General features: G+C 47.0%; 37 protein-coding genes (1 of these 37 running past the window's edge). 27 read left to right on the forward strand and 10 right to left on the reverse strand.

What is annotated here, in order from left to right:
* The 10 genes from B1748_RS37190 to B1748_RS00050 form a co-directional block, all read left to right on the forward strand.
* A partial coding sequence (locus B1748_RS37190) for a hypothetical protein (protein ID WP_218781606.1) occupies positions 1-304 on the forward strand: 304 nt, incomplete at its 5' end.
* 40 nt (positions 305-344) lie between these two features.
* Positions 345-1,133, forward strand: coding sequence for an alpha/beta hydrolase (locus B1748_RS00010; protein ID WP_087565812.1), 789 nt, complete (start codon positions 345-347; stop codon positions 1,131-1,133).
* A gap of 203 nt (positions 1,134-1,336) precedes the next feature.
* Entirely contained in the window at positions 1,337-3,679 is a 2,343-nt protein-coding gene (locus B1748_RS00015) for a helix-turn-helix domain-containing protein (RefSeq protein WP_087565813.1), read from the forward strand.
* Positions 3,679-5,307: an extracellular solute-binding protein gene (locus B1748_RS00020; protein WP_087565814.1), complete on the forward strand. Its 1,629-nt coding sequence runs from the start codon at positions 3,679-3,681 to the stop codon at positions 5,305-5,307. The genes B1748_RS00015 and B1748_RS00020 overlap by 1 nt, the downstream gene beginning before the upstream one ends.
* A gap of 230 nt (positions 5,308-5,537) precedes the next feature.
* Positions 5,538-7,148, forward strand: a complete 1,611-nt coding sequence (locus tag B1748_RS00025) for an extracellular solute-binding protein (protein WP_256975470.1) — start codon at positions 5,538-5,540, stop codon at positions 7,146-7,148.
* Positions 7,149-7,228: 80 nt separating this feature from the next.
* Positions 7,229-8,161: an ABC transporter permease gene (locus B1748_RS00030; RefSeq protein WP_087565816.1), complete on the forward strand. Its 933-nt coding sequence runs from the start codon at positions 7,229-7,231 to the stop codon at positions 8,159-8,161.
* A gap of 14 nt (positions 8,162-8,175) precedes the next feature.
* Positions 8,176-9,039 carry a carbohydrate ABC transporter permease gene (locus B1748_RS00035; protein ID WP_256975453.1) on the forward strand — a complete coding sequence of 288 codons (864 nt, stop codon included), beginning with the start codon at positions 8,176-8,178 and terminating at the stop codon, positions 9,037-9,039.
* The gene (locus B1748_RS00040; RefSeq protein ID WP_087565817.1) at positions 9,023-10,336 is read left to right on the forward strand and encodes a DegT/DnrJ/EryC1/StrS family aminotransferase; all 1,314 of its coding nucleotides are present in this window, start codon (positions 9,023-9,025) and stop codon (positions 10,334-10,336) included. The genes B1748_RS00035 and B1748_RS00040 overlap by 17 nt, the downstream gene beginning before the upstream one ends.
* A gap of 39 nt (positions 10,337-10,375) precedes the next feature.
* Positions 10,376-15,820 carry a LamG-like jellyroll fold domain-containing protein gene (locus B1748_RS00045; RefSeq protein ID WP_087565818.1) on the forward strand — a complete coding sequence of 1,815 codons (5,445 nt, stop codon included), beginning with the start codon at positions 10,376-10,378 and terminating at the stop codon, positions 15,818-15,820.
* Positions 15,821-15,904: 84 nt separating this feature from the next.
* On the forward strand, positions 15,905-17,671 hold the full coding sequence (locus B1748_RS00050; protein WP_087565819.1) for a polysaccharide deacetylase family protein: 1,767 nt from the start codon (positions 15,905-15,907) through the stop codon (positions 17,669-17,671).
* Positions 17,672-17,774: 103 nt separating this feature from the next.
* Here B1748_RS00050 and B1748_RS00055 read toward each other — a convergent pair whose 3' ends face one another.
* Positions 17,775-18,617 carry a YitT family protein gene (locus B1748_RS00055; RefSeq protein WP_373271234.1) on the reverse strand — a complete coding sequence of 281 codons (843 nt, stop codon included), beginning with the start codon at positions 18,615-18,617 and terminating at the stop codon, positions 17,775-17,777.
* A gap of 182 nt (positions 18,618-18,799) precedes the next feature.
* On the opposite strand from B1748_RS00055, the gene B1748_RS00060 reads away from it, so the two are divergent.
* Genes B1748_RS00060 through B1748_RS00070 form a run of 3 tightly spaced genes read left to right on the forward strand, consistent with a single transcriptional unit; the run spans position 18,800 to position 21,710 of the window.
* Positions 18,800-19,948 (forward strand): DUF418 domain-containing protein, encoded by a 1,149-nt coding sequence (locus B1748_RS00060; RefSeq protein WP_373271238.1) that lies wholly within the window; start codon positions 18,800-18,802, stop codon positions 19,946-19,948.
* A 32-nt stretch (positions 19,949-19,980) separates the two neighbouring features.
* A complete protein-coding gene (locus B1748_RS00065) occupies positions 19,981-21,105 on the forward strand; it encodes a sensor histidine kinase (RefSeq protein WP_179215286.1) in 1,125 nt (374 codons plus the stop codon).
* Positions 21,102-21,710 (forward strand): response regulator transcription factor, encoded by a 609-nt coding sequence (locus B1748_RS00070; RefSeq protein ID WP_087565822.1) that lies wholly within the window; start codon positions 21,102-21,104, stop codon positions 21,708-21,710. The genes B1748_RS00065 and B1748_RS00070 overlap by 4 nt, the downstream gene beginning before the upstream one ends.
* A gap of 56 nt (positions 21,711-21,766) precedes the next feature.
* Here the strand turns inward: B1748_RS00070 and B1748_RS00075 are convergent, their stop codons facing one another.
* On the reverse strand, positions 21,767-23,794 hold the full coding sequence (locus B1748_RS00075; protein WP_087565823.1) for a 5'-nucleotidase C-terminal domain-containing protein: 2,028 nt from the start codon (positions 23,792-23,794) through the stop codon (positions 21,767-21,769).
* A gap of 274 nt (positions 23,795-24,068) precedes the next feature.
* On the opposite strand from B1748_RS00075, the gene B1748_RS00080 reads away from it, so the two are divergent.
* From B1748_RS00080 to B1748_RS00110, 7 genes are all read left to right on the forward strand, one after another.
* Positions 24,069-24,668 (forward strand): Uma2 family endonuclease, encoded by a 600-nt coding sequence (locus tag B1748_RS00080; protein WP_087565824.1) that lies wholly within the window; start codon positions 24,069-24,071, stop codon positions 24,666-24,668.
* Positions 24,669-24,923: 255 nt separating this feature from the next.
* Positions 24,924-25,979: a LacI family DNA-binding transcriptional regulator gene (locus tag B1748_RS00085; protein WP_179215287.1), complete on the forward strand. Its 1,056-nt coding sequence runs from the start codon at positions 24,924-24,926 to the stop codon at positions 25,977-25,979.
* Entirely contained in the window at positions 25,976-28,369 is a 2,394-nt protein-coding gene (locus tag B1748_RS00090; RefSeq protein WP_087565826.1) for a family 78 glycoside hydrolase catalytic domain, read from the forward strand. The genes B1748_RS00085 and B1748_RS00090 overlap by 4 nt, the downstream gene beginning before the upstream one ends.
* A 77-nt stretch (positions 28,370-28,446) precedes the next feature.
* The gene (locus B1748_RS00095; protein WP_179215288.1) at positions 28,447-29,811 is read left to right on the forward strand and encodes an ABC transporter substrate-binding protein; all 1,365 of its coding nucleotides are present in this window, start codon (positions 28,447-28,449) and stop codon (positions 29,809-29,811) included.
* A 124-nt stretch (positions 29,812-29,935) separates the two neighbouring features.
* Positions 29,936-30,820, forward strand: coding sequence for a carbohydrate ABC transporter permease (locus B1748_RS00100; protein ID WP_179215289.1), 885 nt, complete (start codon positions 29,936-29,938; stop codon positions 30,818-30,820).
* Positions 30,817-31,650 carry a carbohydrate ABC transporter permease gene (locus tag B1748_RS00105; RefSeq protein ID WP_087565829.1) on the forward strand — a complete coding sequence of 278 codons (834 nt, stop codon included), beginning with the start codon at positions 30,817-30,819 and terminating at the stop codon, positions 31,648-31,650. The genes B1748_RS00100 and B1748_RS00105 overlap by 4 nt, the downstream gene beginning before the upstream one ends.
* A gap of 33 nt (positions 31,651-31,683) precedes the next feature.
* Entirely contained in the window at positions 31,684-37,530 is a 5,847-nt protein-coding gene (locus tag B1748_RS00110) for an S-layer homology domain-containing protein (RefSeq protein ID WP_087565830.1), read from the forward strand.
* Positions 37,531-37,671: 141 nt separating this feature from the next.
* On the opposite strand, the gene B1748_RS00115 is transcribed toward B1748_RS00110, so the two are convergent.
* The 8 genes from B1748_RS00115 to B1748_RS00150 are packed head-to-tail and all read right to left on the reverse strand — an operon-like array spanning position 37,672 to position 48,080.
* Positions 37,672-38,556: a hypothetical protein gene (locus B1748_RS00115; protein ID WP_087565831.1), complete on the reverse strand. Its 885-nt coding sequence runs from the start codon at positions 38,554-38,556 to the stop codon at positions 37,672-37,674.
* Entirely contained in the window at positions 38,553-40,463 is a 1,911-nt protein-coding gene (locus tag B1748_RS00120; protein WP_087565832.1) for an EAL domain-containing protein, read from the reverse strand. The genes B1748_RS00115 and B1748_RS00120 overlap by 4 nt, the downstream gene beginning before the upstream one ends.
* A 28-nt stretch (positions 40,464-40,491) precedes the next feature.
* Positions 40,492-41,898, reverse strand: a complete 1,407-nt coding sequence (locus tag B1748_RS00125; RefSeq protein ID WP_087565833.1) for a glycosyltransferase family 2 protein — start codon at positions 41,896-41,898, stop codon at positions 40,492-40,494.
* Positions 41,895-43,019, reverse strand: coding sequence for a HEAT repeat domain-containing protein (locus B1748_RS00130; protein ID WP_087565834.1), 1,125 nt, complete (start codon positions 43,017-43,019; stop codon positions 41,895-41,897). Before B1748_RS00130 ends, B1748_RS00125 begins: the two co-directional genes overlap by 4 nt.
* Positions 43,020-43,034: 15 nt before the next feature.
* A complete protein-coding gene (locus B1748_RS00135; RefSeq protein WP_087565835.1) occupies positions 43,035-45,200 on the reverse strand; it encodes a hypothetical protein in 2,166 nt (721 codons plus the stop codon).
* 28 nt (positions 45,201-45,228) lie between these two features.
* The gene (locus B1748_RS00140) at positions 45,229-46,677 is read right to left on the reverse strand and encodes a CotH kinase family protein (RefSeq protein ID WP_087565836.1); all 1,449 of its coding nucleotides are present in this window, start codon (positions 46,675-46,677) and stop codon (positions 45,229-45,231) included.
* Between the two features lie 11 nt (positions 46,678-46,688).
* A complete protein-coding gene (locus tag B1748_RS00145) occupies positions 46,689-47,366 on the reverse strand; it encodes a DUF4956 domain-containing protein (protein WP_087565837.1) in 678 nt (225 codons plus the stop codon).
* Between the two features lie 18 nt (positions 47,367-47,384).
* Positions 47,385-48,080 (reverse strand): polyphosphate polymerase domain-containing protein, encoded by a 696-nt coding sequence (locus B1748_RS00150; protein WP_087565838.1) that lies wholly within the window; start codon positions 48,078-48,080, stop codon positions 47,385-47,387.
* Positions 48,081-48,334: 254 nt separating this feature from the next.
* Between B1748_RS00150 and B1748_RS00155 the strand changes: the two genes are divergently transcribed.
* The 7 genes from B1748_RS00155 to B1748_RS00185 all read left to right on the forward strand — a co-directional run.
* Entirely contained in the window at positions 48,335-49,120 is a 786-nt protein-coding gene (locus B1748_RS00155; RefSeq protein WP_087565839.1) for an aspartate dehydrogenase domain-containing protein, read from the forward strand.
* 234 nt (positions 49,121-49,354) lie between these two features.
* Entirely contained in the window at positions 49,355-51,502 is a 2,148-nt protein-coding gene (locus tag B1748_RS00160) for an ATP-binding protein (protein ID WP_087565840.1), read from the forward strand.
* Positions 51,503-51,508: 6 nt separating this feature from the next.
* Positions 51,509-52,213, forward strand: a complete 705-nt coding sequence (locus tag B1748_RS00165; protein WP_087565841.1) for a response regulator transcription factor — start codon at positions 51,509-51,511, stop codon at positions 52,211-52,213.
* Positions 52,214-52,576: 363 nt separating this feature from the next.
* Complete coding sequence (locus B1748_RS00170; RefSeq protein ID WP_087565842.1) at positions 52,577-54,877, forward strand: helix-turn-helix domain-containing protein; 2,301 nt, start codon at positions 52,577-52,579, stop codon at positions 54,875-54,877.
* Positions 54,878-55,034: 157 nt separating this feature from the next.
* On the forward strand, positions 55,035-55,991 hold the full coding sequence (locus B1748_RS00175; RefSeq protein ID WP_256975454.1) for an ABC transporter permease: 957 nt from the start codon (positions 55,035-55,037) through the stop codon (positions 55,989-55,991).
* Between the two features lie 2 nt (positions 55,992-55,993).
* Positions 55,994-56,890: a carbohydrate ABC transporter permease gene (locus B1748_RS00180; RefSeq protein WP_087565843.1), complete on the forward strand. Its 897-nt coding sequence runs from the start codon at positions 55,994-55,996 to the stop codon at positions 56,888-56,890.
* 24 nt (positions 56,891-56,914) lie between these two features.
* On the forward strand, positions 56,915-57,671 hold the start of the coding sequence (locus B1748_RS00185; protein WP_087565844.1) for an extracellular solute-binding protein. The gene runs 836 nt beyond the window's last position; only the first 757 of its 1,593 coding nucleotides appear in the window; the start codon lies at positions 56,915-56,917; the stop codon falls past the right edge of the window.

The raw sequence follows: 57,671 nt of genomic DNA on the forward strand, positions 1-57,671 counted from the left end.
AGGATTGTCATGGACGAATGGAAGTGCTACCGTCCTCGGCGGAGCCGCGATTAATGCCAGCGGGAATCCGGTGGCCTGGATCGTTAATACTTCAGGAAATGGAGACAACGCGAACGTCACCTTCAGCGGATTAACTCCGGGAGTGCAATATCAAGCGGATTTGTATGAAGCAAGCCGTTGGCAATTTGCCTCCGCTATTCGACAGTCCTTTACATTCACGGCGACAAGCGGGAGCGGCAGCATCAACTTTTGGTTACCTTATAAGTGCGCAGTGGGGATTAAGCTTACCCCTATAGTTCCCTAAACGCTACAGATAGAAGGCAATTTGTGAAGAGGTGAAGTAATTGGTTGTAGAGATTTGGCAGGGAGGCGCTCCTTACGCACAGGGAGATCAAACAGAAAATTGCCCATGGCTGGTTCCATACTTATTAAAAGGGAAGGTACCTGTTGGAGCCCTTATCATTTGTCCGGGCGGCGGCTACGAAACGAGGGCGGATTATGAGGGAGGCCCGATTGCGGAATGGCTCAACAGCATCGGGATCGCGGCGTTCGTGCTGCATTATCGCGTCTCGCCTTATCGCCATCCGGTACCGCTTCTTGATGCGCAGCGTGCGATTCGGCTAGTACGCCACCGTGCTAGCGAATGGGGAGTCGATCCGACCCGTGTCGGCATTCTCGGTTTTTCCGCCGGCGGCCATCTTGCCTCAACGGCGGGGACTCATTACGACAACGGAGACAAGCAATCCAGCGATCCGATCGAACGAATGAGCTGCAGGCCGGATCTTATGGTTCTGTGCTACCCGGTCATCACGTTCGGCGAGTTTGCTAACAGGGGATCGCGTGCAAATCTGCTAGGGAGTAACGATACTCCCGAATGGAGAGAGTACTTGTCAAACGAAAAACACATCGACACCAAAACCCCGCCAGCTTTTCTGTGGCATACGGCAGACGATGAGGTTGTCCGCGTGGAAAATGTCCTGTTGTTTGCAACGGCATTAAGCCGGCATAACGTGCCTTACGACCTGCATATATACGAATCTGGCCGTCACGGCCTCGGCTTGGCATTGCATGAGCAAGAAACTAAAACCTGGACGAGGCTGTGCGAGAAATGGCTGCGCAAGCGCGGATTCTAGACGCCCGGCAGTGATACGACAATTCCAATCAAGCAAGGAAATAAGTAGAGAAATGGCATGAAAGACCACCTTATCGAGCAAAACGGAGGTGGTCTTTTCATTGCGTTATTTGCGTTGGACACCAGCTTACCCGGCATTGACGCAATCCCTTGTATCTCCTTGTTTGCCATGTTATTTTAGTTATACATGGAAGGGGACGTTTTATGAAATGGATGGATAAGGGTCGCCGAAGGAGCGTCTTCAAAACATTTCTTATTTCCTATATCGTTATTTTGCTTTTTCCGCTTTGTATCGGGGCATACATTTTCCAGCGGGTAGAGAATACAATGATCATCAATGAAAATAAGGCCAACTTGGGGCTATTGGAGCAGGTCAAGCTCGTTACCGAGAATCGCTTCAACGAAGTGGATAAGATCGCCTTGCAGTTCGCAAGCGACCCCAAGCTGCAATGGTCATTAAATCATATAGACGAAGAGTACGCCCAAAATCAAATCAATCTTCTGGAAATTATGAACAGTATTCGTAGTGTTACAAATACGAACAGCTTTATCAGCCACTTTTTTGTTTATTTCAAAAACACGGACTCTATCTTGACGGCGACAGGAAAAGCAGATTTGAACATGTATTTCGACGATATATTCCGGTTTTCAGGGAAAAGCACGGAGGAAGTCAAGAGGGAACTGTTTACCGGCGATCATCTTAGAACGTATTTGCCTTCTGCCGAGGTCAGGGAGAAAGAGAAAACCAGCAGGGTCATTACATATGTTCAATCGCTTCCGATCGGGGAAACATCCAATATATCGGGTTATTTGGTCATGCTGATCAACGAGCAGGAGATTGACCAACTGATCGAGCAGATAGAGAAACTGTACCACAGTGATATATACATCGTGGATGAACATCAACAAATTATTATGTCAACGTCCAAAGAGAACGAGTTGAATAAGGCAATCATTCCATTGATTAACATGGAAAGCGGTTACAGCTCATTCCGTCAAAATAATGAATCGATGATCCTGAGTCATACGACGGATAACAACGGGTGGAAGTATATCTCGGTCTTGCCGAAGAAAGTCGTATTGAAGCAAATTATCATGTTGAAGAACTGGGCGTTATCACTCATTCTTCTGCTGCTGTTTGTGGGCATCATTATTTCCATCGTGTTGGCAAGGCGCAATTATAATCCCATTCGCGATGTGGTCAAAACGATTATGGAGGAAAACAATTACACAAAAAATCTCGCCATTAACGAGTTTGATTTTATTAAGCAAGCGATCTCCAATACTTTTGAAGAGAAAAATCTGTTAAAGGAAACCGTAACGCAGCAAACGCCCGTGATTCAAGCCAATTTTCTTGCGCGGTTGATTAAAGGCTACGTGGATGTGTCGGATGTCAACGAGGATGCGCTGCAGTTCATGGGCGTACATTTTAAGAAGAATTATTTTAGCGTTCATATTATTGAAATCGATGATTGCAGCCAGTTCGTTGCGGACGATACAGAGCGGGAGTGGGCGCTAGTCAGATTCATTCTCTCCAATTTAAGTCGAGAATTGATTGGTGAAGACGGCTACGTGGTAGAGATGGATCGCAATCGACTGGGCATACTGTTCAATGTTTCCGCTCCCGACGATCAAACCTTGGCCGACCGCCATACATTCGTCAGAAATTTGAAGAATTATGCGCAGCAACGCTTCAAGCTGAAAATTACGATCGCGGTCAGTCAATTTCATCCCGGCATGACGGAAATCGGACGATGTTATCGCGAAGCCCTTGTTGCGTTCGATTCCCGGCTGGTGTTCGATTCCGATGAAGGGATCTATTACGAGCAGCTTGGCGGTCTGGAGCAGCGTGATTATCAGTTTGCTATAGAAACGGAAGTTCAATTGATGAACTATGCCAAAAGCGGAGATTATCATCAAGTGGAGAAAATGCTTGATCAAATCTATGAAACCAATTTTCTGTTGGGCGATATATCGCCGGAACTTGGGAAATGTTTGTTCTACGATTTGTTGAGCTCGGTGTTAAAGCTGAGGAATGGTTTGAAGACGAACGAACATAATGCGTATGAGGATATGTCGGAACTCGTAAAGAGGTTGTCCGCCTGCGCGACCGCAATGGACATGCTGCAATTCATCAAAGCGTTGTATGAAGACATTTGCAGACACATGCAGGAGGAAAAAAATAAATATAAGGATCAAATGTATGAGCGAATTGTCGTATATATCAAACATCATTACGGAGATGCGAACTTAAGCGTAGCCTCCATTGCCGATCATTTTCAAATCACCCCATCCTACCTTTCCACATACTTCAAAAAACATAGCGGGGAAAAAATATCGGATTTTATTGCTGAAGTTCGTATAAAAGAATCTAAAAAAATGTTGATCGAACAATCATTTACGCTGGCGGAAATCGCCGGGAAGATCGGTTATGCCAACGATATCGGGTTTGTCCGGTTATTCAAGAAACATGAAGGCGTGACGCCTGGGAAGTACAGAGAAATAGCGAGCCGGTTGACGAATATGATGGAGGAGGTTGACGGTTGATGGCTCTGCACTGGAAGAAAGGCGCTGCGGTAGTGTTGTTGTGTGTTGCGATGCTTGTCTTATATGTCCTGTTCAATAGAAGCGCTGGCACCACGGAAGAAGATGGCGCGGATGTCCCTTATTCGGACCGGCTTCAATCCGCTCATCCTTCGAAATATCCGTCTTCGCTTACGTATTGGGTTGCCATGAATCCGGAAGAACATGCGGTGTTGAAAAGTTATAATGAAATGGGTATGTACAAGGAATTGGAGCGGATTACGGGCACTAAGGTGCAGTTTCAACACCATACCGTGGAGCAGCAGACGGATCAATTTAATTTAACGATGCTTATGGCATCAAGGACGCTGCCGGATGTTATTGATTCGAACTGGTCCATGGCGCAACCGGACAAGCTGATCAGGGATGGAAAGATTATTCGCTTAAACGAATTGATTGACCAATATGCTCCCAACTTGTCCGAGTTGTTGAAGAAAAAACCGGACATCCGAAAATTAATTACATCGGACGAAGGGAATATTTACGCATTTCCGACGATTGCCGACGATCCGAGTCTTTCTGTATTTAATGGATTGATCATTCGCAAGGATTGGTTGGATAAGCTCGGTTTGCAGCCGCCCACGACCATAGAAGAATGGGAGCGCATGCTCGTTGCGTTCCGGGATGAAGACCCTAACGGCAATGGTATCCAAGATGAAATTCCGTTGATATACAACAAGGATACATTTTTTATCAGCTATGCGTTCGCTGGCGCATTCGGCATTACGACGGAATTTTATCAGGATAATGGAATAGTCAAGTATGGCCCGTATGAACCGCAATTTAAGGAGTATTTGGCCTTATTGAACAAGTGGTACGCAGAAGGTTTGATTGACAAGGATTATTTGACGACGGATATCAACGTGATGGACGCCAAAGTCAAAAACAATCAGGTTGGTGCTTTTAATGGATGGGTTGCGAGCAGCATCGGGAAATATTCGGCCATGATGAAAGATAAACATCCGGAATTTGAACTCATGGGCGTGGTATTCCCAAAGCTTCATTCTGAAGATAAAGTGATTGCCAAAAAGCAAGATAAATACCAAGGTTTCGGTGCCGCCATCTCCGCTAACGCTCCAAATCCCGAAAAAATTGCGGCTTGGCTGGATTACGGCTACAGTCAGGAAGGACATCTTCTGTTCAATTTCGGTATTGAAGGGGAAAGTTATACAATCGTGAACGACAAGCCGGTGTTTACGGATCTGATTTTGCGCAACCCTGATCATCTGCCTGTAAGTCAAGCATTGGCCAAGTATACGAGAATGGGTTCGGCAGCGCCTTTCGAATACAGCGCGGAAGGTTATTCGCAATATAATGCGCTTCCGGAGCAAATCGAGGCCAAGGAGAATTGGTTGAAAGCCGATCATAACCGCTTGTTGCCTATGCTGTCCTTGACGCTGGAAGAACAAATGCAGGAAGCTGCGATTATGACGGATCTGCTTCGTTATCAAGATGAGATGCTGAACAAATTCATTATGGGAATTGAGTCGTTGGATAAATTTGAGGAGTACATTCATACGTTGCACAAGCTGGGGATCGAAGAGGAGATTCGTATCAAGCAAGCCGCATTTGACCGTTTTAAACAAAAGTAACGGAAGATGAATGGAATAAATCCTTGAAGGGGCGTGAAAACGCCTCTTTTGTTTTATTTAATAGGGAAATACAGGCCCTAAATTCGAATGATTATATGAAAAACGAGAATAAGATAACCCATCTAATAATTGAGATATGTTTCGTTTACCCCATGTTTATGTATAGTTTGATGTGAGTTGTTAACCAACATAACTCGATCAAACATTGAGAGGGGTCTACCATTTTGAAGATGAGGAAACGAAGCTTTACGGTGTTGCTGGTTATGGTTTTTATGCTGGTGAGTATATTGGCGGCATGCAGTAACAATTCGGCGGAGCAACAAGAGACGTCACCGCCGACTTCGGGGGGAACAGACGGAGGAGCATCGCAGCCTTCGGATCAGCCAGTTGTTGATTATGGCGATACCGGAGGGTTGGCGCTGCCGATTGCGCAAGCAAGCAAAAATTTGAAGGCGATTACGACAACGAATCCGGATTCCCCGCTGCCGGAAAATTTCTTTACCCAAGAATTGGCCAAGCGAACAAACTTGAATATGCAAATTGAAAGGTACAAGTCAACCGATCCAACGGAAGAGCTTGGATTGTTGGTTGCATCGAACAGCTTGCCGGACATTGTGGGGGCGACATCAGGGACATTGATCAGCAGACTTGGAGAGGACATGTTTGTGCCAATAAATCAATACCTGGATATTTTGCCGAACTACAGCAAGGTGCTCGAAGAAAATCCGCAGATAATGAAGTCATTCAGGAATGCGGACGGCAATCTGTATACGTTTAACTATTTGGCTCATGAGATTTCTCCGAAAGTCAATTACGGCATGATATTCCGCCAAGATATTTTCGATAAACACAATATTGCTTTGCCTAACGGCCCCGATGAATATTACGAAGCGCTGAAAAAACTGAAGGAGATTTATCCCGACAGCTATCCGTTGATTAACTATTATGGCGAGGAGATCGTTCAACTGTTCAGCCAAAGCTGGGGTACATTCCACAAGATGTTTGTGCCGGACGGGGGTAACCAATGGGAATATGGGCCGATAAGCGATGAATATAAAGATATGCTCGTCTATTTGGCCAAGCTTTATAAAGAAGGGTTGATGGATCCCGAATTTATGACCAGCAGGGCAGACAGATTTGATTCGCTTATCTTGCAACCGGACGCCGGCTTTGTATTCCAAGGCTGTTTCTGCCGAATCGATTCGCTTGTCAACAGCGCGACCGAGAAGATACCAGGATTTGAGCTTTCTCCCGGTTACTTTATGGGACCTAAAGGAAAGGTCATGGCTGAAGCCAGAGTGCTTGACTTCGGCATCAGTGTGTCCGCCAAATCAGCGCATATAGAAGATGCATTAAAGCTGATTGATTACTTATATAGCCCGTCTGGCAGCACTTTGGTTTCCATGGGTGTTGAAGACGTTACATTCAAGGTGGAGCCGGATGGCACGATCAGTTATCCTGAGCTGCAGGGCAAGGCGTTGAATAGAACGGAGCTCGAGATAGCGTATGGATTGAATATGACAGGTTTCCTCAATAGGTCGGACCCGCGAGGCGTTACCAAAAACGTATCTCCGAAATATATGGAAGCCGTCGAATTGCTGCAAGATCCGTTCTGGCAGGAAGAACAACCGGTCATGAGTTTTACGGAAGATGAAATTTCGACAAAAACGCCTATCGAAGATGCGCTGCTGAAAGCGGTTTTTGAATATTCCACCAAGGTCATTATGGGTACCGAATCGATTGATGGTTGGGATTCATGGGTGAAGAAAAATGAAAGCCTGGGTTATAAGAAACTGGTCGATATTTACAATACGGCATATGAAAGATACAACAACCAGTAATCACTTTAGAAAGGCTTGAATAATCGAGCGGGAGTTTGCGATTGTCGTACTTCCGCTCGATCCGCCTTGGAGGAAGAGAGATGGATACCGTTAAGACTAAATCGAATGATAGGATGCATCGCTGGCGGCATTTGTACAGGGACAGGCATTTAATGATTTTATTTTTACCTTGCCTGATTTATTTGGCTGTTTTTAAGATCACGCCCGTATTGTGGAACGTCACTGCTTTTCAGAATTACAAAATTTCAAAGGGAATTGCCGGAAGCGAATTTATTTACTTCAAACACTTCATCAATTTCTTTAACAATCCCGACTTTTTAGTCATTCTGAAAAATACCTTGGCACTCGGTCTGCTGTCGGTCCTCACTTATCCGATCGCGATTGTGTTCGCGCTGTTGCTCAACGAATTGCGAAGCCAATGGTTTAAGAAGTCGGTTCAGACCATCAGCTACCTGCCCTTTTTTATTTCTATCGTTGTGGTCAGCGGCATGGCCTGGAGCTTTCTGTCGCCGGACGGCGGTCTAATCAATCGTATGATCGGATGGATCGGGATTTCGCCTCAATATTTTATGGCGCAATCGGAATGGTTTAGTTCGATTTATATCTTTACGTTGAACTGGCAGCATTTAGGGTATAACTCCATTATTTTTGTCGCGGCAATTACGGGAATATCGCAGGATCTGTTTGATGCGGCGGAAATCGACGGATGCAACAGATTTAAAAAAATCATTCATGTCACGCTGCCGGGCATTTCCGCAACGATTGCGGTGATGATGATCATTACAGTCGGAAACCTTATCATGATCGGGTTTGAACGCGCGTTGCTGCTGCAAACGCCGGCCACTTACGAAGTATCGGATGTAATCGGAACTTATGTGTACAGGGTAGGCATCCAGCAGTTGAATTACGGTTTTGCTTCCGCAGTCGGATTATTTGAGTCGGTCATTTCTTTATTGCTGCTGTTCGCCGCGAATTACTTCAGCAAACGAGTATCCAAAGTAAGCATTTGGTGAAGGGAGGGAACATCTTGAAAAAAAAATTAACATGGTTCGATTGTATAAATGTCGCTCTCTTGAGCCTGCTGTGCATTTCTATTTTATTCCCGTTTTTTTATATGCTGGCCATTTCTTTAAGCGCCAGGATAGAGGTTATGCAAGGCAACGTATTCCTGTTCCCTCGCGGATTTAATCTGAAATCTTATTCGTATATGCTGTCCAGCAGCACGATTGGGCTTGCTTTTCTAAATACTCTAAAATATACGGTGATCGGCACTGCGGTAGGCGTCTTGTTGACGATGATATCGGCCTATCCCCTTTCCAAAAAAGAGTTTTTTGGCCGCAAACTGTTTATGAAAGTCATTGTTTTTACAATGATTTTCAACGGCGGCATTATTCCGAATTACTTGTTGATTCTCAAGCTCGGCTTGTACAACTCGATGTGGGCGCTTATTCTGCCAGTAGCCATCAACAGCGTGTTTATTATTATGACGATTACTTTCTACCAGGCGATTCCGAAAGAAATCGAAGAAAGCGCGATGATTGACGGGGCATCTGTTTACGGTATTTTGTTTAAAATCATCATGCCGGTATCCAAACCGCTCGCGGCAGCATTGTCGTTATTTTTTGCCATGTATCATTACAATAGTTACTTTCTTCCGCTTATCTACTTAAATAAGAAAGTGCTATACCCTCTACAGGTAGTACTTAAAGATATGGTAATTAGTACGAGTTCGCTGATGGAAAACCAAAGGATGGAGGCCGTTAACGAATACGCACAAGTCAGTTTGCAATACGCGACCATTATCATTTCCGTTATTCCTCTCTTGATCCTGTTTCCCATTATTCAGAAATATTTCATAAAAGGGGTAATGATCGGTGCAGTCAAAGGATAAATTCCCCTCGAATCATGATGAAGCCGGAGTAAAAAAACTGGCCATAAACGGGGGAAAGCCGGCGCGAATGGAGCCGCTTCCTCCTCACTTTCCCGGGGCGATGGCAATGGATCAAGATGAGATAGAACGTGTCGCGCAAGTGATACAAGGGCATTCTCCGTTTCGTTATTATGGTCCCAATGTCCAAGGGTTTGTATCGATGTTTGAGGATGCAATGTCAGCCCGTCTGCAAACGCCGTATGCACTGGGGGTGACGTCGTGTACAGCGGCTCTGATTACCGCGTTGAAAGCGCTAGGCGTCGGTTATGGCGATAAAGTGATCGTTCCGGCGATTACGTTTATCGCTACAGCCGGCGCGGTGATCGCTTGTCAGGCGGTTCCAGTGTTTGTTGATGTCGACGACAGCTTGAACATAAACGTCGATGATCTGGAACGCGTATACGACGAAGAGGTTAAAGCGATCATCGCCGTGCATCTGATGGGACATCCTTGCGAGATGGATCGTTTGATGCAGTTTTCCCGTCAATACGGTATTCCCGTTATCGAGGATGTCGCCCAGTCATGCGGCGTGCAGTATCGCGGAAAGCCAGGAGGAACAATCGGGGATATTGGTGTATTCAGCTTTCAAATGAACAAGCTGCTGACCGCTGGAGAAGGCGGCGCGATCGTAACCCGTTCACCGGCATTGTTCGAGCGGGCCGTGCGTTATCACGACCAAGGGCAGTTTAGAGAACAGAGTCGATATGGCTTCGGCGACAGGGACGAGGAGATCAACGCTTTCTGCGGGCAAAATTACCGAATGAGCGAACTGACAGGAGCCGTTCTGCTTGAACAGTGGCGCAAGTTGGACGGCATTCTGGCGTCCATGAAGTCGAATTACCGAACGATTCGCCATGCGCTGGAAGCCGCGCTTCCTGATGTGCAGTTTCGTTCCGACGTCGATAAGGATGGCGATATCGGATACAGCCTCGGAATCATTGTTCCTTCGGCTGTCCAGGCGCAGCGGGTCAATCATGCGTTGGAAGCGGAGAATATTCGGACATTCCTGTTATACGGCGGTAAAGCGGTATATCGTTTTCCGCAAATTTTTTGGCAGCGTACTGCGGAAGCCCGTCATAATCCATTTCATTATCCGTTCAAGCAGCCGGTCCGTTATTCGGAGAATATGTGCCCGCGTGCCGAGGATCTTGTAAATCGCACGCTGTTCCTGCCTGTCAGCGCGATGTTGCAAGCACGGGATCTGGAGGAAATCATCACCGGCATCGTCAAAGTATTTCAAGGAATCGGACGGACATGACATAATGTTCCATTAAAATCATTGTGTGAGGTGTTGAAAGTGAAAAGAGATATGACAAAAACGGCAACAGCCCTAATCGTATCTGCTTTGTTAAGCATCTTATTCGCATACTCTGCATTTGCCTGGGTGCCCAGTCCGGAAACGTGGACGAATATTCCCGACAAGTGGTCGATAAATGTGAACGGAGGGACCAATGAACTGGTCGATTCGACTTCAAAATCGGGAACCCGTTCCAATCTGATGACCGGAAATGCATCGACAGGAACCTATGTTGTGCTGGACAAGCCGTGGGTTCCGCTGACAACCTCCAAATCGTATGTTTTCCAGGTATGGCATAAAACTTCGGGCGGGTATACAGGAACGCCGAAGATAAACGTTATGTATTTGAGCAGATGGGGCGCCCCTGTTCCGAATTATGCCGATTCGCAGCAAACGATCGTCGGGCAATCCGGCGACCATGACTGGCAGTTGATCAGCGCTACGCTCACGATTCCGGTTAGTACAGCCAAAGTACGAATCGAGCTGGTCTCGGAAACCGGTCAAGGCAGCGTCTGGTTCGATGATGTTTCGGTCGCAAGCGCGGAAGCGCCAACCACGAATCTGGTTCAGAATCCCGGATTTGAAACTATTCATGCCTATATGTCCGACAGCGAATTTTTTAGCAAATTAAACCTGGATGCTCCGGGCTTGGCGAGTGTAAAGTCGGCTGTCCAAGCCAACGATCCGGAGCTCGCCAAAGCGAATTTGCTAGCCTACTATAAGGCCAGAACAGCGCCGTTGCAATTGGGAGATCGCAACGGAGCGAGACCGCCGGCAGATGTTCATTATGATACCTACATGGCGGACCTTATGCGGGAGCATTATTTGACGCAGAGAGACGGCCAGCGATTCGACATGGGCAGCGATGTAAACTGGGCGGCGTTTGCGCCGGACGGTTCCACTTCCACGCTTGCCGTAAAAAATTATTTCGCAGTTTCCGCCCCGGCGGAGACGACCATGCTTGCGTTCCACTTGGACCAAAATGCAGGAGCGATTGCGAGCGATGCATCGGGCAAAGCGAATCATGGCGCGATCCAGGGTACGCCGGCATGGACGAATGGCAAGTTTGACTACGGCTTGAACGTAAATAGCGGCACCTATGTGACGGTATCGGATCGCAACAGTCTGGATTTATCCGATCAATTAAGCATGGAAGGTTGGTTTAAGTGGGACGGAACCTCTTATGACGGGTACGGCATTCATAAGGGCAACGCCTACTCCCTGCAAGTGGTCAACGGATCGGGCCATCCGGCGGCGCGAGTCTATGTAGACGGTCAATGGCGGGAAGCGGTGGCCGATCAGGCGCTTACCAGCGGCGTATGGCATCATGTGGCAATGACCTATTCTGCGGTTGCGCAAGAAATCAAGCTCTATGTAAATGGCGTACTCAATCAAACGACGGTTTTGCCAGCCGGGCTGAATACGTACGAAATTAACAACAGCGCAAATGCGCTGGCAATCGGAAGAGACGCCTCGTCATCCAGCCACATATTTACCGGCGCAGTTGACGGCATTGTGATTGCCGACATCGTCAAGGACAGCTTTGCCCTGACGGGACCTTCGCCTTATCCTGGCGCGCTTGCCGACGCTTATTGGTATACGGGAGAAGAAGTCTACGCAAAAGAGACGATTGATCTCATGCTGGATTGGTATAAGGATAACCATTTCAGAGAAAACGAATTTGCCTCCGATCCCGCATATGCGAAAGAATCGCCGATCAGCGCCGTTGTCCACCCAGGTTGGCAATCGCTAACGGAAGGAATTCGATTGCAGAACTGGATTAACCTGCTCAACAGCGTGCGAGATTCGAGCTCGCTCACCTCCGAAGCGCTCGTAGCCTTGCTTAAATCCATGTACGAACAGGCGGAGGACCTGCGTCATCGTCATCAAACCGGGGATAATGGAGCAATCGCCCAAATGATCGACTTGTATCAATTTGCGGTGCTGTTTCCCGAGTTTCAATCCTCCGCGCAATGGAAGAGCTATAGTGTCGCGATGTTGAACAGCTTGATCCAAAATCTGGTTTATCCCGATGGCGCGGAAATCGAATTAACCACTTTGTATCAGGTAGCCACGATCGCGAATGGATTTCTGACGCCATACAGGCTGGAGCAACTGAATCAGTGGAATAACTTCCCGCCTTCATACAAGGACCGTTTGGAAAAAATGTATCAGTATCTGATGTACATCGCGAAGCCGGATGGAACAGCGCCATTGATCAATGACAGCAATCGGACATTGTTGCGTGGCAGACTGCTGGAGGGGGCGGCTTTATTCAATCGCCAGGATATGAAATATGTCGCAACCAAAGGAACGGAAGGTTTGTCACCCGCCTACACTTCATACGGCTTCCCTTATGCAGGCCAATACGTCATGAGGAGCGGATGGGATGCGAACGCGCTATATCTGGCGCTCGATGCCGGCCCGATGGGCGTTTCCCACTATCATGAGGACAAGCTGTCGTTCGATCTGTCCGCCTACGGCAAAAACTTTATTTCCGATCCAGGGCTGTTCACCTATGACGGGGACAAGTGGACCCGATACTTTGCTTCTACGGTTGCGCACAATACGATGATGGTAGATGGATTGGGACAGAACCGCAGCCGCTCGGGTCCGTTCGCGGTAACGGCTCCTGTCACCGATACAAGCTGGCTGAGCGGTACCGGATTCGATTATGCCAGCGGGCAATATGCCGAAGGATACGGGCCGGCTTTGGATAAAAGCGCCATTCAGAAGCGAGCGATCTTCTTCGCCAAGCCGGATTATTGGATCATACGGGATCGCGTTGCGGGGACAGGCACTCATACACTTCAGAACCGGTTTCAATTCGAGCCGATGGGCATATCGATCGATCCGATTACGAAAGTGACAACGACTACTAACGTTTCGGATGCCAATCTTCAAATTATACCTGTCGATCCTTCCGGGCTTGCAGTCAGTTATGCGGAAGGACAAGATTCGGCACCTCCTGCCTCTGCTTATGCCAATGATGCGAATACCCGTCTGCTCATGAGTTTCGACGAGGGTACGGGAACAGTGGCCGGCGATTCTTCATCCTATGGCAACAATGGCACATTCGTTGGAACACCGAACTGGGAAAGCGGAAAGTTCGGCGACAGCGTCGCGGTAAATGGAACAAATTATATTCGTGTCCCCGACAGCAGCAGTCTGGACATTACGAATGAAATAACGGTTGAAGGATGGTTTAAGTGGGATGGTACAAAAGGACTGAATTATGGCGTCAATAAACGGAATGCATACGGTCTGGCAATCGTAGATACAGGCGGTTTGCCAACTGCCTGGGTTTATGTGGATGGAGCTGTCAGAACGATTCAGTCCTATAGGGCGACTGTGCCTAATCAATGGTATCACCTTGCGCTGACCTATTCGGCATCGACGAGGCAGTTAAACTTGTATGTCAACGGAGAGAAAGAACGAACGATTGTATTGCCGCAAGGGTTAGGCAGTTATGCGATTAACGCAAGCGACTTTGAACTGCGAATCGGCACGGATTATTACGGGAACAGTCTATCCGGCAATGTGGATGACGTGCGGATTTCCGATACCATTCGCGATTTCCCGCAAATCGGCGGGTGGTATAGTCCTCTCTATGTGGACAAGCATGCTGCTCCGCAAGTGCAATATGTAAAACAAGCCGCAAACCTCCCGGATCATATGGACTTTGTCATGTATCCGAGTCCGGCCGGAGCCGTTCCCTCCGTCACCGTCACTCGATTGCCCGTCGCGATAAACGGCAGTCCGGCTTCCGCTTCGCAAAGTTCTGCGATGACGGTGAGCAGAAGCGAAGGAACCGATTATATCGCGCTTAGTGAGCCGGACAGCGAAAATAAGACGTTTGGCGAATATGCAACAGATGCCGAGGTCGCTTTTATTCGCAAAGACGCGACCGGGAACCTGTTCAGCATGTCGCTCGCAAATGGCTCTGTATTAAAAGATACATCGACCGGGGATGAACTCGTTACCGTTCTTTCGCCTCATATGGCGGCAAACTTGACGGTGGTCTATGACGGAACGGCACTGGAGATCGATACTTCGTTGAACTTGCCCGTTTCCGAAAGTTTAAAAGTTTATGCGCCTTCCGCCGCAATCGTGCAAGTGAACGGCCAAGGGATCAGCTTCCAGACAATCGGCAACTATGTTATTGTCGGCGAGGCAGCTTATGCGACCGACGCTAATACCGTATTGTTATTGCATGCGGATGAAGGTCAAGGAGGCGTGCTCAATGATTCTTCCGGCAATGCAAACCATGGTGCGGTTACGGGAACTGCTAATTGGACCTCAAGCAAGTTCGGCGATGCGCTGACGACGAACGGAGGAACCGGTTATATTCGAGTGGAAGATAGCAGCAGCCTGGATATAACGGATGAATTGACGATCGAAGGCTGGGTGAAATGCAATAGCGCTCCATGCACAGGATATTTAATGCAAAAAGGTTATGCATACGGAGTGAAGGTCGGGGATGGCAACGGCTCCTTGGTCGCAACGGTCTATGTCGATGGCGGTTTGAGAACGGCGGTGTCGACAAGCCCGTTGTCGATCGGGATGTGGCACCATGTTGCGATGACTTATTCCGCTACGAGCCGAACAATCAATCTGTATGTGGACGGGGAGCTGAAAGCCTCGACTACGCTGTCGGGATTGAATACTTATCATATTCAAACCGATAACCAGTGGCTGGCGATCGGCAGAGATTCGAACGGTTGGGGAGGCGGCAATATTTTCAGCGGATTTATAGATGAAGTCCGCATTTCGAACGTGCTAAGATCGGATTTCTCATTGAACAAGCCATACGCGACTGACGCCAACACCGTATTGCTGATTCATGCGGATGAAGGTCAGGGGGGAGTGCTGAATGATTCCTCCAGCAGCGCGAACCACGGCGCCGTTACGGGAACTGCTCAGTGGACCTCCAGCAAGTTCGGCGATGCGCTGACGACGAACGGAGGTACCGGCTATATCCGGGTAGAGGACAGCGACAGTCTGGATATAACGGATGAATTGACGATCGAAGGCTGGGTGAAATGCAATAGCGCTCCATGCACAGGATATTTATTGCAGAAGGGCTACACATACGGGCTGAAGGTCGGGGATGGCAACGGCTCCTTGGTCGCAACGGTCTATGTCGATGGCGGTTTGCGAACGGCGGTGTCGACAAGCCCGTTGTCGATCGGGGTGTGGCATCACGTAGCAATGACGTATTCCGCTGCGACCCGAACGATCAATCTGTATGTGGACGGGGAGCTGAAAGCCTCGACTACGCTGTCGGGATTGAACACATATACCATTCAAACCGATAACCAGTGGCTGGCGATCGGCAGAGATTCGAACGGTTGGGGAGGCGGCAATATTTTCAGCGGATTTATAGATGAAGTCCGCATTTCGAACGTGGCAAGATCGGATTTTCCTTTCACTCGTAGAAACTAACGTTTTTACAGGGAGCAGATTATTCTGCTCCCTGCTCGATTCAATGGCCCAAAGATCACAACGAGAAAGAAGGAAATAGTTACGATGCTGCACATTGTATGGAATGAAACCGAATGCAAGCGGGCATGGAGTGAAGGCAGGCACGACTTTACGACCTATTTATTCGAGATGATGGATTATATCGGACTATCTTATGAGAAATGGGATTATAAACAATGGCTGCTTCAACAGCCGTCCGGTCTTACAATCGTTATAGGAAGCACGGAAAGCGAACAATGGGCGAGGGGATGTATCGATTATTGCGAACAAGGCAACGGTTTGCTTGCTGTCGGGAACATGTATGGCTTGCAAGATTTATTGGGAGTTACAACGCTCGAACCGGTGAACGAAGGCTGGATTCGGTGGGACGATGCGCCTCTGGCTCAAGGGTTGCAAAGCTCGTTTCACTTTTTCGAGGCAATCGGCATGGAAGTTTCGGCTGCGGATGTGCAAGCATGGGGGGTGACAGTGCAACGTAACGGGCTGACCCGGCCTGATCCCGCATTTACGATCCGTAAGGTAGGCAAGGGTTACGCCGCGTTGTTAACGGTCAATCTGATGAAAACTTTCTATATGATTCAACAGGGGGTTCCTGTATATCGGGATGGCTATCCGGCTCCTGATGGCTCAGCGCCTCTTGATGAAGGTTTTTTGAAAGCGGATGATGCTTGTGTACTGGATTGGCAGCAGGATCGCAACCGCTCGGTGCAAGACGGGATTCCTTACTACTTGCATCCTGTCGTGGACGAGTGGCGGATTGTGTGGATACGCATTTTACATATGCTGGCCGGCAAGCTGCAATTCAATTTGGCGCAAACCTGGTTTTGGCCTGACGGACTTGATGGCATCGGACTTATTTCTCATGACACGGACTTGAATTCAGCGCCGCATGCAAGGAGCATGTTGCAAAGGCTGAAGGAAGCCGGGATCAATTCGACCTGGTGTATTATTATGCCCGGTTACGAGGAGGAGGTCAATCGGCAAATTGTCATGGAAGGCCATGAAGTGGCGCTGCATTATAATGCGATGGGGACAGATATTCCGCAGTCCGGGTGGTCGGAACAACATTTCAACGCTCAACTGGCCATGTTAAAAGAACAGTTTCCCGATCAGGACATCGTATCCAATAAAAATCATTATTTGCGTTGGGAGGGAGATGTCCAGTTCTATCAGTGGTGTGAGCGGGCAGGAATTGGCGTCGACCAAAGCCGCGGAGGAACGAAGCAGGGCAACAAAGGTTTTTTGGTTGGCACCTGCCATCCCTATTTGCCGATCAGCGCGACGGAACAGAATCGTCTCCTATCCACGCTAAGCGTGCCTACGCTTGCGTGGGATCCGCCTATGGAGAACCGTTGTACAGCCGAGGAGGCGCGGGCATTATTGGAGCGTTCAATCGCCGTTAATGGCATAGGTCATTTTTTATTTCATCCGGCGGCAGGGATCGAGCACGAGGATCGGGTTGGAAAGATGCTCGTTGAGCTTGTGCAATACGGGTTGCAACGAGGAATAGCGTGGTGGACCAGCAAACAAATTGGGCAGTGGTTTCATCTGCGAAGACAAGTCCGGATAAAGTGTCTGAACAAACGGGAGGGTGTCCTGGAAGTAATAATAGAGTCCGGTTCGCCTGTTCGGAGCCTGGCGATTTTGTTGGCTGATGTAACGGACAAAGTGAAACTTCATCCGGCCGCAAACGATGCGAGTTTAATTGGTTTGCGTCAGGTGGAAAGGTTCGGCTGTCGCTATTTGGAAGTGAACTTGGATATCAAAGAAGGCAAGTCGATATTATTCTTGGAAGATACGGATACGGTATAAAATTTTTTAATTCGTTTAACAGCGGGAACAGACCTGTCATGAAAACAACCGGGCAATGATCGTCGCAAGACGAACTGCCCGGTTGTTTTTGATCTAAGCCAGCCTATTTGCTCAGCTTCATGAAACCTTCGCCGAACACATCTCTAACATCATGAATCGTTAGGAAGGCATCCGCATCGGTAGCCTTTACTATCTTCTTCAGACTGGGGAGCTCTTGTTTCGTAATGACGATATATAGAACTTCTTTCGCTTCTTTAGAATAGTAGCCTTTTCCTTGAAGCACGGTAACGCCCCTGTCCATTTCAAGCGTCACTCGCTCGGCAATTTGATCCTGATGATTGGAAATAATGGTAACTGCTTTTTTCGGATTAAGCCCTTCAATAATGAAGTCCATTACCTTAGTTGCGACATAAAGCATAATAATGGTGAGCATCAAGCGCTCAGCACCAATAATAAAATAGGAGGAGAAAACAACAATTAAATCGAAAAACAACAGAGCATAACTAATATTCCAGTCTAAGTATTTATTAGCGATACGGGCGAGAATGGTAGTTCCCGCCGTACTTCCGCCAACTTGGATAATGATCCCGATGCCGATGCCGGTCAATACCCCGCCAAATATAGCATTGACGATCATTTCGTTTGAAGCAATGCTCCAATCCCTCGTCAAATGAAGAAACAAGGAATTGAACAATACTGCAATAATCGTATAGACAATTAACTGTCTGTCCAAAAATCGGTACCCGAATAGGAGCAACAGGGCATTTATTATCAAGTTCACCAAACCTGGCGACCACTCGAACAAATAATATAAAATGATCGTTACTCCGGTTACGCCGCCTTCGCCGAGCTCATTGGGAATAATAAACACATTGACGGCTAGCGCAAATAAAAAAGAGCCTAACATCAAAATCAACAGATCGCGACTTAATTTCTTCAGTTGCATGGTATCATCACTTTCATGGAATGTGGTCTAATTTTATCATTATAGTGGAGTGTAAAATGTTCTGCAAATGATTAGTAAGCGTTATGACACTGTCATATTAATTTGCTGATTGCTGTGAATATTCACTGGTTGAGTCCGGATATATGATAAAGGCAACGTATGGGTGCGAAAGGATGATAACTGTGAAGGAAGCGGCTGGCAGGTTAAGGCTGTTGGACATATTGCGAGGATTTGCTGTGCTCGGAACACTTGGCACGAATATATGGTTGTTTGCCCATCTGGGCGACGTGAATTATATGTTTACTTTTACAAATACAGAATGGTGGAGCTCAATTCAGGATTTTATTCGAGTGTTTGTCCTCTTTCTTGTTAATGGAAAGCTGCTCGGGCTGCTTACCATTATGTTCGGGGTAGGACTGGAGATGAAGTATCGGCAGACGTTGAGAAAAGGACACGCGTGGCCTGGCATGTATATATGGACTTCCCTTATTTTATTGGCGGAGGGGTTTATTCATTTTACACTTGTCATGGAGTACGATATTCTGATGAGCTACGGCATAACCGCGATTTTGGCTGCATTTATCGTGAAGAATGGTGACAAGGCGATTAATTTGGCCATGAAAATAGTGGGTGGCTTGCATGGAACCGTTATGCTGCTTATTCTATTTTACTTCGTAACTCTTGCGTTTTCTGGCGCTCATTTTTCCATGGGGGACATGAAGGAGACCGTGTTATTATATAGGGAAGGCAATTGGCAAGAACAGGCAGCTAACAGGCTTGCGAATTTTCTGCCGCTGCGCTCCGAGGCGATTCTTGTCATTCCTATGAATCTGTTTTTGTTCCTGCTAGGGATCCGTCTGATGAGGTCGGGCGTGTTTGCTATGGATGAGCGGGGGCGACGGCATCGGCGAAAGCTTCTTCGCATCGGTCTTTATGCGGGTATTCCGCTTAATTTGCTGATTTTTGTGCCGGGCGGATATTTTGATTTGCCCATCCGGTATTTGTTTGCGCCGCTAATGTCGCTTGCCTATCTAGGATTGATTGCGAAGCTGTATGAGATGTACTCGCAATGGTGGTTGTGGAGCAAGTTTGAAGCGGTAGGTAAAATGTCGTTAAGCTGCTATGTGATGCAAAATGTCATGAGTGCCGTCATTTTCTACGGATGGGGGTTCGGACTAGGCGGCAAGGTGAATTCCGCGGCGATTGCCGGCTTATGGATTGCCGTAAGCTGTATTCAGATTCTTTTTGCAACTCTATGGCTGAAGCGATTCAGGCTGGGTCCTATGGAATCCGCGAGAAGGTTCGCTTCCGGTCTGATAAGCAAGTCATAATCGGAACTAATAATGGAGTGGGTGGGTTTGTTTTGCTGAAAAAAATATATCCTGCCGATCAGATCGAAAGATATTTGATGGTTGATGTTTTTATCATCATGGTGCTCGTTTATCGGGTGCTCTTTCATGAGGAAGACGTGCTTCTGTGGGGGCGACTGGCTTTTCTTTTGCTGTTCCTGGCCTGTTATTATGCCGCGCTCTGGCATCGGGACTGGAGGCTGCTTTGCGCCTGTCTTATCGGATGTATGTTGCTTGCGGTAATGGGCAGCTATTTCGGCAATTGGCTGCTGCTATACGGATTCGTATTTGCTGATTTACTGGGAAGAGCGAGCAGCAAAGGAATGATTGCCGGAGGAATGGCGGGCATTGTCGCGATGTTCGCTCTGTTCAGCTGGCTGGATGCGGACAATCCGGCTGCATTTGTTGCCACCTTGGGACTTCCCGTTATGGTGGCTCAGCTTGCCTTGTCGATTGTGGTGCATACAAGAGAAAATGCAAGCGTTCTAAAAGAAAAGCTGGCACTCGCCGATGCCCATCTGGAACGTTATATTAAGGAAGAAGAGCGAAGCAGAATTGCCAGAGATTTGCACGACACGCTTGGACAAACGCTGACCATGATCAAGCTGAAAAGCGAGCTTACCATGAGGCTGGTAGATAAAAATCCCCAGAAAGCCAAGGATGAGCTGCATGATATTCTAAATAACTCTCGCCATGCCTTGAAGCAGGTTCGCGAACTTGTAAGCGATATGAAGTTTATATCCTTAAAGAAGGAGATTGAATTATCGAGGGACATGCTCGGCAAGGTCGGCATTGAACTTGCTGCCGATTGGCGCAGAGAAGCGATGCCGCCATTATCCAATGTGGCGGAAACGATGCTGTCGATTTCCGTGAGGGAGGCTATAACCAATATAATGAAGCATAGCGGAGCGAGCCGCTGTACCATTGTACTATGCACGGACGGAGAGCATTACATCGTTAAGGTAAGCGACAATGGGAACGGAAATTTGCAGCAGGGAGCGGGCAACGGCATTCCATCCATGAAGGAGCGGATGTTTATGCTGCAAGGTGAAGCAAATCTATCGGCAACTCCAGGAGAAGGAACGATTATCGTGTTGCAGGTACCGTTAATTAGCAATGGGAGGGTTTCGTCAACATGATTCGAATTGTCATTGCAGAGGATCAAAAGCTTTTGCGCGGAACATTATCCGCCTTGATCGCTATGGAGGAAGATATGGAGATCGTTGCTGAAGCGGAGGACGGCTTGGCGGCATATGATGCGATTTGCAGTCATGAGCCGGATGTTTGTCTGCTTGATATTGAGATTCCGGGCAGGACGGGGCTGGAGGTGGCGGAGATCGTTAGGCAAGAGGGTCGATCCGTCAAAATCATTATCGTCACGACCTTTGCACGTCCCGGGTTTCTCCAGAAGGCTATGAATTTGAAGGTCGAAGGCTATTTGCTTAAGGATGAGCCGATCGATTATTTAATTAGGTCCATTCGCAAAGTTATGCAAGGCGAGCGAGTCGTCAGCACCGACTTGGCAGCGGCGTTGTTTCTGAAGGAGGACAACCCGTTGACCGAGCGGGAGCGGGATGTGCTGCGATTATCCGGATCGGGGTTATCGACCCGTGAAATTGCGAAGGAGCTGTTTTTGACGGAGGGCACCGTCCGCAACTACTTGTCCCTCTCTATTCAAAAGCTGAGTGTGGAGACCCGTCAACAGGCGACGGAGAAAGCAATTGAGCGCGGGTGGTTAGTGTAGTGGACTTCAAAACAGAAAAAAGCCGCTTCTCCCAATACGGAAGAGCGGCTTTTTCCTTACGGCAGTACGATGACTTGTCCTGGATAAATGAAGTTCGGATTTTTGATCGTAGTTTTGTTCAATTCATAAATCTGCTTCCAGCGTTTTCCGTCCTTTAAGGTTTTCTTCGCAATACTGTAGAGAGTGTCTCCCTTTGCGACCGTATATGTTTTTACTTCATCTGCTGGATCCGTGGACTCGCCGTCAGGCGCTTCGGTTGATTCCGATTCTTCGGATGGTTCGGATTGCCATTCTTTTACCGATTTTATGGAGTAGCTGTCCGCGTTCGGTTTAACAAGCTCTCCGCCGTTTAGGTATTTTGTAAACAGCTCAACAAGCGGTACGGCATATTCAATGTGAGTTTCTTCCTTTACATTTGGATCTCTTTCGATAGCCTTTTCAAACGTGACATAGCCGTCTTTGCCAAGAGCCGTAAAGGAGTTTGTAACTACAACATAAGAATTATCCTTATCGATGGGAGACCACTTGCCTGTCTTTCTATCTTTTACTTCTACGTTATATACGCTCTTGACGTTGTCGCTTGCGTTTAAATAAACGTCATATCGCAAGTGCGACGCATAAGGAAAGGCGCCGGTGGATTGTGTGATGCCCTGCGAGTAGCGAATGGCGTCATCCAGAACATTGACTACTTCTTCGCCGGTTATTTTAAGCGTAGTCACTGTGTTGGAAAACGGCAGCATGGTGTAGGCGTCGGCCATTGTAAAATTGCCTTGTAAAAAGGTGGACCTGACGCCGCCAGCGTTCTGGATGGCAAGGTCAGCTTGCGGCAAGCCGTATAAGAAAGAGTCGGCAACAACTTGTGCTGCAAAGCTGCCGTTTGCATCTTTCATAGCTGTAAAAGGTTTGGGGATACGATCGTTGGTCAAAGTTTCTTTCACAGTGCCAATGACGGTCGCCATCTCTGCCTCTACCGCTTCCCGGTAAGGTTCAATAATTTCCTCCACAACAGGATTGGTAGTGCCCTCTACCAAAACCGGGCTTTTCGCAATCGCATCTTTGATTTTGGCCAATGCAGTTTCGTCCGCGTCAACCCACTTACCGTCTACGTTAATCTGATAAGGACCGTTAACGGGAGCAATGGGCATCCCTGCTGCGCTGATGACTTCGCCTTGCTCATCGAATGTCAAATCAATTTTACCCAGAACCTTGGCGTATTCCCATGCTTGGACGATGTAAGTGTCTTTGCCGTCCGCATTTGTAACAACCGTTGGATATTCGCCGGTCACAGGCAACCCAAGATCTTGCATCGCACCCGAAGAGTCTAGCAAGTTGTGAGTATCTCCGCCGATAATCAAGTCGATGTCGCTGGTTTCAGCTGCCAAAACCTGATCAAAGTCATAACCCAGATGACTCAGTACCAAAATTTTGTTGATACCTTGCTCCTTTACTTCTTCAACGGCGGACTTAACAAACTCGATTTCGTTAATAAAATCAACATCGTCGCTAACAAGCGAGGATTCCTTTGTTTTTTCAATTTTTACAACGCCGATAATGGCAACCTTCTCGCCGTTTACTTCTTTAATCATGTACGGCTTGTTCAGTTTTCCGAAGAGCGGGGATTTTTTAGTCGGTTTAATGTTTCCCGATAAGATCGGGAATGTTGCCATATCGTACAAGTCGGCAAGGCGCTGATCGCCCTCGTCAAACTCATGGTTGCCCACCATGTAAGCATCAGGCTGCAAGGCGTTTAACACCATCATGTCCGTTTCGCCTTTGTAGAGGCTGAAATATAGCGTTCCGTTCACTTCGCCGCTTTGCAAATACAAGGAGCCGTCGTTTTTGTATTCATTAATCAACGACGATATGTAAGACATGCCGCCTAACTCCAAGCGTACTTTTTCGTCATCTTGCGCGTCGTCATAGTCCAATCTAAGATCGTAAGTTTGACTTTCCAAATGCGAATGATGGTCATTCAAGTGCATGATGGTTAAATCGAAAGATTCGGAGGCAAGTGCAACTGCGGGGCTGCTTAAAGAAGAAACCATAATGGCTGCGGTGCCCAGACCAATCCATTTTCTTTTCAATATAATTCTCTCCTTTATGTTGTGATCATGTTTATTGTAGGGATGGATTATTTTTGAAACATAAATTGCAGCTTAATATTATGTAAATCCGACTTAACGTTGGGCAGCTTTGCTTGCTCTGGTGCCGGGATTGCGTCGGAGGGATGTCGATGGATTCATTGACAATAGCGACATGACTGATCATAATAGGGATAACAAGGAAGCACCTTCGTAGACACACATTGTATTTGTGTTGCTATTGAAGGTGCTTTTCGCATGGAGAGGAGCGGATGTTATGGACCGTAATCCGAAACAGAAAACGGCCGATAAAGTGCTGGAACCACCGGTCACGTATGAAATGTATGCCGAATGGCCGGATGACGGGCAGCGTTATGAGATTGTTGACGGGATTATGGAGTTGATGTCGCCAGGCCCCTCGACGACGCATCAAGCTGTTAGCGGAGAATTAGAGTTTATCATTAAGCAAAGCTGCAGAAAGGATTATCTAGTGTTCGATGCGCCAATCGATGTTATTCTGAGCGAAACGACGGTCGTCCAGCCGGATATTCTCATGATTCATCGCAGCCGCGAGCATGTTGTAACGAAGAGAGGGATTGAAGGACCGCCGGATTTGGTCATCGAAATTTTGTCGCCCGGCTCTCATAAGCGAGACAAGCTCGTTAAGCGAAAGGCTTATGCCGTGCATGGCGTTGCGGAATATTGGATCGTCGACATCGAAGCTCGTACGCTGGAGCAGCACCATTTGCTCGAAGACGGACGATATGAGCTTATGAATCTATTCGAAGGGAAGGATACCGTTGTATCGGATAAGATTCCGTGCGTCGGTTTTGTAATGGAGGATATATTTCGGGAAATTGCAGACTGGAATAGATAGATAGGATCAATCTCGGCCGTGACATTGTACTCGAAAATGGGTTGAAATTGCATAGCTTGCAAGGAGCTCGGGGACATAATTCCGAGTTTTTTGCGTTTTTAGAAAAAAAGGAGGAAATACGGTAGTCAAAAGTCAGAATATATTATGGACTGCACGAAGATATACGAAGATATTGCCATCTTTCAAAACCTATGCTAAGATAGCACTAACGAAATGGTAGCGCAACCATTCTGTTGTGGAAGGGGAGCTTGTAATTTGGTTACGTTAAAGGATGTGGCGAAGCTGGCCGGCGTTGCTCCGATAACGGTGTCCAGGGTGATTAACGAACCACATACCGTCAAGGAGCAAACAAGAAGCAAGGTGCAGCAGGCTATTGAACAATTAGGGTATAGTCCGAATCAGCTCGCTCGCGGTCTTGCGACCAACCAAAGTAATATGATAGGCGTAGTAGTCTCCAATATTGCCAATCCATACTATGCAGATTACATACTGGGGATTGAGACGAAAGCGAAGCAGTTCGGCAAAAGTGTTGTTATCTGTAATGGCCTGGATTATGTCGGAGCCAAGAGCAATCTGGAATTGTTATTGATGCAGAGAGTGGATGGAATTATTTTCACCTCGTTCGAATTTGATTCCATTCGGATGCAGGAACGTTTTATAGGAGAGCTGGAACAGCTCCACTTTCGGAAAAATCATACGGTGCCGGTGGTGCTGTTTAATCCGTCCCCAGCCCATACCTCCTTGCCGGTGATTCAGACGGATAATTATTTGGACGGTTTGATCGCGATGAGGCATCTGTTGGAATTGGGACATGCACGTATAGGTCATCTGTCGCTAAACCGCGATGCAAGCGTCTGGATGGATCGCTTCCGTGCATACAAGGATTCTTTGTTAGCCAGAGGGCTGCCGTTCAGGAGTGAGTATATACGGTTGATTGAGAAGGAAAGAGTAAAAGAGGCAGAACAGGGGGCATATCAACTGCTGCAGGTAGAAGAGAGGCCTACGGCGATTTTTGCGGCGAATGACATTTTGGCTGTGGGAGTGCTGCAGGCGGCGCACAGACTGGGGATTCGCGTTCCTGACGAGTTGTCCATTATCGGCGTCGACGGAATTGAACTGGCGCAGTACAGCTATCCGAGTCTGGCGTCTGTGGTGCATCCGCGATATTCGCTGGGTGAGCAGTCTGTAGAACTGCTTGTTCAAATTATGAGCGCCAAGAAAGACCTGCCCAGTCTCATCGTAAAATCGCAATTGCATGTCCGCGAAAGTACAAGCGCTTTACGGGGCAGAGGAGAGGAAGAGAAGAGTTGAACCATAAACCGGAAGAATGGAAGGCACAATGGATCTGGAGCGAGTCCGAGGATGTCCGGGAAAGGTCTGAAGAACACGAGATTGTTTATTTTCGCCGTTGCTTCGAGGTGGCCGAACCGGCTGCCTCCAGGCTGGTCGTTCATGTATCGGCCGACAGCCGATATCGGTTGTATCTGAATGGTCAATCGGTTAGTGTGGGCCCTTGCAAGGGGGACCGGTTCACTCGTTATTTCGAAACGGTGGATATTACGGATAAGCTTGTCGAAGGGATGAATGTGCTGGCTGCCAAAGTCGTTCATTACCGATCATGCGAGCCTTTCCGTCTTGGAATCGGTGGACCGGCATCCGTGTGGCGTTCGGGGCAAGGCGTTTTCTTACTGGAAGGAAATTTGACCACTAAAAATGGTAGCGCAACCATTGATTTGTCGACAGATAATCGTTGGGAATGTTTGAGAGACGCGGCCACTCGCTTCGTAGCGGGAGGGCAGGATACGCTTTATGTCGGAGGCACAGAGCAAACTGACGGTCGTCTGCTGCCGTTCGGTTGGCTAAAAATGCGGGATAAAGCCCAGGGCTGGCGACCGGCGGTAATGGTGTCGGAAATTATAGATGTGCTGTATGGGCAACTGACGCCATGGCCGCTTGAGGCTCGTGCCATTCCACCATTGTATGAGATTGAAAACGGTTACGTAGGTGTGAAGCGGATTCTTCCTTCGAATGCGTTGCCTGATTTCTACCTTCTTGATGGAGACTCGAACGGAAGCGGATGGCTGGTACGAGCAGGTGAGACGTTGGAAGTTGAATTGGATGCAGGGGGGCTGACTACCGGATATCCCTATCTGGACTTAACCGGCGGGAGAGGAACAACTGTAGAGATTTTGTATTCGGAATGTTATGAGAGGGAAGCGGAATCGACGATCCGGCGCAATAAGGATATACGGGACGATCCTGAAGGAAGATACCTGTACGGCGAGTTCGATCGTTATATTGTTGCGGGACAAGGGGAGACCGACAAGGAGAACTACGAGAGGTACGAGCCGTTTGAATTTCGCACCTTCCGTTATGTCAGACTGACGGTACGGGCCGGAGAGGAAGATGTTCGGCTTCACCGCTTCAATTATTGTGAAACCGGATATCCGCTTGAGGTGAAGGCATACTTCGCAAGCTCCGACCCGACGCTATTGCCCTTGTGGGAAATTAGTATCAATACTTTGCGACGTTGCATGCACGAAACGTACGAGGACTGCCCCTATTACGAGCAGCTTCAATACATTATGGATACTCGTCTGCAGGTGCTTTTCACCTATCAAATATCGGCGGACGATCGGCTGGCGCGCAAAGCCATATTCGATTTTCACAGCTCACTTATGCCGAATGGGATGATTCAGAGCCGTTATCCATCGGTATACCCTCAGGTTATTCCGGGATTCTCGATCTATTGGATCATGATGGTGGCTGACCATTATCGGTATTTCGGGGATGCCGAGCTGGTCCGCCGCTACTTGCCGACGATCGACGCGGTGCTTCACTGGTTCGCCCAGCATGTAGAAGCGAGCGGTCTGATGGGGGCAATGCCTCAATCTGTATGGTCTTTTGTAGATTGGGTGGAGGAATGGCGCGGGGGCCGAGGGGTGCCGACGGCAAATGAGTACGGTCCGCTGACCGCCTACAGCTTATTTTATGTATTGGCGCTTCAGACAGCTGCTGAGTTGAATGAGGTTTGCGGCAGGCACTCCACCGCTGAGGAATATATGAATCGCGCCGCAGCGGTACAAGAGGCCGTACGGAGCAATTGTTGGTCCGCTGAGCGGAGGCTGTTTGCCGACGGGCCGACCGTGCAGCTGTATTCGCAGCATTGTCAAATTTTTGCCGTACTAACCCGGACGGTGCCGGATGGGCAAGCGGGTGAATTGCTGAGCCATATGTTGGAGCAGCGGGATTTGCCGACCGTTTCGTATGCGATGTCCTTTTATTTGTTCCGTGCGTTGGAGAAAGCCGGCCTGTATGACAAGAGCTATCGGTTATGGGATACCTGGCGAGATCTTGCGGCGATGAATTTAACGTCTTGGGTAGAGGACCCTGTATCGCAACGCAGCGATTGCCATGGCTGGGGCTCTGTACCGCTGTATGAGTTTACCGCTTGCGTGCTAGGGGTGAGTCCCATGGAGCCCGGCAGCCGGGGGATTCTCATAAGGCCGGATACGTCTTACCTGGAATGGGCCGAAGGAGCAGTGGCGACAGCCGATGGTGTCGTACACGTGTCATGGCGGCGTCGGGAGGACGGGACAATTGCTTGCCAGATCGATTGTCCGGAACAAATCTCGGCAAGATTGGAGCTGCCGGACGGTCGGGTTGTCGAACTGGCTCAGGGCGGTCGCGTTTCAATATAGCATGATAGAGTGCGTTTTTACTTGATTTTTGATGCCAAGGCATTAAAAATAAATTGTTATCTAAGGGGAGAATGACAATGAAAAAAGAAATGGGAACGAAATCGTTACCGATGCTGCTGAAAGGCCTGCTGTTGATAGGCCTGCTGCTGGCGGCGGCTTGCGGCAATAACGCGAGCAATGAAGGACAGCAGTCGAATGCCGGGCCTGATTCCACAAACGCTGCGTCTAATGCAGCTCCGGAGACGGTAAAGGATCCCGTCAATCTGAAGTTTCTGTATATCTGGCCAGAATATGAGGCGATTATGAATGAAACCATTCGTCTCTTCGAAGAGAAAAACCCACATATCCAGGTCGAGCCGGAAATTGTGCCCTGGGACAAGGCAATCGAGGTTATGCAGACCAAGGTAGCTGCCAATCAGGCGCCGGACGTGTCTTTTGGCTGGACGCATTGGATGGCTCCATTCGTCAACGAGGTGGACGCCGCAATGCCGTTGGACGATTATTTGCAGCAAGATCCGGCTTGGGAGCAGTCTTTTATTCGCAGCGACCTGCTCGATATAAGCGTCGTGAATGCGGATAAACCATTTGTGTCCAATATTCCGTTTAAGTTATCCTTCCAGGTTGTTATCTACAATAAAAAGATGTTTAGCGACCACCAGCTAGAAGTTCCGCAAACGCGGGAGCAAATGGAGCAAACCATGGAAAAGCTGGCTGCAAACGGCATCATTCCCCTTGCAGCCAGCGGCAAAGACGGACAAATCGATATGCTTAAGGATTCCTTCGCGGGTATGAATTTTGTCAAGAACGGCACAGCGCAAGGCGCATGGCTGGCAGGCGAAGAAAGCTATGAATCTGCAGAATATATCGAAGCAATGGAGCTCGCCAAGCAATGGTTCTCTAAAGGATTTTTTGGCAAAGACGCCTTCGCGGTAGGCAACGACGAAATTGCCAATCTTCTGTTGACGAAACGCGCAGCGATGATTCTCGGCAATAACAACCAAATCCCTACGCTGCAAGAGCAGGTCGACGACGAGCTTGGCGCTTTCTTGTTCCCGGCTGCCGAAGGCTTGAAAATTCAGGCGCCGTTAACGGCAGATGGATTCTTCGTATTGAAAACGACGCAATATCCGGATGAAGCGGTTGAGTTCCTTAAGCATCTCACCAGCGAAGAAGTCCAGAAGCTGTGGGCATCCCAAAGCAAATCTATGCCTGTGCTTCAAAACTTGAATACAGGCGATGAAACGCTGGATGGTCTGATTGATCAAATTGCGGCTAGCGCAACCGATTATCCCGTGCAGAAGCTCACCTATAATCCGGCGGAGCTATCGAAGCAATTGCAGGCGGCTTTCGCAGAATATTTGCTGAACGCCAATGCGGATGTGACCGCTTCGGCGAAGAAGATGGAAGCGGATCACCGAAAAGCTATTGAGAGCAGCCAATAGCCGTCAGCCCTTGGGTTGGGCGAAATAGGTCGGAATATTCCAGGCTGCAAGGCCGACTAGCGGTATGGGGAGCCGGCAATCTTGGAGAGATTGCCGGTTCGCCCATAAAGGAGTGGAGACATACATGATAGCGCGCAAATATACGCTCGCATACTTATTTCTATTGCCGGCGGTCGCACTGCTGGCTGCCTTTTACATTTATCCCGTTCTGACAAGCGTTGTACGCAGCTTTACGGATTGGAATGGGTTTGATGCCGGATTTCTTTGGGTTGGCTGGGGCAACTATAAAAATGTGTTTGGCGATCATCATTTTTGGGCGGCAACGGGACGCACATTGCGGTTTGCTTTTGTGACGACCATTGTGCAGACTATACTCGGCTTTTTGCTGGCATTTTTCATCTATACGCTCGTATCCGATCGGTGGCGAAAACTGATGCGCGTCGCTGTTTATATTCCCGTCATTTTGCCTGGAGCGGTCGTTAGCCTTCTTTGGAGCAATCTGTTATCCCCCAATTTCGGTCTGGTGAATGAAGTGCTGAGAGCAATTGGGCTTGAGGCGTGGGCAAGAGGATGGCTGGGAAGCACCGAGACCGCGATGAATACGCTTATGATCGTAAATACATGGAAGTTCATCGGCATGACCATTACGTTTTATATTGTTGCGATGCTGGCGATTCCGAAAGATCTTATAGAGAGTGCCAAGATGGACGGAGCAGGAAGCGGCACGCTTCTCTGGCACATATTCCGGCCTCTGCTAAAAGGGATTACGGAAGTTAATTTTATTCTATCGCTGATTGGCGGCTTGAAAGCGTTTGACCTTATCTACATGATGACAGGAGGAGGTCCGGGGGACAGCACCACTGTGCTCGGGATCATGATCTATCGACGCGCGTTTCTTTCCTTCCGGTTCGGCGAAGCGATTACGATGGGAATAATTCTGTTCATTGTTATTTTGACGCTAACGCTGATTAGCCGCAGGCTAATTGCCTCAAGGGAGGACGAGCAATGACAAACAACAGATTATTCGGAACGCTTCGTATGCTGCCGTTATGCGGACTTTTCCTTATCATCGTTTATCCGTTGTTCTACATGGTGTTTAATTCCTTGAGGACAACCCGTGAAATTATGATGCAACCGTCCGGGTTGTGGTCGTCGTCGGGGCCGCAATGGTCGAATTATGCGGAGGCTTTTGTGATCGGCAAAGTATCGGTGTATTTTGCCAACAGTGCATTCGTGACGATAAGTTCGCTTGTGCTTACGCTTGCGGTCGTAACCTTGGCGGCGTATTCTCTCGGCAAGTGGAAACCGCCGGGCCACTCGGTGCTCTTTGTCGGATTTCTGGCCACTCTGATGATAACCGGGGAGATGACGACCATTCCGATTTTCCTGATGCTGCGCGATTTGGATCTGCTCAATTCGCATCCAGGACTTATCCTTGCTTATGTCGGGGGAGGGATCGGCATGGCCATCTATTTGATTCGAAATTTTGTACTGTCGTTGCCCAAGGAACTGGACGAAGCAGCACGAATTGACGGGGCGGGCTACATGAGGGTGTTCTGGTCTATTGATCTGCCGCTGATTGTGCCTGTGCTTGCAGTCGTTGCCATTATGAGCTTCGTGGGAGTGTGGAGTGAATTTTTCTGGGCTTTGATTACGATTACGGATGACAAATTGAAGACGCTGCCGCTAGGACTGCTGAATTTTCAATCGCAATACAACACCAATTATGGCGTGCTTCTGGCGGGACTTACAATCGTAACTCTTCCATCTTTGCTTGTCTACTTGTTCTTCTCCCGTTATTTTATTGAAGGAATGACAGCGGGAGCGGTCAAGGGGTAAAGCGCAAATATACAATATTGGGGTGAATCGTGTATGAGATTTAAGCAACTAACTGCAAGCTTTCTGGCAGCGCTGATCGTTATGGTCGGCTTGCTGCCGCCTTTGGCGGGCGAGACGGCCGGAGCGGCAGTGGAGGAAAACGATTATGATGCGGTAGAGAATGCGTCGGTTGAGAGTATCGACGGTATTCCAACCCTGCATATTAACAATCAACCGCAGCCGCTAGTCGGCTGGTTTCAATGGGATTGGTATCCCGGAATGACGCAATCCGCCGACTATGCGGGTATTCGGATCTATCAGCCGAGACATACGACCGGCTATCCGACGCTCGAAGTGTGGTTGCCGCACATGCAGGAGATTGCCGAACAGGACCCCAACGCCTACTTCCTGCCCGTGATCTGGATGGGATCCAATACCCCGTTCGGCTTTGACGACAAAAACAGTTCGGATGTGCATACCGACACAGGGGCTTCCTGGGGAGCGATATCCTACGGCTCGGATGAATGGCAGAATCGGGCGGAGCTTCTGCTGCGGGAGCAAATTCGCAGGTATGAGGCAAGTCCTGTCGGCGATCGCATTCTGGGGTACATGTTAAGCGCGGGCAGTACAGCAGAGTGGTTCTATGTAGATACCTGGGCCAATCGGGATTTTGACCGCAGCGTTAGCAATAAGGCGAAGTTCCGGCAATGGCTGCAAGAGAGGTACAATCATGATGTTGCCAAGCTAAGAGAAGCGTGGAACGATGCGTATGTCACGTTTGAAAGCGCTGACATTCCATCGAAGGCTTCCGGTGATCCGTTCCTAAATCCAGGGTCACAGAGCGACCTGATTGATTATGCCGTGTACCACAACGAGATTGTGTCCGAGCGGATGACCTACTTGTCCCATGTTGTGAAGGAAGAAGTGGAAGGCCGGAAGCTCGCTGCCGTATACGGCGGCTACACGATGGCATTCGGACAATACGGTCCGTTGTCGGGCATGCTGGATTTTGAGACGTTGCTTCGTAACGATGATATTGATCTGCTGTATTCGCCGCTGGACTATACGCACAGGGATCTGGATGACGGCTTCACAAGTGTCCACGGAGCGATGGACTCGGCTCGCTTGTACGGCAAACTATACGTGGGCGAAGATGACTATGCGACGCATATGGGGACCGATACCCATGGCGCTCCGCCATTGGCCAACGACATTGAGGGATCGCTTGCTCTCTTGTGGCGCAATTTTGGATTTACGCTGTCCAAAAACTACGGCATTCACTGGTATGACGACGCCGGGTATGGCGGGTTTCATAACGCGCGAATGATGAACAACATTCGACTGATGAATCAGTTAGCAGAAGCAGCCGTTGATCTACCGAGGCAGTCGACAACCGAAATCGCGCTTGTCCTGGACGAGTTCTCCCAGTTGATTCAATCTGCCGGGGGTTCGCCGGTCAATGAACGGGTAAGGCTCATTCGGGAGGAGTTGTCCGCCGTTGGAGCGCCTTACGATATCGTGCTGCTATCCGATGTGTTAGCCGGCAAAACCGATCCGTACAAGCTGTATATTATGGCAAATGCTTATGCCTGGGATAACGAACGACTTGCGCAGCTGGAGAATTGGGATAAAACGGGCAAGACGCTCGTCTGGCTGTATGCGGCAGGATACTGGAAGCGGGATGCAGATGGAGTGGACAGTCGTTCCGCAGGGCATATGGCATCGGTAACCGGTGTGCCGAGCGTGGAGATCGGGAAGCAGAGCTTTGAAATTCTGCCTGCTGAAGGCAGCACGTCGTCGTTGCTGTCGGGAATAGACGTATCCGAACCGCTCGGCGGATCAGTGCCGGCTATACCGCTGTATGCGGCAGTTGGATACGAAGCGGCGGGATTTCAATTACTGGGACAGACAGGCTCACATGCTACCGCTGTATATAAAGAGCATGCAGGCGGAGCGGAAGTCTGGATCGGCTCACCCTCTATTTCATCGGAGCAACTGTATCGCAATTTGGCTGATCTAGCCGGCGTTCATTTGTATTCGAGAAGCGGCAAGCAGGTGAATGCTAACGAATCCTTTGTATTCGTCACATTGCCGGAGGCCGGCACAGAAACGATCCGGTTCCCGGATGCATCGCCTCGCTACGATATTATAGCTGGCGAGTTTATCTTTCCCGATTCGGAAGGTGATGTCGAGCTGTCAACGGATAGCGCGGCTACCTTCGCTTTCTTCAAGGGCAACCCTGCCGATCTGAAGCTTAACAGACAGGGAGAATATGCTACCGATCTGGACCGGCTTGTGCTCCGTCTGGAGGGCGAAACACTGAAGGAGCAGCAATTGGAAAGCCTGTCCGACCGTCAGTTTGAAACAATTGCGGGCTCGGATATCTCCTTTGCACTGACCGGGATTACATCGGACGGTTATTATTTCTACGAGGATGAGATGGAAGCAGCTCCGCTCTGGAGCAGCAGTAACGATAATGTCGCCATTGTCGATTCGGAAGGGCGAGTATCGGCGCTTGCGGAAGGGCAGACGGTTATAACGGCTGCCTCAAGCGGAGTTGTCGCAAGCGCTTTGTTGACGATCAGCGCGCCTTTGGAGGAGTCTCTCATGCAGCGTATGCCGACGGCTTTCTGGAGCACTTGGTCGATGGCCAACGGCTGGCATCCGTTCACCTTCGGAGAAGGCAACGAATATGGCATAGGCGAACAAAGGGATGCGGCTACAGCCGAAAACGGAGAGAACTATACTCAAGTATACCGCTATGCGCCGCTGCAGAACGGAGAACAGATTAGCGGATCGCTGGACTCCTTGCAAGTGCCCAATAAAACAAAGGTAAAGGCGATTACAACCTTCCGATACCCGCAAGGAGCGACGCAGGGCGTATACAATTCCGTTATTATGGAGGGATATACGGAAGGCGGCGGCAGCAATATATTCGTGGTACAAAAGGATTTGCCCGTGACGGGAAAGGGAACCTCCGTGGAGGTGGATTTATCCGCTTATGCGGGTCAGAAAATCAGGATTGACCTGAATGTGCGTCACAAAGGCGCAACCTCTTGGGAGGATGCGGAAGTGCTGCTGACGGATTATAAATTCGTGTATGAAGATGAGACGCCGGTCAATTCCGTCACGCATCTGGAATTCGATAAGATTAACACAACGGTGAAACCGGGAACGAGCGGTCATCTGCAGATCAACGAGGTGTATAGCGACGGTTCTCGCGGCGTCTGGCTTCAGGAAGAGAATGCCCATTTCTACAATGATCGGCCGGATATCGTCCAGGTGGACAATACGGGCCAATTCCTGGCGCTCAAGGAAGGAACAGCTCAAATAACGCTGGTAACTGATCATACGTTAACCAGAGGATATGTGCATGTAAGCAATGATGGTTATGTGTATGAGGACTTGCTGGACGTGTATGAAGAGGAAGGAAGCTGGACGGCGGAACCGACCTATGCGGGCTTCCCATTCGGCAGTTGGACAGAATACGGCGGCGCCTCGAGGCCGGAGAGCGTGGTCATGGAGGATGGCAACAGCTACGAACATCCAATTGTACTCGCGGGAAGCGATAGCGGCACCGGCATTAATGGCCGGATCAGCCTGGAGGTACCGGATCAACCGTCTGTCTATTTAACAGGAAAGTTCGGATTTGTGGGCGAGTCCGGAGCCGTGCAGCAGCGTCAAGCGAAGTTTTTTATGCGATCATGGGATACGAGTATTACCGGCAGCAATCCCTTCTATCAAGAATATACAGTATCCGATGATGGTGCACTGTCTACGTTTGAGATTGATATTTCGGCTTTTGCAGGCGAGACGTTGGAGACAACGGATATCTATCTGTGGAAAGAAAACGGCGAAGGATCGTCGCTGGAGATCGCTCTTACAGAGCTGGCCTTCCGAATGCTGCCGCCTGATGTCGGCAAACCCGTGGCGCTCATCGCCGATCGTCCGCATCTGGTACTGCCTGTAAACGGCCAAGATACGCTTACGGTTACCGAATTAAACAGTCAGGGACACTTGCGGCAACCTGCAGAAACGGTAACTTGGTCCACCAATCACAACGATACGGTAACGGTCGGCAGCGATGGTGTCATCGCTGCGCTGCAGCCAGGAGTTGCAGTTGTGCAAGCTGATATGGGCCGGATGCGCACCTTTGTTGTGGTGGAGGTACGACCAGAGGGAATGTCTTCGGGGCAATCGGCCGATCCCTATCGCTGGACAAGTTTGCAGCGGCTGCCGCAATTCTCGCTAATGGAGGCGGATATTCCCTATTTCTACATCGGCCCGCATCGTCGGGAGGCCGTTATGGCTCCGCCTGTTGTGACGACGGTATCAGAGCCAACCGGAACCGTTGGCCAAGCGAATGTGACAATTGAAGGAACGGCAATGAACGGAGCTTTGGTGCAAGTATGGCAGGACTCCAATGGCAACGCTTCGGTGGACAGCCGGGATAAGCTGGCCGCAACGAAACGCTTGACCGATGGCAGCGAATTTGTGATTGAGGTGCCGTTGGATCAGGAGGGAGTTTACCACTTCCTACTGACCGGGGCTAACGAATGGGGAGAACGAAGCAAGGAAACAGTTGTGCCAGAGATTCAGTATGTCCTACCTGCCGGGCAATCGTACTCTCGCGGGACAGATCCTGAACGGGTAAAGCTGCTATTGAACGGGCGTACCGCCGATCTGGGCCGAGAGAAGCGCGATAAATCGTCGAATGGTTTTTCCGTAACCTACTTGTTGGAATATGACAAGCTATTGTCGAGCCTAGTGGGGGATGAGGGGGCGATAATTGAAATTGCGCTGGATCTGGATACCTCCGAAGCTGCGCTGGAGTTGGATGGAAAGTCGCTTGAATTGCTGGGTAACCGCAAAGCTTTTATTACGCTGCAAACATCGAGCGCTTACTACACGCTGAATGCGGCGCAACTAAAGGAACAATTCCTAAGCGGAGCGGAGGCGGACGGCGACGGGGTGTTGCTGCGAGTTGTTATTTCTGAAGTGGCAGAATCCGAGAGAAGTCGGGTGGCGAAGTCCGTCAAGCGGAATGGACTGGAATTGATCGGTTCGCCGATTCGCTTCGAGTTGATGCTCGGACAGGAAGGGCGAATGGATTCTGTTGATACTTTTGATTTTTACGTGGAGAGAGGAATCAAACTTCCGTCAGAAGCGGAGAAGATATTCGATAAGGCGGCGGCATTTGTTGTCGATGAACAAGGCGAAGTACGTCCGGTCCCTGCCATCCTTGACTCGACGGATGACCGCAATTTCGTTCAAATTCGCAGCCTGACTAATAGCCTATATGCTCTGGCGATTTCGGATATTGCCTTTCTCGATATGAAGGGTCATTGGGGACAAAAGGCCGTCGAGGATATGGCTAGACGGTTAGTCGTCTCCGGTTACGCGAACGGTCAGTTCAAGCCCGATGCAGCAGTGACAAGAGCTGAACTGTCTGTTATGCTGGCTCGCGGCTTGGGCTTGAAGCCAATAGAGGGAGATAGCGCATTTAACGATGTCGATGCTTCGGCTTGGTATGCGGGCTGGCTGGAAGCTGCCTGGAAAAGCGGGTTGATAGCCGGATATGACGATGGAAATTTCCGTCCCGACAATCCGGTTAATCGCGAGGAAGCGATGGTCATTGCCAGCCGAGCCATGATATTGGCCAACGATAAAGAATCTGCCGCTGTACTTAGCGATATAGCGGTCCTTGAGCGTTTCATAGACGCCAATCTAGTGTCAGTCTGGGCCGTTCCGGCAGCTGTTAACAATGTCAACTGGGGATTGTTTTCCGGAAGGGCGAAGCATATGCTGGCGCCCAAGGCCAGCATCACGCGTGCGGAGGCGGCTGTTGTGATTCGGCGTTTGCTATCGAAGGCCGGCCTCATCCAGACAACCGATCAATGAAAGAAACGAAGGATTTGCGATTAATTTCCTCGGAAGGGGCTGTCTTTTAAGTCCCGAAAATAAAAAAGTTGGGCGGAAAAATCTTTCCGTCCAACTTTTTGTTCTCTTGCAGAAAGTAATGAGAGCGGTCCATGTATCCTACTACTCGAGCATTTCCTTCAAAGTATCATAATAATGATAGGAAAAGCTTAACTTGGGATACTGGAAGCGGTCGTCCAGACTAGCCCAAGACTTTTGGAGCTCATCAAGGCCGGCGTTATAATAGGTGTTGATATCTTCGAGTTTATGTTTCCCTGGCTGCTGCAGCTCGGCGATATTGATGATCGGTTTGCCATACTTTTTGGAAAATTGAACTTCGTTCTCGATTTGAGAATATTCGTCTGTACGATCATAATTCATGACGGCAATCCCATCGCCCGCCAAAGAAATCAAGCGATCCAGTTCATACAGAGAATATCTGTCGTAGAAACTAGGAATTGTAACAATCATAATTAAGTCCTTATCCTTTGCCACCTGATAGGCTGCTTCCAAACCATCAATAAATGTTTCTATTATTTTTACTTTTCCCTTTTTGTCAGCTGCATCCCATTCGTCCAAAAGATAAGGCTCTACATCGATAACAAGGCCTTTCAATCCAGCTTTTTTGTCTACCTTCTGATTGAGCAGCTCTACTTTCATGATTTCTTCTTTCAGAGATGCTCCGTCTGCTTCCAAACCCCATTCGGCTTCTCCAGTCAGGTAAAATACATCAATCGTATGTTCATTCATTTGTAAAAGAAAAGATTCTGCTTCTTGTGATGCAAGTAATTCTTTGGAGAATGATTGATAGATGGCTCCAATATCCATCCGATCAAGAATGGATAGCAATGCAGGGCGCTCTTCGGCTAATACGACTTCATCTGACCAAGAAAAGATACTATGCTTGCTGTGAGTTTCAGCTGATTTTTGCGCAACACGATTAACAATCAGGATAATTCCTATAACTAGAATCAGAGTCAATCCCGTATAATAAATGAGCTTTTTCATATCTGCATTCCCCGCATAAGCTTATCCAGCTCAGAATAAGGCATAGGCTGATAGAAAAGGTAACCTTGCACATAATCACAATCGATTTGTTTAAGCAATTGCAGTTGTGCATCCGTCTCTACCCCTTGACAAGCAACCTCTACGCCAATGCCATGACACATTTCCACTATACTGCCCATGATGGATTGTATTTTTGGATGTTCAATATCTTTGATCATTTCCTTATCCAGCTTTAAGATGTCTATAGCAAAGTTTTTTAATTCCATAATGGAGGAATAGCCCCCTCCAAAATGATCAAGGGCTACTGTAAAGCCATAGGATTTTAATTCTGATACTTTGCTTATAATCTCAGGCATATTTTCTGCCGAAATCGTATCGGAAATTTCAATTTGCAAGCAGCTTGCAGGAACTTGTTGTTCTGCGGCAATCTCTTTTAGGGTTGTACAGAAGTCAGGTTGATAGATACTATATCGTGAGAAATTGCAGGAAATGTAGAGCAGATCCTGCCCTTCCTTAACTCTTTGACCCAGCAATTGACATACATTGCGGAACAAAGCGATATCCACTTTGCCAAGCAGCCCATTCTTTTCGAGGATGGGAATAAATTGATCCGGGAACAACAGACCTCTTTTTTTATTTTGCCAACGTGATAAGGCTTCAAATCCTGCAATCTCCATTTGGTCCAAATCGAGCATTGGTTGAAAGTATGGAATAAACTCATTGTTATCAAGACCTGTAATCGCTTCTTGATCCAATTCTTTAACCAAATGGATCGATTTGAAGAGCGCCTTATCATAAAAGACATAGCTAAGGTTATTGCTCTGTGCATATTCCCGGGCTTGTATAGCATGATTGATGGCCGGGTTTAATTCTTTATCGTAAATCGCCAAACCATATATGCCAGACCTAAGCGTTGCCGCATCATCCTTCGTTTTTTGCTTTAATAAGCTCTGGATGTCCAAATATAGCGGTCCCAGTCTTTTCGTTAATTGTTGCTGGGAGAGATATTGCATCACTATTATAAAACTGCCTTCCGATACACTGGCAAACATCTCGTGTTCGCTAAGATGCGATTGTATGATTTTTGAGATATGAGTGAGGGTAAGGTCTCGTTCTACATAACCATGCACTTCGCTGATCGAAGAGATATTCTCGATTTTTAAATTGACAACACTGTAACTGACACGATTATCATCCGTAATACATGCATCATAATCTTTAAAAAGTTTAATGTGATTGCCGTAGCCCGTTATTGGATCCGTTTGAAGCACGTGGATCCAACGCTTTTTATACTTGAGAACGATAAAGATCATAACGATTACAAGAGCAGCAGAAACACACAATAAGGCCAGGATGATGATATCCGTTCTTTTATGTGCAGTCTCGAGCTGCTTAGGTATTTTCGACCACAGGAGCTGTTCTTTTTGTTCGCTCGTAATGGATTGCAAGGCGTCAGTTATACGGGATATCATTACTGGATCGGCTATTGTTGTAAAAGCCAGATAAATATCATCTGCGCCATGCTCATTGGGGACGGAAATATATTTCTCGCTGAGCGTTAAGTTATAGGTGTCGATTTGCTCCTGATTAAAGGCAAAGGCGGATACCATATCTACTTGAAGATTTTTAATCAAATTTTTTTGTTCGACATTTTCATCCATATAGATGAATTGAATGCCTGTTTTTTTCGATATGATTTCGAGCAGCTCAGGCGCAATACCTTTAAAGGTTTGAGCTTTTTTATCAAAGTACTCCATGGGGTAGTGATCCGGATTACCTGCTACGTAAACGACAGCTTCCGTTTTCGAAGTGGCCTGAGCGTCTACAGTTACTGGACTACCACCCAATAAGAGCAACAATGTTAATAATATTATCGATGAATGCTTCCCTAACATTTTTATCATCATCAGTTCCTCAATTCAATATGATCCAATTTTAGAGATCGATATTCATCTTCTGGCGTGTGATTTCGCCCCAATGGTTTTTCTTCTTCTTATATCGGAAAAAAGAAGTCATTCTAACAAATGCAATAACGAGTCTGAGACCCGCATTTTCCAGCAAACATAGGCTGATGACCTTTAAGACATCAAATAGATCAAGCTTTAAATTTTGTGTATGGATACGAGCAAAGAAAGCTGTCAGGGAAAGGATTGCGCCAAAGCCTGCGTATATCAAATAAAATATAATCATAAATTGTACATTAATTATATTAACAGAGAAGGCCAGCATGATGGTCAGCAATCCAAACAACTCAATAAAAGGTGATAATAATTCATAAAACAGAAAATAAGAATAAGATGTTAGACCGACAATACCGGATTTTGGATTTACAATTAAATTTCTATGCTTCCAAAGGCTTTGGGACAGTCCGAGATGCCATCGTCTTCGCTGCTTAATCAGATCCGACATCGTTTCTGGTACTTGACTCCAGCATATGGCATCGGGTTCGTATTTAATAGAATAAGGGATTTGATGAGAACGGCAAAAGGAATGCAGCTTTACTACAAGCTCCATGTCCTCGCCTAGAGTGTCGTGATCATAACCGCCGACATTGATGACCATATCTTTTCTAAATAAGCCAAAGGCGCCAGAAATAATTAGGTTTCCATTAAATTGATCCCAAAAAATGCGGGATGCCAGGAAAGAGCGGTTGTATTCCAATGCCTGCATAATAATTAAAATATTATTAGGCAGTTTATATTTGATTACTTTACCATTTTTAATCGTAACACCGTTCGCGATGTTGATAAGCCCGCCACAAGCAATAACGTCGCGGTTTTCAAGTACAGGCTGAATAATTTTTTCAAGTGCATCATCCTGCAGCATGGAGTCTGCATCCATACAGATAAAGTAGGGGAATTGTGAAGCGTTAATTCCCATATTTAAGCTGTCCGCTTTGCCGCCATTTTTCTTTCGAATCAGCGTGATCTGGATATTATCTCGATAGCCGAGATAACAAGCCTCCTCAGGCATGCACGGAATCAGCTTGCGGATCGGGCGCTCGATTGGATTCAATTCGAAGTAATCAATCAATGCCTGTGATGTGTTATCTTTTGATCCGTCATCCACGACAATAATTTCAAATAACTGATATTTAGAATTCAGCAACGATATGACGGTATCTACAACGGTAACATCTTCATTATAAGCAGGTACAATGATCGAAATGGGAATATAATAGTCATGTTGGAGCTCATTTTTCATTTGCCGCCTTTGCAGCTGTTTGTAAAGCACGGAGGTTCCGACCGTAACAGACAAAAATAAAAATGTAGAATACACCAGCATATAACAAATGAAAAAAATGGCTACATATTCGAATAATAACTTGATGGAATCCATCATACCCTCACTGCCTCCTGCTGTTGAGCCTGTGCTTTGATACGGGTTCGCTGGTCTTGGTACAGCAGCATATCTCTTGCGAAGCGGTCAGTACCATTGTATATGGATGCAAGCTCATTGTAATTTTTTCGCAATGCATTAAGAGTCTCAGCAGCATTAAACCGAATGTACCAATTGGAATGATGCATGGCTATCTTCAATGCTTCTATAGATGCAGGGGTTGGATATGCTCGGATTACCGTTGCTGATATCGCTATAATCTCCCAGTCGTCCGAAGCCTCTGTCAAAGTCGTATGCAAAAAGTGATACATAGGTTCATATACATATTTCCCGAAGTAGCGGATGATTGCCACTTTAACTTCCTTGTTTGTTTCTTGTCGTATTAACAAGGAGTAAAGCTCCTCTTTAAATTGATCCGAATCAGCATGCAAAAATTTCACGATGGAAACCTGAATGTCATTGTTAAATTCGTTAAAGTGCTCCCACAGCAAGGCACCGAGTCGAGCTTTATCGCCTTCAAAAGATAATAGACCATCGGATAACAATTTTTCATGATGGAATATTTCATTTTTATTTATTAACATAATCGCAGATAACACATTTTTTTCATTACCAAAGCTGTAAAGCGCTTTGAGCGCATTTTCCCTGCAATAAGCTGATTTGGTATCGATAAGCTGCAGCATGCTATTAATGATCTCATCTTGCTCAATATCCTTGCAAACCTTGTATCTCGACATCAAATAGGCAAAATAGGCTTTTCTTATATCATCCTTCTGCATATATTTTACAGCCAGGCTGCCGAACAGGGGGCGGCTTAAGAGCAGATACTGTTGAACGACTACGGCATCTTGCTCAAGGGCAGCCTCTATGGCTTCATGAAAAGCCATCAGTTTGTTTGGCGCGGTCAACATCTTGTCCAACTTGATTTGTATCGTTCGTTTGATGGGTTGTTTGCGGGCAATATGCTCGAGCTGTACATGGATTAGTTTTGAGATATCATGGGTACGGGTTTTAAACCTTTTGTATTGCGACTTGCGGAAAAAAATAATGAAAACATTGAAAATGAGCATGCTGATACACACACCTATATAAATATAAACGATCTCTTCGACTGTAATGATCATGTGTATGTATCACCCCTACTCATTCTTTACCCAGACTTTCTGAATTTCATAATAAGATTGCTTCAATCGTTCATGGTAGGTTACTTTTCGTCCCCAACCGTCTAATGCAAAAGGTTTCATCGCAATCCGTTGATTGATTTCCCCTTTTTTGCCGATTCCTGCATACAGCCTGTCGATTTTAATATTTTCCACGCCATAATGCTCATAGTAATCATCATGAATCATCATTTCCGAAGGGTTGGAAAAATTGAAAAGCTGCCACGGAATTTTAATCTCGATATACTCACCGCTAAAGTGAAAATCCGCAAGCGAGTTAAAATCCGGCGATTCAGGATTGGCATTACCGTAAGTCAGTCTTCCGGTTTCATAGATCTCCATATTCAACGCTTTAGTTTGGGCATTATTTTTAGGTTGTATTGCTTCTTTTGGATCTAACAGTGCTGTTTGCAGAATCAGATTTATATTTTTGAAAATAGGCGTCTTTTTATCAGGAGGATCATAATAAGCATCTTTGCCCTCTACTTCGTGCCGGAACATAGCGCGTAACACTTCATATCGTTCTTGAACCAGCACACGGCTATTTTCCTTTCCGTTGATAACCATCAGAAAGTCTGCATCACGCTCAAATTTCACATCTTCATTCTGGCTGTAATTGCTGCCCGTCTTCGGAGTCGTATCGATTGGAATGTAGAGCGTGTCATCCTCTGTAAAACCCTTATTCCATGCAAGAAAATAGATGAATTTTTCATCATATTTCATAGAAAGAGAAGAGGTAGGGGTGTCTATTACTTTATCTGTATCTTTCCATTCGGATAGATCACCATCTACATAGCTGATACTCTTCTCTTTGCCGGGATCAAAGGATAGCAGACCGAAATACTGTTCATTTGTCTGGTAATCGCTCCAATAAGGTGTTTTTGTCAAATCCACCGCATGCATCGTGTTCCAGGTGCGTTTAAACCATTCGTCCTGCCATGTAAAAATAACAGCGCCTGCCGAGCCTGCGGCCATAATATCGTTATAACTGTCAATAATGGCCTGTCCTTGCTGCTGTTCCGACAATCTTCCTTGAGATCGCCCTGTATTAAAGTCTTTCTGCGCCATTCCTCTTGATGTAGGAAAACCGAATTCCGAGATGACTACTGGCATCGTATGATGATCATTAATCATTTTTAAATAAGCGTAATACGTATTTATTTTGCCTGCCTTGTCCACATACTTTTCTTTGTCTAGCATGTAATTCAGATAGTCGGGATAATAAGGATAAATATGATAGGAAGCAAAAGTGCCCGACAGAAAATTTCTTGTTGGCTGGATATGCTCGACATCCACCTTGGCTATCTTATAGAAATAATTGGAGATGTAATCTGGATAATCAAATGGATCTGTAGTAGCCCAATTCGAAAATGCAACCAAACGCTGCTGCTTATATCGGTCACTTTCATACGCAATAATCTTGTCTCCAACCTGTGCCAACATTGCTTCGAACGGACTGGCATCTACAGTGGTACTAAAGTATTTCCCTATATAGATGTTTTTGTCTTTCTGCATGCGATTCGTATAGGCAACGGTAATATCTTCCCATTCGACACCCAGAATATAACCGATTACCCATGGAGAGATATCCTTCGTATAGCTGCCAGAACCATGGCCTCTTCCGAGTTCCAGTTTTCGGTTGCCATGGATAACATCGACAAGAAGCCTGGAGTCTTCGATCATCTGATCTAAAAAACTTTCATCATAGGCATCTACGCGGGAATTTTGAACATAATCATTGACCCATAACCCGTGGATAATATACAGCGGATTTTCATTTCCTGTATTATACTCACTTACGGCATCATAAAAGGTATCGTCCAAAATCGTATAAACCCGAACGGTGTTCGCGCCCATCTCTTGAATTAATGTAAACCAGCGAAGATAGGTAGCTTTATCGATCGCATAATCTGTGGCAAAATAACCTGGTATCCCAACGCCCATATCTACGCTTTTAATTTGGAATTCCTCGAAGCCCTTTCCTATACCGTGATCGACATAGATCTTTTTGCCCTCCGTTTTTGTAAAACTTGTTACAGTCTTATCGGTGGAAAAAGAAATATAAATTCCCTTATTGTAATACAGATAATCGCCAATAAAGTACAACAGGAGGATGGATACGCAAATGATAATAAACTTTTTCAATTAGCGTTCCTCCTTTCTAAGTTAGCTGCTAATGATTAAACTTTTTGTTGCTAGATTCATGGCTGTACTGGTAGAGGGTTTCGATGTGCTCGTCCATCCAACCGCCTCTCTTTTTAATGAAGCCCTTCAATTGCTCTATAGCTTGTTCATAACTTTTTATATTGCGCTCGATCGGTTGAAGCAAGCTATGATATGTGAGCTTTGACGGATCGAAGCTGTAGCCCCAAACTTCAAAGTTACGATGACGCGCATCGCCCAAGTAAGCGGCCGTTTCATCGATATAGTTTATGAGATAATCATCACTTAATATGGATTTTCTAAGCGTTTTATATCGATGGACAATTGCATCGACAAAGGCTTTTTCTTTGGTAAGCATAAAATACCAAGTTCGATCATGAAGCGCAAACCCAGTACCATCATGGACTGCCTCCATATAATTGTCAAAAGCGTTGTTAAAGTCCCAGACAGGTCCAATATGAATTTTTCCTCGAATATCCTTGTGGAAATAAGTAGAGTATATAGCGGCGTCATAGTTTTGAAAAAACTCGTTGATAATAAAAAAATCAACAAAAGACTGCGTGTCAATAAAGCTTTCATAGCCATAATCATCGTCATCATAGTCATAGGAATAAAGTGATTTTTCGAACTTGCTAAAATCACGCTCAATATATTCCTTCAGCGCTGGCGTAAGCTTTCGCGTTGCAGGATACTCCACATTCATCATATATCGATTGGTTTCGGTGTTCGGAGGTATCCGTTTGATATATTTGGAAAAGTTATCTAATTCATTATCCGGAGTGTCGCCCCGATCTATCCTTAAGATATAACTGGTAAATGGATCACCATCTTTGTAGCTTGAGATATTTACTCGTTCCGTCCCTTGGGAAATCGTCTCCATCATCACATAAACACCTTGATATTGTTCATTGACAAAAAGCTCAACGAAACGAACCCTGGGCGCATACCCCATAATTTCCGCGGAAATGTTCATGCCCAAATAATTACGCATCAAGGTTTTGTCCAAAAAGGGACCATTTAAAACCCAATTGTCATGGGCAGGCATGCCTGCTACCTCTTGTTCATTTTCCGTTCCATCCGCATGCACCAGTTTGACAAGATACGATTTCTTATCAAAATGCAGCGACGAATTTCCTCGATATCTGATATCGGCTAAGGTAGAAAGTGCAGGTTCATCGGTAAGATAGTTATTTTCGCCTTGCGTATCAAATAGGTTTAAATCGCTTCGCAGCATTTCCTTTTGACCTCTAGCACCAGGAATGCTAGCTCCATTAGTATTAATGGAAACAATCGGCAGATGTGTACAGAAAACCTGATTATTCTGGACGCAGGTTTGGGGCGGGAGCGCCGACAAGTGCTGATGTTCTCTCGTAATGGTGTCCGACAGGGCAACCGAACTATAGAAAGTAAAGAAAAGGGCCAGGCAGATCACGCCAAAATAAATCCATTTTTTATTCATCTATTTTACCGTTAACCATCGATCTCATCATTTTGAGTGACCACATTGACATATTCAACATCGTCTATTTCATAGAGAACCTCAGTAATGCTTTTATTTCCCTTTGCCGCCTCGGCCAGTGTTCTGCCGGATAACTCATAGATTAACTCCACGGATTCCCTTGTCGAGTTTAAGACTCTTAAATTCGCTTTTGATTTGAAATAGGAGAACACCACAGATTCGATATTTCTTTCCTGGCTTTTGGCTGCTCTGATGATAAGAAGCCTTCTGTTGTCGTTTTTTATTCTTCCCAAGAAGAGGAGGATTATAAATAAGGCAGCCGAACTTAAGGAAGCAACCATAAACTCGCCGGCGCCGCTGCTGATGCCTGCCACAATCGCCCAAAAGATGTACACGGTATCTCTGGAATCCTTAATCGCCGTTCGAAAACGAACAATAGACAGCGCACCGACCATACCTAAGGAAAGAGCTACGTTATTGCCAATAACTGCCATGACGCTTGTCGTTAAAATAGTGAGCATTATTAATGAAACGTTGAATTTCTTACTATAAATCGTACCGGAATGAGTAATCCAGTAAGACAGAAAAATAACGAGTCCAATGATAATGGAGACTCCTAAATTTGTTAAAATCCCTTCTAAATCCAATGTTTTACCCTGCTCCAGCATGTTCGATAAAAATTCTCTCATGATAAACGTTAACCGCCTTTACGATAAATGGTTTAATAAATTTCTTCTTCCCAGGACATATTTGCAGACTGCTAATTCACTTTTAGTGCACTGGTTAATCATGTTACGGATATAGCTGAGTAAAAAATGATTATATTTAACCTCGAGGACGACGTTAAAACGATCGAGCACGGGGTTCATTTTTAGATGATCGGAAAATATGTCGAAACAACTTTCCGTTGCTTCGATTTGGTTGTCAAAGGTAATTCTGATTTTGTTTTCCTTTGCAATAAACGCTTTGCGATTGTACTGGATAACTGCAGTCGGTCGATAACAATACATATTCATATATCCGTAACACTCCGCTGCAAATGGTTCGGGATACTCTAGCAGCGGCGAATAGTTGCCTTTGCATAATTGCGCCGCGTCATCTCTTTGGATCCGCAAGGAACGTTTCTTTTGATAAGGGCCCTGTTTTTGTTTCATTTCAAGAACGGCAAACTCACTGGATGGATCATAGACGCGAAGCCGTATTTTCCTTCTGATGTAAATCCCGTTTACTTTTTCAAAAAAGTCCCGGTCGTCCAACGTATCAAAATAAAGGGATCGGATCATATATCCGTCCGCTCCGTTATGAGGATCCTGATGCAGCAGTTGACTTAAAAAGTGACTATGCTTCACATACTCATCAATAGATATCAGGTATTTCTTTTCTTGTCTAAAGACTTCATTCATCCAGCGATCCCTCACCCTTCTTTAAGGACGGAAAATTGTCGTATAATGTTGAAAGCTAAGTGACAATAATATCATACTAAACTGAAAAATTTCTGAACATGTCAATAAAAGGCGAAAATAGGAGATGGAGAACTCGTAACAGCCTTGATTAATATAATAAAACTTATTAGTATAGAGGCTACGGCTTGGTTCGTTTGCGCCACAAAGCTGCTTTTTTGCTATGCTCATATAAATAGGAGAGGGGTTAAGGAACGATGGAAAAAAAGAAATTGGCATTTTTGGGCTGTGGATTTTTAAATGAGATCGTGGCTAACGCTTTACATAACGGATATCTTCCTGAATATGAGCTCGTTGGTGCATTTGGAAGGAATCCCGTGCGGACAACGACTTTTGCCGAACGTCACAATTGCAAGGCATGTTACAGTATGGAAGAGCTGTTGGCATTAAAGCCGGATATTATCGCAGAAGCTGCATCGCCGCAAGCAGTCGGAGAGTACAGCGAAACCATACTAAAAGGCGGAGCAAGCCTGGTCGTACTGTCTATAGGAGCTTTTGCAGATGCGGCATTATATAATAGAGTAAGAGAGACAGCAGCCGAAAATAATCAAAAGGTATACATCGCCAGCGGCGCTGTCGGGGGTTTTGATGTTCTCCGTACTGCTGCCCTAATGAGTCCTATCAAAGCAACCATGACCTCTAAAAAATCGTTACGCTCCTTGTTTTACACACCGCTCTTTAAAGAAGAGCTCATGAATATAACGGAGCCGGAGCAAGTGTTTAGCGGAAATACGAAGGAAGCGATTGAAATGCTCCCTTTTCATTTTAACGTGGCGGTTGCTACAGCACTTGCCAGCGCAGGTCCTGAACGGACGACACTCCATATCGATGCGGTTCCTGGCTTTGTAGGAGATGAATATAAGATAGAGATCGAAGGCGGAGAAGTGAAAACTGATCTTAATATTTATTCCAGAACGAGCAACATCGCCGGCTGGAGCGTAGTCGCTGTTTTACGAAATATCGTATCGCCTATTGTGTTTTAACGAAGTAGGAGATTCAGCTCTGTCTAAGGATAATCGGCAAGGGCGATCAAAAGTGATCTGCATCGGTGAACCGTCCGTTGGGACGGTTTTTCTTGCGTTTAAAACAGGACCCCATCTTAATGTTTGTGTTCAACGACTCGCAGATATTTGTTGGGCACATTTTCCTATAATGATGATATGATTTAGATAATCAACTTACTTATAGTGCTCTAGCAGATTGGGGTCTGTTTCATAATGAAGGGTATTCTCCGAATCGGTTCTCGTACGATCTTGCTTCATATCGTTGCTGCCGTTGTTGTTGGTTTGGTTATAAGCTATGCCGTCATCTCTGTACCGGAATCTCCTAATTTACATAGTGAAAAAGGCATTCTGGATTTAAAGCAGGTTCATGTCAGTGAGAACCCGCTAAATTTAAAAGGGGAGTGGGCGTTCTACTGGCAAGAGCTGCTGTCGCCCGAGGACATACAGAATCGCTTAGCGAAGGACGGAAATCGTGACCGCTGGATCAGCATACCGAGCTCCTGGCTAGGTTATCGGTTAGATGGTCAGCAGCTGAGCGGTACAGGCTTCGCAACCTTTCGTGTGGTCATTGAGCTTAGCGAGCAGGATAAGAACGAGAGGCTTGCTCTGCGGCTGCCGACCATCTTTCATGCGTATAAATTATGGGTGAACGGTGAGCTGCTGGCAGAAGTCGGTGAGGTTGGTCAGGACAAGAGCAGCGTGACCCCGCTTCTGGCAACGAAGCTGGTGTTCTTCCAGCCCGAGCATGAGAGGGTGGAGCTGGTTATGCAAGTCGCCAACTTTCATCATAAGCGAGGCGGCATCACTAAGTATATCGAGATTGGCGGCAGTGATGTATTAACGGTCAGGAGAAATCTGGATATCGCCGCTGAGGTGTTCATCACCGCGAGCCTGCTGGTGATTGGCGCGTATCACCTGCTGTTGTTCATCCTGCGGCGCAAAGACAAGGCTCCATTGTATTTTGGTCTGTTCACCATGTTGTCCGGTATCCGATCCCTGCTGGTCGGCGAGCTCTTGCTCACACAATTGTGGCCATCTTTTCCATGGGGATTGCAGTTCAAGATCGAGTATCTGATTCTTTGCAGTATTGGTTATATCATGACGATGTACTTTGATAGCGTTTTTCCGAATTATGTGTCGCGTTGGTTTCATCTTGGCACGCGGATCGTTACCGGCGCATTCTGTATCGTTGTTGTGGTGACCCCTGCACTTCTATATACCAAAATGTTACTGATGATCGGTGTGATCGTTGTTCTGCATATGGTTTATCTGATGGTCGGGCTGGGCCTAGCCGCTTTGCGACGTATGGAGGGAGCGCTGATTTTCCTGCTGGCGTCGGTGGTTGCATTAGTGACGGTTATCAACGACTTTTTGTATTACAACGAATGGTCACGAATCGGGAATACATCTCCTCTAGGCCTGTTGGTGTTTTCGATCGCGCAGATGATTCTGCTATCTTCCAGATTTACGAGGGCGGCATCCAATGAAGAAAGAATTGCGCGCGAGCTGCAGGACTCTAACGACAAGCTGACCGAAATGAATATGAATTTGGAACGGATCGTACAGGAGCGCACACATGCCTTATCCGCAGCTCATGACGATCTCCGCACATCGTATGACCAGTTGCTTCAATCCGAGCAAGGGAGGAAAAAGCTCCTTGCCTATATCACGCATGATCTGCGTTTGCCGTTGTCCAGCATGCTTGGATATGTCGAGGCTGTACAGGACATGGTCAAGCCCGAACGCAATAAACAGTACCTGGCGTATATCCGGGATAACACGATAAGGATTAACCGCATGATCGAGGAGTTGTCCTTCTTGTCGCATTTGGAGACGGGACAAGTCTCGTACCGAATGAAGCCGGTCCATACGGGTCGCTTTTTGCGACGGTTCTATGAACAATATGAGCTGGTTGTGCGCGACGCTGGCCTCCATTTCAAGCTGGATATCGGAGAGACGGAGGATCAAGGACCCGAGATGCCTGTTGTCGAGATGGATGCGCAAAGACTGGAGCAGGCTTTGTTCAATCTGGTGTCGAACGCAATGAAGTTCACCTCTAGCGGCGGGGTGGTGCGTATTTCACTAGCTGTGGACGAAGTGGATCATACCCGCTTTGCGATCATTAGCGTGCAAGACTCAGGCATGGGTATTCCTCCAGAGCAGCTCGAGCAAATCTTCGATCGCAATTACAGGTATGATCGACCGGGCATGGATAAGGGAGTAGAGGGCAGCGGGCTCGGGTTGGCGATTTGCAGGGAAATCGTACATGCGCATGGAGGGACGGTTCGAGCGGAAAGCGATGGTCAGACGGGGACGACCTTCTATGTATCGCTTCCGTGTGTTCGAGAAGAGGGAGGGTGACGGTGGATGGGCACATACAAAATAATGATCGTCGATGACGATCCCCATATATGCGAGATTATCCAGGTGTATTGCGAGCGGGAAGGCTTTATATCCACCTCTAGCCACAGCGGGACAGAAGCAACAAAGCTGCTTGCTTCGTTTGAGCCGGATTTGATTGTACTGGATGTACTGCTGGCTAATGAAAACGGCATAGATTGGTGCATGAACGCACGCAGCCGCACGGATGCGCCGATTGTGTTCCTGAGCAGCCGCGAGGAAGACGAGGTGAAAATCAGCGCATTATCTTATGGCGGCGACGATTATGTGACTAAGCCTTTCAGTCCGGGCGTACTTATGGCCAAGATCAAAGCTCATCTTCGCAGAGTGTCGACGGGCAGAAGGGAACAACTGCTGGAGTTGCCGGGTTTGACGCTGGATTTCTACGCCCAGTCCGTCAACATGGGCAGCGAAACCATCTTTTTATCGAAAAAAGAGTTCAGTCTACTGTCCTATATGGCACAAAATGTCAATCGTGTCGTTAGTAGTGATGCGTTGTTTCAGCTCATCTGGGGAATGGAGAGTTTGGAGGATACGAGAACGGTCGCTGTGCACATCAGCAATTTACGCAAAAAAATTGAAGCTGACCCTGCCAATCCTGAGAGAATCATTACGGTTCGGGGGGCTGGCTATATGCTGGTTGCCAGAAGTCCGTTACAGACGCGTACATAGCGTTAATACGCGATGTTCGCATCGCCGGCAGCAACGTTACCCTTTTTAGAACGTGTTTCAAGACCTGTACATCGCTAATGTCGAGGGTCGAGAACCGTTCTATTTCTTTTTTGCCTTGGTTCAAACGCTTCCTAAAAGAATAAGTGTTCGAAACTAAAAAGAAATAAATTGACAACACAAACCATAGTAAATAGTATTGAAACATAAGACAAACGTGCGTTGGGATACGAGTATACCGAATCCAAGCTCAAAAAGTGCCTATAAAGAGTTGCAGCGCGCCAAGCCTTTCGAAACGTAAGATGTTCGGAAGGCTTGTCTCATTTTGAGCGACGATCTATTTCATCACGACTAGAGGAGGACTATATGTCGGTTCATATTTCGAGAAGAATCAAGCTCACCTACAGCATCGTATTAATGGTGATCATTGCACTCAGCTTTTGGCTGTCCTTTATAGGCACAGTTGGGAGGCTGGAGAAGGACTTGAAGGATGTTCACTATGCGCTGCTCAATCAGATCGATAATAAAATCGAGCTGTCCTTCCGGGAGACGGAAAGAAATTTGCTGAAGCTTATGAATGAGATGGAGTTTGTTTATTTCATGTATGACAGTTATATCGACGAGTCGGAGAAGTATGTCAACTTTTACAGCCTATTCAATAAAGTGACAAGCTTTACCCATTCCAATACACAGTTGACCTCGGTTTATATATATTCCGATGTAAGCGGTAACATGCTGATGAACAAGATGTATGTGCCCCATTCGGAAAATAACGAAGAATGGCTAGTGGAGCACATTAATATGGATGGCTATATAAAATGGCTGCCTACTCATCAAATATGGGAAGGGGCTGTTTCCAGGGATGTTGTCACTTTAATCCGCCCTTATCCTGCGATTAGCAAGCCAGGTTTTCGGAAGGGACTGGTGGCTGTCAATATAGACGAGCTGCTGCTGCAGCGCATGATCGCTGGCATCTACGAATCAAAATACAGCGGCCAAACGATCATTATGGATCAGGAAGGCCAGGTTGTCACGCATAGCGACCGTTCGCAACGATATGGCAGTGCCGACTCTCTTCCGTTTGCGAAACAAATCATGGCAGGCGGCGCGAAGGGCGAATTTACGATTGACTGGCATGGGACGAAGCACTCGGTGTTCTACATGAAATCGGCTTACACGGATTGGAATATAGTAACGGTCATCCCCAATAGCGATGTGTACAAGCCGATCTCGTCGACGCGGGATTTGCTCATCGTCGTCGCGTTGGGCATGATTGTCGTTGCTTTATTGGTGCTCTTTTATTTTAACCATACGACGTTTAAACCGATCGAACGCCTGGCCGGCAAAATGTTCGGGGTATACCGTACGCCGCAGACGGAGGCCGCAAGGCGTTTGAACGGTTTTAGCTCGCTGGAGACGATGTTTGATCAAATTTCGTTGGATCGCGAGCATCTGGAGCGTCAGGTGCGGGATTTTAAGCCTGTGCTGAAATGGCGTCTCATGACCGATATGCTGACTGGCAACAAAACGGAATACGCCGCTGTAGGGCATCAATTGGAGTACATCGGAATTAAATTGTACCCCCGTTATTACATCGTTTGCAGCGCCGAAATCGAGAAGGGGGAGCAACTTGGCAGCAGAGACCTGGCGCTTTATACATTCATGCTTTGCAATGTGGCGGAAGAGCTGATTAATATGGAGCATGCCGGAATAGCCGTTGATTTGGGCGGCGGAAAGGCGGTTATTTTAATCAGCTTTGCTGAAGGCGATGAGGAACAGAACCATTTGCGCGCGCTGGCTGTGCTGGAGTTGCTGCTGAAGGCGATGGAGCGGGAGTTCAAGCTTTCAGTAACAGCGGGGCTTGGACGCTGTTATCCGGATATGGCGGATATTCCAAAATCCTATGATCAATCTCTTAAAGCACTGCAATATAAGCTGCTGTTCGGCAGCGATGCGGTCATTTCGATAGAGGATATTTCCACCTCTCAAAATCAGGATTACTACCATATCGTCAAAAAGGCCGAACGGATTACGGAGTCGTTGAAGCAGTCGGATGACGAACGCGTGAAGCTGTACGTGAAGGAGATGTTTGCAGATGCGCTGGGCAGCAATTTATCTCCCGACTTGATTAAGCAGCTTTCGTTTGAGCTGATTATGAAGTCGCTGCAAATGATCTCTTTTATCGGCATAGACCCGGAAGAGACGATTGCAAGCCTCGGCAATTTGCATCAACGCATTACGGCTTGCGACAATTGGCAGGACATCGAACGCATAGTTGCAAGCGTGTTGGAGCAAATAGCGGCAAATATCGCGGAAAAGAGAAGCAGTCGCGGCAAAAATAAAACGGTAGACAGCATACTTAGCTACATTCAGGAGCATTACCATGAGAGCGAGCTTTCACTGGATCAATTGGCGGATAAGTTCGAGCTGTCTCCTCCGTATATAAGCAAGCTGTTCAAAGAGCATACGGAGCGAAATTTTATTGATTATTTAATTGAAATTCGGATTGCGGCTTCCAAGCAGTTTTTACACGACAGGAGCATGAAGGTCAATGATGTCGCAGAAGCAGTCGGCTATACGAATACGCGCAGCTTTCTGCGTGCCTTCAAGAAATATACAGGACTGACGCCTACAGAGTTTAGAGAGCAAAAACCGCTTAAATCATAAGAAAATGAACCTGAATTAATAATTGTAACCTGGCTTTTGCAAGAAATGACACGTTTTTAAAACGAGTCTCTTTCGCCTATCTTGCCCAGCTGCATACAATCGAGTTGCGAGGCGGAATGATCAGCCTAGCTTAATCGATGCAGGGAGGAGGATTGCAATGAAGGGGATGATCCCGGTGGACCAAGTGCCCGTCGGAACGAAGAAGAACGGCACAATTACGAAAAGATTGATCAGGGACAAGTATTTATATTCGATGCTGTTGCCTGTAATCGTCTTTTACATCGTGTTTAAGTATCTTCCTATGGGTGGCGAAATTATTGCATTCAAGGACTACAGATTCGCCGACGGCTTATTGGGAAGCAAGTGGGCAGGGTTAAAGCATTTTGAATTGCTTTTTGAAAGTGCGGATTTTTGGCGCGTATTAAGAAATACTCTGTTATTGAATGTGTACAGCTTAGTTTTTGGGTTTCCGGTACCGATTGGTTTGGCTCTTCTATTAAATGAGGTTCGCAGAGAATGGTATAAGCGCCTCGTGCAAAATTTTCTTTATGTTCCGCATTTTATTTCCTGGGTAGTGCTGGGCGGTATTCTGGTTGCGATGCTGTCGCCAAGTACCGGGATAGTCAACCTGCTATTAAACAAGGTATTTGGCATCGATCCGATTTATTTTATGGCTAATTCTTCATGGTGGCCGGTTATGTACACATTATCGGGAATTTGGCGCGAAGCGGGATGGGGGACGATTCTATATCTCGCGGCAATGGCGGCCATAGATACGCAGCTGTATGAAGCTGCCAAAATCGACGGTGCCAACAAGCTTCGGCAAATATGGCATGTTACATTGCCGGGTATTCGCAGTACGATAGCGATTTTGCTTATTTTGCGCATGGGCAGCATGATGGACGTGGGGCTGGAACAGACCTTGGTGCTGCAAAACAGCTCTGTGCTTGACGTTGCGGATGTAATAAGCACTTACGTTTATCGGGTTGGATTGCAAAATATGAATTACAGCTATACGACGGCGATCGGTTTATTCCAATCCATTGTAGGATTAATTCTTATTATTAGCGTAAATCGAATGATTAAAGTATCTGGAGAGCGGGGGTTGTGGTAGCTATGAACGCTAGAACAGACAAAAAGAGATGGCTGCCGCAACTGGGAGGAGCGATAAATGCGCTTTTTCTTGGCCTTTTCTCATTGGCTACCTTATATCCATTCTGGTATGAGGCGGCAGCATCGTTTAGCAGCAGCAGAGCGATTACATCAGGCGAAGTGATGTTTTGGCCTGTCGAATTCAATATCGAAGCGTATAAACGTTTATTTGAAGACGGGCAGCTGTTCATTTCTATGAAAAATACGATATGGGTTACGTTTGTAGGCACATTGCTGAATATCGTGCTGACGATACTTGCAGCGTATCCTCTATCGAAGAAGCGGCTGCTTGGCCGAAGCGCTTTGTTAATGTTTATAACGTTTACCATGCTTTTTGTGTCGGGTCTTATCCCCAACTTTATTTTGGTCAAATATTTAGGGTTGATGAATTCCTATTGGTCGCTGTGGCTGCCTGCGTTAATAAGCACCTACAACATGTTTGTTATGAAGACCTTTATGGAAGGGCTGCCCGAAGAGATTGAAGAGTCTGCGGCGATCGACGGAGCAGGGGACTGGCGGATACTTGTGCAAATCATTATGCCGCTATGCAAGCCAATTGTAGTTGCGCTGTCTCTGTTCTATGCGGTTGGCTGGTGGAACAATTATTTTCAGGTGATGCTCTATATTGGAAAATCCAATAAACAGACGCTTATGCTCAAGCTTTATCAGATGATCAGGCAGGTGGATCAGCATTTGCTTAACCCTGCTGGCGGATCCGAAGGGGTTATGCAAGCGATGTTGACGCCGGAGGCGATTAAAGCCGCCGCGATAGTCATTGCGATAACGCCGATTTTATGTGTTTATCCGTTTTTGCAGAAGCATTTTGTTAAAGGCGTTTTGATTGGTTCGGTGAAAGGCTAATTTTGAAAAAAAGGGGATAGAAATATGATGCAATGGAAAAAGACAGGTGCTGTATTGGCGACTGTAATCATGCTGCTGTCGATATTGGCTGCATGCAGCTCCAATAAGGAGACGCCTAAGCCATCAAATGAAGGCGTAAAACCGACGGGCGAGCAAACGGATAATAAAGGAAACGAGCCCAATAAACCAAAAGGAAAAATCAGCATTTCGGTGTTTGACCGCGGATGGGTTGCCGCAGATGAAGGTACCTATGAAAGTAACCGCTGGACGAAGTGGATCAACGAAAATTCCCCTACCGAGGTAGAGATTATTCCGGTACCTAGAAACGAGGCGCAAAGCAAGCTGAACGCCTTGATCGCTTCGGGCGAAGCTCCCGACCTTATCTGGGAATATGATCGCAACTATATGACGCAATTGGCGGCGCAGGGCGCTATACAGCCGATCGGGGAGTACATTGAAAAGTACAGCACCTCCTACAAAGCATATTTGGAGAAAAATGCGGACTTGCTGCCTTATTTGACCGTGGACAACAAGGTGTACGCGATTGCTTCCAAGCGTGGAGTAGATGCTATTGCCAACCATGCGATGTGGGTTCGCCAGGATATTTTGGACCGCTTGCAGCTAAAGGCTCCTACAACTGTAGAAGAGCTGTTTGAAGTAGCGCGTAAAATAAAGGAAGACGATCCGACAATGACTCCAATTGCATTTAATGGCAACGGAAACCCGATTATGCGAACGTTGTTCCAAGCGGTTTCGGATCAATGGTATTTAGAGGAAGGCA

It is taken from the genome of Paenibacillus sp. MY03 (genome assembly GCF_002165585.1).
GTDB classification, from domain to species: Bacteria; Bacillota; Bacilli; order Paenibacillales; family Paenibacillaceae; genus Pristimantibacillus; species Pristimantibacillus agaridevorans.

Bases quoted from the DNA above. Each gene is read 5' to 3' on its own strand.
- B1748_RS00015 (WP_087565813.1), top strand. From the start codon at position 1,337: ATGAAATGGATGGATAAGGGTCGCCGAAGGAGCGTCTTCAAAACATTT.
- B1748_RS00020 (WP_087565814.1), top strand. From the start codon at position 3,679: ATGGCTCTGCACTGGAAGAAAGGCGCTGCGGTAGTGTTGTTGTGTGTT.
- B1748_RS00025 (WP_256975470.1), top strand. From the start codon at position 5,538: ATGAGGAAACGAAGCTTTACGGTGTTGCTGGTTATGGTTTTTATGCTG.
- B1748_RS00030 (WP_087565816.1), top strand. From the start codon at position 7,229: ATGGATACCGTTAAGACTAAATCGAATGATAGGATGCATCGCTGGCGG.
- B1748_RS00050 (WP_087565819.1), top strand. From the start codon at position 15,905: ATGCTGCACATTGTATGGAATGAAACCGAATGCAAGCGGGCATGGAGT.
- B1748_RS00055 (WP_373271234.1), bottom strand. From the start codon at position 18,617: ATGCAACTGAAGAAATTAAGTCGCGATCTGTTGATTTTGATGTTAGGC.
- B1748_RS00070 (WP_087565822.1), top strand. From the start codon at position 21,102: ATGATTCGAATTGTCATTGCAGAGGATCAAAAGCTTTTGCGCGGAACA.
- B1748_RS00080 (WP_087565824.1), top strand. From the start codon at position 24,069: ATGGACCGTAATCCGAAACAGAAAACGGCCGATAAAGTGCTGGAACCA.
- B1748_RS00095 (WP_179215288.1), top strand. From the start codon at position 28,447: ATGAAAAAAGAAATGGGAACGAAATCGTTACCGATGCTGCTGAAAGGC.
- B1748_RS00100 (WP_179215289.1), top strand. From the start codon at position 29,936: ATGATAGCGCGCAAATATACGCTCGCATACTTATTTCTATTGCCGGCG.
- B1748_RS00105 (WP_087565829.1), top strand. From the start codon at position 30,817: ATGACAAACAACAGATTATTCGGAACGCTTCGTATGCTGCCGTTATGC.
- B1748_RS00110 (WP_087565830.1), top strand. From the start codon at position 31,684: ATGAGATTTAAGCAACTAACTGCAAGCTTTCTGGCAGCGCTGATCGTT.
- B1748_RS00115 (WP_087565831.1), bottom strand. From the start codon at position 38,556: ATGAAAAAGCTCATTTATTATACGGGATTGACTCTGATTCTAGTTATA.
- B1748_RS00120 (WP_087565832.1), bottom strand. From the start codon at position 40,463: ATGATGATAAAAATGTTAGGGAAGCATTCATCGATAATATTATTAACA.
- B1748_RS00125 (WP_087565833.1), bottom strand. From the start codon at position 41,898: ATGATGGATTCCATCAAGTTATTATTCGAATATGTAGCCATTTTTTTC.
- B1748_RS00130 (WP_087565834.1), bottom strand. From the start codon at position 43,019: ATGATCATTACAGTCGAAGAGATCGTTTATATTTATATAGGTGTGTGT.
- B1748_RS00140 (WP_087565836.1), bottom strand. From the start codon at position 46,677: ATGAATAAAAAATGGATTTATTTTGGCGTGATCTGCCTGGCCCTTTTC.
- B1748_RS00145 (WP_087565837.1), bottom strand. From the start codon at position 47,366: ATGAGAGAATTTTTATCGAACATGCTGGAGCAGGGTAAAACATTGGAT.
- B1748_RS00150 (WP_087565838.1), bottom strand. From the start codon at position 48,080: ATGAATGAAGTCTTTAGACAAGAAAAGAAATACCTGATATCTATTGAT.
- B1748_RS00155 (WP_087565839.1), top strand. From the start codon at position 48,335: ATGGAAAAAAAGAAATTGGCATTTTTGGGCTGTGGATTTTTAAATGAG.
- B1748_RS00160 (WP_087565840.1), top strand. From the start codon at position 49,355: ATGAAGGGTATTCTCCGAATCGGTTCTCGTACGATCTTGCTTCATATC.
- B1748_RS00165 (WP_087565841.1), top strand. From the start codon at position 51,509: ATGGGCACATACAAAATAATGATCGTCGATGACGATCCCCATATATGC.
- B1748_RS00170 (WP_087565842.1), top strand. From the start codon at position 52,577: ATGTCGGTTCATATTTCGAGAAGAATCAAGCTCACCTACAGCATCGTA.
- B1748_RS00175 (WP_256975454.1), top strand. From the start codon at position 55,035: ATGAAGGGGATGATCCCGGTGGACCAAGTGCCCGTCGGAACGAAGAAG.
- B1748_RS00180 (WP_087565843.1), top strand. From the start codon at position 55,994: ATGAACGCTAGAACAGACAAAAAGAGATGGCTGCCGCAACTGGGAGGA.